The 54,933-nt window shown below is 74.1% G+C and carries 53 protein-coding genes and 1 riboswitch (2 of these 54 running past the window's edge); of the genes, 29 read left to right on the forward strand and 24 right to left on the reverse strand.

The window, feature by feature from the left end; genetic code table 11:
* The 3 genes from ABZ836_RS18365 to ABZ836_RS18375 all read right to left on the reverse strand — a co-directional run.
* Positions 1–69: the start of a hemolysin family protein gene (locus ABZ836_RS18365; RefSeq protein WP_361143395.1), read on the reverse strand. 948 nt of this gene lie to the left of the window's left edge; the window shows 69 of its 1,017 coding nt (coding positions 1–69); its start codon is at positions 67–69; its stop codon lies beyond the left edge, outside the window.
* The gene (locus tag ABZ836_RS18370) at positions 66–1,418 is read right to left on the reverse strand and encodes a hemolysin family protein (RefSeq protein ID WP_356134688.1); all 1,353 of its coding nucleotides are present in this window, start codon (positions 1,416–1,418) and stop codon (positions 66–68) included. The genes ABZ836_RS18365 and ABZ836_RS18370 overlap by 4 nt, the downstream gene beginning before the upstream one ends.
* A gap of 326 nt (positions 1,419–1,744) precedes the next feature.
* Positions 1,745–2,218, reverse strand: a complete 474-nt coding sequence (locus ABZ836_RS18375; protein WP_356134690.1) for a C40 family peptidase — start codon at positions 2,216–2,218, stop codon at positions 1,745–1,747.
* A gap of 2 nt (positions 2,219–2,220) precedes the next feature.
* Positions 2,221–2,421: riboswitch (cyclic di-AMP (ydaO/yuaA leader) on the reverse strand.
* A gap of 444 nt (positions 2,422–2,865) precedes the next feature.
* Between ABZ836_RS18375 and ABZ836_RS18380 the strand changes: the two genes are divergently transcribed.
* From ABZ836_RS18380 to ABZ836_RS18405, 6 genes are read left to right on the forward strand one after another with little or no spacing between them, the layout of a single operon-like run.
* On the forward strand, positions 2,866–3,168 hold the full coding sequence (locus tag ABZ836_RS18380; RefSeq protein WP_356134866.1) for an urease subunit gamma: 303 nt from the start codon (positions 2,866–2,868) through the stop codon (positions 3,166–3,168).
* An 18-nt stretch (positions 3,169–3,186) separates the two neighbouring features.
* Positions 3,187–3,498, forward strand: coding sequence for an urease subunit beta (locus ABZ836_RS18385; RefSeq protein ID WP_356134691.1), 312 nt, complete (start codon positions 3,187–3,189; stop codon positions 3,496–3,498).
* Complete coding sequence (locus tag ABZ836_RS18390) at positions 3,491–5,212, forward strand: urease subunit alpha (protein ID WP_361143400.1); 1,722 nt, start codon at positions 3,491–3,493, stop codon at positions 5,210–5,212. The genes ABZ836_RS18385 and ABZ836_RS18390 overlap by 8 nt, the downstream gene beginning before the upstream one ends.
* Positions 5,213–5,226: 14 nt before the next feature.
* Positions 5,227–5,901, forward strand: coding sequence for an urease accessory UreF family protein (locus ABZ836_RS18395; RefSeq protein WP_361143403.1), 675 nt, complete (start codon positions 5,227–5,229; stop codon positions 5,899–5,901).
* 47 nt (positions 5,902–5,948) lie between these two features.
* Entirely contained in the window at positions 5,949–6,629 is a 681-nt protein-coding gene (ureG, locus tag ABZ836_RS18400) for an urease accessory protein UreG (RefSeq protein ID WP_356134697.1), read from the forward strand.
* The gene (locus ABZ836_RS18405; RefSeq protein ID WP_361143406.1) at positions 6,617–7,459 is read left to right on the forward strand and encodes an urease accessory protein UreD; all 843 of its coding nucleotides are present in this window, start codon (positions 6,617–6,619) and stop codon (positions 7,457–7,459) included. The genes ureG and ABZ836_RS18405 overlap by 13 nt, the downstream gene beginning before the upstream one ends.
* On the opposite strand, the gene ABZ836_RS18410 is transcribed toward ABZ836_RS18405, so the two are convergent.
* The 3 genes from ABZ836_RS18410 to ddaH form a co-directional block, all read right to left on the reverse strand.
* Positions 7,449–9,413 carry a pentapeptide repeat-containing protein gene (locus ABZ836_RS18410; protein WP_361143409.1) on the reverse strand — a complete coding sequence of 655 codons (1,965 nt, stop codon included), beginning with the start codon at positions 9,411–9,413 and terminating at the stop codon, positions 7,449–7,451. The two genes, ABZ836_RS18405 and ABZ836_RS18410, sit on opposite strands and share 11 nt — an antisense overlap.
* 156 nt (positions 9,414–9,569) lie before the next feature.
* Entirely contained in the window at positions 9,570–10,844 is a 1,275-nt protein-coding gene (gene rocD, locus ABZ836_RS18415) for an ornithine--oxo-acid transaminase (RefSeq protein ID WP_361143412.1), read from the reverse strand.
* On the reverse strand, positions 10,841–11,653 hold the full coding sequence (gene ddaH / locus ABZ836_RS18420) for a dimethylargininase (protein WP_356134704.1): 813 nt from the start codon (positions 11,651–11,653) through the stop codon (positions 10,841–10,843). The genes rocD and ddaH overlap by 4 nt, the downstream gene beginning before the upstream one ends.
* A gap of 156 nt (positions 11,654–11,809) precedes the next feature.
* On the opposite strand from ddaH, the gene ABZ836_RS18425 reads away from it, so the two are divergent.
* The 5 genes from ABZ836_RS18425 to ABZ836_RS18445 all read left to right on the forward strand — a co-directional run bounded on the left by ABZ836_RS18425 (position 11,810) and on the right by ABZ836_RS18445 (position 16,286).
* Positions 11,810–12,559: a LytTR family DNA-binding domain-containing protein gene (locus ABZ836_RS18425; protein WP_356134706.1), complete on the forward strand. Its 750-nt coding sequence runs from the start codon at positions 11,810–11,812 to the stop codon at positions 12,557–12,559.
* Between the two features lie 12 nt (positions 12,560–12,571).
* Positions 12,572–12,964, forward strand: a complete 393-nt coding sequence (locus ABZ836_RS18430; protein WP_356134708.1) for a hypothetical protein — start codon at positions 12,572–12,574, stop codon at positions 12,962–12,964.
* Between the two features lie 134 nt (positions 12,965–13,098).
* A complete protein-coding gene (locus ABZ836_RS18435; protein WP_356134710.1) occupies positions 13,099–14,829 on the forward strand; it encodes a cation acetate symporter in 1,731 nt (576 codons plus the stop codon).
* Between the two features lie 5 nt (positions 14,830–14,834).
* The gene (locus ABZ836_RS18440; RefSeq protein ID WP_356134868.1) at positions 14,835–16,052 is read left to right on the forward strand and encodes a histidine kinase; all 1,218 of its coding nucleotides are present in this window, start codon (positions 14,835–14,837) and stop codon (positions 16,050–16,052) included.
* 51 nt (positions 16,053–16,103) lie between these two features.
* On the forward strand, positions 16,104–16,286 hold the full coding sequence (locus ABZ836_RS18445) for a hypothetical protein (RefSeq protein WP_356134877.1): 183 nt from the start codon (positions 16,104–16,106) through the stop codon (positions 16,284–16,286).
* A 61-nt stretch (positions 16,287–16,347) separates the two neighbouring features.
* On the opposite strand, the gene ABZ836_RS18450 is transcribed toward ABZ836_RS18445, so the two are convergent.
* The 4 genes from ABZ836_RS18450 to ABZ836_RS18465 all read right to left on the reverse strand — a co-directional run bounded on the left by ABZ836_RS18450 (position 16,348) and on the right by ABZ836_RS18465 (position 20,676).
* A complete protein-coding gene (locus ABZ836_RS18450; protein ID WP_356134712.1) occupies positions 16,348–17,304 on the reverse strand; it encodes a cytochrome c oxidase assembly protein in 957 nt (318 codons plus the stop codon).
* Positions 17,305–17,432: 128 nt separating this feature from the next.
* Positions 17,433–18,458 carry a 6-phosphofructokinase gene (locus tag ABZ836_RS18455; protein ID WP_356134714.1) on the reverse strand — a complete coding sequence of 342 codons (1,026 nt, stop codon included), beginning with the start codon at positions 18,456–18,458 and terminating at the stop codon, positions 17,433–17,435.
* Positions 18,459–18,658: 200 nt separating this feature from the next.
* Positions 18,659–19,387, reverse strand: a complete 729-nt coding sequence (locus tag ABZ836_RS18460) for a glutamine amidotransferase (RefSeq protein WP_356134716.1) — start codon at positions 19,385–19,387, stop codon at positions 18,659–18,661.
* A 47-nt stretch (positions 19,388–19,434) separates the two neighbouring features.
* Entirely contained in the window at positions 19,435–20,676 is a 1,242-nt protein-coding gene (locus tag ABZ836_RS18465) for a MurT ligase domain-containing protein (protein WP_356134718.1), read from the reverse strand.
* 180 nt (positions 20,677–20,856) lie between these two features.
* On the opposite strand from ABZ836_RS18465, the gene def reads away from it, so the two are divergent.
* Positions 20,857–21,414: a peptide deformylase gene (gene def / locus ABZ836_RS18470; protein WP_356134720.1), complete on the forward strand. Its 558-nt coding sequence runs from the start codon at positions 20,857–20,859 to the stop codon at positions 21,412–21,414.
* A 27-nt stretch (positions 21,415–21,441) separates the two neighbouring features.
* On the opposite strand, the gene ABZ836_RS18475 is transcribed toward def, so the two are convergent.
* On the reverse strand, positions 21,442–22,089 hold the full coding sequence (locus ABZ836_RS18475) for a TetR family transcriptional regulator (protein WP_356134722.1): 648 nt from the start codon (positions 22,087–22,089) through the stop codon (positions 21,442–21,444).
* A gap of 223 nt (positions 22,090–22,312) precedes the next feature.
* Here ABZ836_RS18475 and ABZ836_RS18480 point away from each other — a divergent pair, with 223 nt between their 5' ends.
* Entirely contained in the window at positions 22,313–23,542 is a 1,230-nt protein-coding gene (locus ABZ836_RS18480; protein ID WP_356134724.1) for an acyl-CoA dehydrogenase family protein, read from the forward strand.
* Positions 23,543–23,623: 81 nt separating this feature from the next.
* Here ABZ836_RS18480 and ABZ836_RS18485 read toward each other — a convergent pair whose 3' ends face one another.
* From ABZ836_RS18485 to ABZ836_RS18495, 3 genes are read right to left on the reverse strand one after another with little or no spacing between them, the layout of a single operon-like run.
* Positions 23,624–24,175, reverse strand: coding sequence for a cupin domain-containing protein (locus ABZ836_RS18485; RefSeq protein ID WP_356134725.1), 552 nt, complete (start codon positions 24,173–24,175; stop codon positions 23,624–23,626).
* A gap of 7 nt (positions 24,176–24,182) precedes the next feature.
* Entirely contained in the window at positions 24,183–25,406 is a 1,224-nt protein-coding gene (locus ABZ836_RS18490; RefSeq protein WP_356134727.1) for a cytochrome P450, read from the reverse strand.
* Between the two features lie 46 nt (positions 25,407–25,452).
* Complete coding sequence (locus ABZ836_RS18495) at positions 25,453–26,553, reverse strand: type III polyketide synthase (protein WP_356134729.1); 1,101 nt, start codon at positions 26,551–26,553, stop codon at positions 25,453–25,455.
* Positions 26,554–26,681: 128 nt separating this feature from the next.
* On the opposite strand from ABZ836_RS18495, the gene ABZ836_RS18500 reads away from it, so the two are divergent.
* Positions 26,682–27,524, forward strand: a complete 843-nt coding sequence (locus ABZ836_RS18500) for a transcriptional regulator (protein ID WP_361143422.1) — start codon at positions 26,682–26,684, stop codon at positions 27,522–27,524.
* Positions 27,525–27,641: 117 nt separating this feature from the next.
* On the opposite strand, the gene ABZ836_RS18505 is transcribed toward ABZ836_RS18500, so the two are convergent.
* The 4 genes from ABZ836_RS18505 to ABZ836_RS18520 are packed head-to-tail and all read right to left on the reverse strand — an operon-like array spanning position 27,642 to position 31,327.
* Complete coding sequence (locus ABZ836_RS18505) at positions 27,642–27,875, reverse strand: DUF6213 family protein (protein ID WP_356134732.1); 234 nt, start codon at positions 27,873–27,875, stop codon at positions 27,642–27,644.
* A gap of 25 nt (positions 27,876–27,900) precedes the next feature.
* Positions 27,901–29,286, reverse strand: a complete 1,386-nt coding sequence (locus ABZ836_RS18510) for an NADP-dependent succinic semialdehyde dehydrogenase (RefSeq protein WP_356134734.1) — start codon at positions 29,284–29,286, stop codon at positions 27,901–27,903.
* A gap of 14 nt (positions 29,287–29,300) precedes the next feature.
* A complete protein-coding gene (locus ABZ836_RS18515) occupies positions 29,301–29,789 on the reverse strand; it encodes an NUDIX domain-containing protein (RefSeq protein WP_356134736.1) in 489 nt (162 codons plus the stop codon).
* Positions 29,786–31,327, reverse strand: a complete 1,542-nt coding sequence (locus tag ABZ836_RS18520; RefSeq protein WP_361143427.1) for an ATP-dependent DNA ligase — start codon at positions 31,325–31,327, stop codon at positions 29,786–29,788. The genes ABZ836_RS18515 and ABZ836_RS18520 overlap by 4 nt, the downstream gene beginning before the upstream one ends.
* Positions 31,328–31,492: 165 nt before the next feature.
* Between ABZ836_RS18520 and ABZ836_RS18525 the strand changes: the two genes are divergently transcribed.
* The 4 genes from ABZ836_RS18525 (at position 31,493) to ABZ836_RS18540 (ending at position 35,118) form a co-directional block, all read left to right on the forward strand.
* Positions 31,493–32,470, forward strand: a complete 978-nt coding sequence (locus tag ABZ836_RS18525; RefSeq protein WP_356134739.1) for an NADPH:quinone oxidoreductase family protein — start codon at positions 31,493–31,495, stop codon at positions 32,468–32,470.
* Complete coding sequence (locus tag ABZ836_RS18530) at positions 32,467–33,648, forward strand: acyl-CoA dehydrogenase family protein (RefSeq protein ID WP_356134741.1); 1,182 nt, start codon at positions 32,467–32,469, stop codon at positions 33,646–33,648. The genes ABZ836_RS18525 and ABZ836_RS18530 overlap by 4 nt, the downstream gene beginning before the upstream one ends.
* On the forward strand, positions 33,645–34,763 hold the full coding sequence (locus ABZ836_RS18535; RefSeq protein ID WP_361143430.1) for an acyl-CoA dehydrogenase family protein: 1,119 nt from the start codon (positions 33,645–33,647) through the stop codon (positions 34,761–34,763). The genes ABZ836_RS18530 and ABZ836_RS18535 overlap by 4 nt, the downstream gene beginning before the upstream one ends.
* 160 nt (positions 34,764–34,923) lie before the next feature.
* Positions 34,924–35,118: a hypothetical protein gene (locus ABZ836_RS18540; RefSeq protein ID WP_356134745.1), complete on the forward strand. Its 195-nt coding sequence runs from the start codon at positions 34,924–34,926 to the stop codon at positions 35,116–35,118.
* 106 nt (positions 35,119–35,224) lie between these two features.
* On the opposite strand, the gene ABZ836_RS18545 is transcribed toward ABZ836_RS18540, so the two are convergent.
* The 3 genes from ABZ836_RS18545 to ppdK form a co-directional block, all read right to left on the reverse strand.
* Positions 35,225–35,578: a DUF779 domain-containing protein gene (locus ABZ836_RS18545; RefSeq protein ID WP_356134747.1), complete on the reverse strand. Its 354-nt coding sequence runs from the start codon at positions 35,576–35,578 to the stop codon at positions 35,225–35,227.
* A 69-nt stretch (positions 35,579–35,647) separates the two neighbouring features.
* A complete protein-coding gene (locus ABZ836_RS18550) occupies positions 35,648–36,193 on the reverse strand; it encodes a pyridoxamine 5'-phosphate oxidase family protein (RefSeq protein WP_356134749.1) in 546 nt (181 codons plus the stop codon).
* Positions 36,194–36,320: 127 nt separating this feature from the next.
* Positions 36,321–39,173 (reverse strand): pyruvate, phosphate dikinase, encoded by a 2,853-nt coding sequence (gene ppdK, locus ABZ836_RS18555; RefSeq protein ID WP_361143434.1) that lies wholly within the window; start codon positions 39,171–39,173, stop codon positions 36,321–36,323.
* Between the two features lie 197 nt (positions 39,174–39,370).
* On the opposite strand from ppdK, the gene ABZ836_RS18560 reads away from it, so the two are divergent.
* The 3 genes from ABZ836_RS18560 (at position 39,371) to ABZ836_RS18570 (ending at position 43,282) form a co-directional block, all read left to right on the forward strand.
* A complete protein-coding gene (locus ABZ836_RS18560; protein WP_356134753.1) occupies positions 39,371–40,051 on the forward strand; it encodes a response regulator transcription factor in 681 nt (226 codons plus the stop codon).
* Positions 40,052–40,337: 286 nt separating this feature from the next.
* Positions 40,338–42,059 carry a GAF domain-containing protein gene (locus ABZ836_RS18565; RefSeq protein ID WP_361143437.1) on the forward strand — a complete coding sequence of 574 codons (1,722 nt, stop codon included), beginning with the start codon at positions 40,338–40,340 and terminating at the stop codon, positions 42,057–42,059.
* A gap of 182 nt (positions 42,060–42,241) precedes the next feature.
* On the forward strand, positions 42,242–43,282 hold the full coding sequence (locus ABZ836_RS18570) for an alcohol dehydrogenase catalytic domain-containing protein (RefSeq protein WP_361143440.1): 1,041 nt from the start codon (positions 42,242–42,244) through the stop codon (positions 43,280–43,282).
* Between the two features lie 40 nt (positions 43,283–43,322).
* On the opposite strand, the gene ABZ836_RS18575 is transcribed toward ABZ836_RS18570, so the two are convergent.
* Positions 43,323–44,363, reverse strand: a complete 1,041-nt coding sequence (locus ABZ836_RS18575; protein ID WP_356134759.1) for a DUF6745 domain-containing protein — start codon at positions 44,361–44,363, stop codon at positions 43,323–43,325.
* Between the two features lie 51 nt (positions 44,364–44,414).
* Complete coding sequence (locus ABZ836_RS18580) at positions 44,415–44,741, reverse strand: hypothetical protein (protein ID WP_361143443.1); 327 nt, start codon at positions 44,739–44,741, stop codon at positions 44,415–44,417.
* Between the two features lie 182 nt (positions 44,742–44,923).
* Here ABZ836_RS18580 and ABZ836_RS18585 point away from each other — a divergent pair, with 182 nt between their 5' ends.
* The 7 genes from ABZ836_RS18585 (at position 44,924) to ABZ836_RS18615 (ending at position 53,797) form a co-directional block, all read left to right on the forward strand.
* Complete coding sequence (locus tag ABZ836_RS18585; protein WP_361143446.1) at positions 44,924–45,868, forward strand: STM4015 family protein; 945 nt, start codon at positions 44,924–44,926, stop codon at positions 45,866–45,868.
* Complete coding sequence (locus ABZ836_RS18590) at positions 45,865–47,049, forward strand: STM4014 family protein (protein WP_361143449.1); 1,185 nt, start codon at positions 45,865–45,867, stop codon at positions 47,047–47,049. The genes ABZ836_RS18585 and ABZ836_RS18590 overlap by 4 nt, the downstream gene beginning before the upstream one ends.
* Before the next feature lie 7 nt (positions 47,050–47,056).
* Positions 47,057–47,869, forward strand: a complete 813-nt coding sequence (locus tag ABZ836_RS18595) for an STM4013/SEN3800 family hydrolase (protein ID WP_361143452.1) — start codon at positions 47,057–47,059, stop codon at positions 47,867–47,869.
* Positions 47,866–49,335 carry an STM4012 family radical SAM protein gene (locus ABZ836_RS18600; protein WP_361143455.1) on the forward strand — a complete coding sequence of 490 codons (1,470 nt, stop codon included), beginning with the start codon at positions 47,866–47,868 and terminating at the stop codon, positions 49,333–49,335. Before ABZ836_RS18595 ends, ABZ836_RS18600 begins: the two co-directional genes overlap by 4 nt.
* A 10-nt stretch (positions 49,336–49,345) precedes the next feature.
* The gene (locus ABZ836_RS18605; protein ID WP_361143457.1) at positions 49,346–50,236 is read left to right on the forward strand and encodes an STM4011 family radical SAM protein; all 891 of its coding nucleotides are present in this window, start codon (positions 49,346–49,348) and stop codon (positions 50,234–50,236) included.
* A 175-nt stretch (positions 50,237–50,411) separates the two neighbouring features.
* On the forward strand, positions 50,412–51,926 hold the full coding sequence (locus tag ABZ836_RS18610) for a peptidoglycan-binding protein (protein ID WP_356134869.1): 1,515 nt from the start codon (positions 50,412–50,414) through the stop codon (positions 51,924–51,926).
* A 146-nt stretch (positions 51,927–52,072) separates the two neighbouring features.
* Positions 52,073–53,797 (forward strand): GAF domain-containing protein, encoded by a 1,725-nt coding sequence (locus tag ABZ836_RS18615; protein WP_361143460.1) that lies wholly within the window; start codon positions 52,073–52,075, stop codon positions 53,795–53,797.
* A 135-nt stretch (positions 53,798–53,932) separates the two neighbouring features.
* On the opposite strand, the gene ABZ836_RS18620 is transcribed toward ABZ836_RS18615, so the two are convergent.
* On the reverse strand, positions 53,933–54,691 hold the full coding sequence (locus ABZ836_RS18620) for an alpha/beta hydrolase (RefSeq protein ID WP_356134775.1): 759 nt from the start codon (positions 54,689–54,691) through the stop codon (positions 53,933–53,935).
* 141 nt (positions 54,692–54,832) lie between these two features.
* Between ABZ836_RS18620 and ABZ836_RS18625 the strand changes: the two genes are divergently transcribed.
* On the forward strand, positions 54,833–54,933 hold the 5' end (the start) of the coding sequence (locus ABZ836_RS18625) for a MarR family winged helix-turn-helix transcriptional regulator (RefSeq protein WP_361143564.1). It continues 379 nt past the right edge of the window; 101 of the gene's 480 nt are visible here — the first part of the coding sequence; the start codon lies at positions 54,833–54,835; its stop codon lies beyond the right edge, outside the window.

Below are 54,933 nucleotides of genomic sequence, written 5' to 3' on the forward strand. Positions count from 1 at the left end.
CTCGGCGCCGACGAAGAAGGCGTTCAGGACCAGGGTCAGCAGACCGATCAGCAGTTGTACGGCGGTCATCGGGTCGCTCCCTGTCCCTTCTCGGCGTCGACGTCGGCGGTGTCGGCCGGCGGTGCGGTCAGCAGCACGCGGGCGGCACGGTGGCCGGACGCGTCCAGCACCTCCACGCGCCACCCGGCGACCTCCACGACGTCCCCGAGGACCGGTATCCGGCCGAGCGAGGTCGCGACCACGCCGGCCAGCGTCTCGTAGGGGCCGTCCGGGACCCGCATGCCGATCCGGGCGAGCTGGTCGGTGCGGGCGGCGCCGTCGGCGTCGTAGACCGCGCGGCCGTCGGGGTCGGTGCCGGCCGGGGCCAGGTCGGGGGTCTGGTACGGGTCGTGCTCGTCGTGGACCTCGCCCACGACCTCCTCGACGATGTCCTCCAGCGTCACCACGCCCGCGGTGCCGCCGTACTCGTCGATCACCACGGCCATGGTGCGGCCGCCGGACAGCCGGTCGAGCAGCCGCTCCACGGTCAGCGACTCCGGCACCAGCAGCGGCTCGCGCAGCAGCTCCGAGACGTGCACCTTGGCGCGCCGCTCGGCGGGCAGCGCCAGCACGTCCTTGATGTGCACCGTGCCGACCACCCGGTCCAGGTTCCCCCGGTACACCGGATAGCGGGACAGGCCGGTGGCGCGCGTCGCGTTGGCCACGTCCTCGCAGGTCGCCTGGGCCTCCAGGGCGACCACCTGGACGCGCGGGGTCATAACGTTCTCGGCGGTCAGCTCCGCCAGGTTCAGCGTGCGGACGAACAGCTCCGCGGTGTCGGCCTCCAGCGCGCCCTGCTTCGCGGAGTGCCGGGCGAGAGCCGCCAGCTCCTGCGGGCCGCGCGCGGAGGCCAGCTCCTCGGCGGGCTCCAGGCCCATCCGCCGCACCACCCGGTTGGCGGTGTTGTTGAGATGGGTGATGAAGGGGCCGAAGACCGCGCTGAACAGGCGCTGGGGCGTGGCCACCTTGCGGGCCACGGACAGCGGGGCGGAGATCGCCCAGTTCTTCGGGACCAGCTCGCCGACGACCATCAGGAAGACCGTCGACAGTGCCGTGCCCAGCACCAGGGCCACCGAGCTCGCGGCGGACCGGGAGAGGCCGAGGGCGCCGAGCGGGCCCGAGATCAGCCGGGCGATCGACGGCTCGGCGAGCATGCCGACCACCAGGTTGGTGACGGTGATGCCGAGCTGCGCACCGGAGAGCTGGAAGGTCAGACCACGGACGGCCTTCAGGGCGCTCGCCGCGCCCCGGTCGCCGTTCTGCGCGGCGCGCTCGAGGTCGGCGCGTTCCACGGTGGTCAAGGAGAATTCCGCCGCCACGAAGGCACCGCAGGCCAGCGAGAGCAGGACTGCCAACAGCAGGAGGAGGACCTCGGTCACCGGGTCGCCTCCCCACGGCCGGGAAGTGCGGAAGAAACGTCAGGAAGGCTGCTACTGGGAGGCTCGCCCATGGGCGGACGCTCACACACCTTTCGAAAGAGAGCCATGATCACCGTGATCGGTGACACCCCCAGGGTAAAGGACGGGCAAAGCGGCCCGCGGATGAGGGCCGTGACCCCGTCACGAGTACCCGTACGACGGCCCGGCAAGGGGTGCGCGACGACGGAAAACCGCCCGGCGGCGACGGAAAACCGCCCGGCGGAGACGGAGAACCGCCCCGGTGCCGGCGGACGGGCCGCCGGCACCGGGGCGTGCGTTACGGCGGGTCAGCGCACCCGGCCGTACCAGACGCTCCTCGTCCAGATCTTCTGCAGCCGGACCACGTCGCCGCTCTTGGGCGCGTGCCACAGCTTCCCCGAGCCGGCGTAGATGCCCACGTGGTACACCCGGGAGCCCGAGTGGAAGAACACCAGGTCGCCGGGCCTGCGCTTCGAGGCGGAGACACGGTTGGTGCGGTTGTACTGCTGGGCCGCCGTGCGCGGCAGGGTCTTGCCCGCCTTCTTGAACGAGTAGAGGGTCAGGCCCGAGCAGTCGAAGGCGCTCGGACCGGTGGCGCCGTAACGGTAGGGGGCTCCCTTCTTGGACGCCGCCACCTTCAGGGCCTTGGAGCCCGCGGTGGCCGCCTGCGCCTCGGACGAGAGACCGGGCACCGCGATGCCGCCTCCGAACGCGGCGAAGGTCAGGACCGAGGCCGTCGTGGCCCGGGTCATCAGGGACGGGACGCGATTGAGCACGGACATGCACAACCCTTCGACAGCCGCCTGTGAAGGATGACCTGTCGGATTCGGGCCGCGAAGTAGCCCGGCCGCCGTGCGGCGGCTTCACCCCAAGGACCGCGCGGAACCCTCTCCGGCGGCCCGTCGTGCTCGGGTCCTCCACTCCTGCCGATCCACTCCTGTCGACCCGTCGCCCGGCCGGCGGCAGGATTCGGCGTCCGCCCGGGCCGCCCCGCCGCGGTGGCGGGGGCTTGTCGTCGGGAGGATCTTCACGCAGTCGCGTCCCGGGATCATCCGTAAACCGCGTGTTGTGGAATACGTCACCATTGCGCCGTTCGAGTGGACAAAGTGTCGTGTATCCCTCGGTAAGTACCCGCCGCGAGCCGCTCACCAGCGCGGGAGCCCCGGAGCGCGCCGGGTGTCCGCGCGCCGGGGGCAAATCGGCACGTCCCGAGGACGGACGAGCGCCTACGCCGAACGACGGTACGTCGTCTGGTCCGTTTACCCGGGGCGCACCCGGGTGGCGGCGGGGCCACGCCCCGGGGCGGGAGGGGCACGCGCCGCCGCGTACGGGACGCGAGCCCGCCCGCCCCGGTCCCGTTAACGCCCCCGAAATCAGCCGCCACTAGCCTCTGGTGCTCCGTCGGGCGCCGAAGGTGGGGGTGGAAATCGTGCAGCTGACCCCGCACGAGCAGGAGAAACTGCTGATCCATGTGGCGGCGGACGTCGCCGAACGGCGCCGGGCGCGCGGGCTGAGGCTCAATCACCCCGAGGCCGTCGCCCTGATCGCCTCCCACCTCCTCGAGGGCGCCCGTGACGGCCGCACGGTGGCCGAGCTGATGCGCTCCGGCCGCACCGTCCTGAGCAGGGAGGACGTCATGGAAGGCGTCCCCGAGATGATCCACGACGTCCAGGTCGAGGCCACCTTCCCGGACGGCACCAAGCTGGTCACCGTCCACGACCCGATCGTCTGACGAAAAGGGACGCCGCCCATGATTCCCGGAGAGATCCTTTTCGACGAGACGCCCGTGGTCGTCAACGAGGGCCGCGAGGTCACCCGGATCACCGTGCTGAACGCCGCCGACCGCCCCGTGCAGGTCGGCTCCCACTACCACTTCGCCGAGGCCAACCCGGGCCTGGAGTTCGACCGCCCCGCCGCGCGCGGGCGGCGACTGCACATCGCCGCGGGCACCGCCGTGCGGTTCGAGCCCGGCATTCCGGTCGAGGTGGAACTCGTCCCGCTGGCCGGACGCCGTGTGGTGCCGGGCCTGCGCCAGGAGACCGGAGGCCCGCTCGATGCCTGACCTTTCCCGCGCCGAGTACGCCGACCTCTTCGGCCCCACCACCGGCGACCGCATCCGGCTCGCCGACACCGACCTGCTGGTCGAGATCGAGGAGGACCGCTCCGGCGGCCCCGGCCTGGCCGGCGACGAGGCCGTCTTCGGCGGCGGCAAGGTGATCCGCGAGTCCATGGGCCAGTCCCGGGCCACCCGCGCCGAAGGCGCCCCCGACACCGTCATCACCGGAGCGGTGATCGTCGACCACTGGGGGATCGTCAAGGCCGACGTCGGCGTCCGCGACGGCCGGATCACCGGCATCGGCAAGGCCGGCAACCCCGACACCATGGACGGCGTCCACCCCGACCTGGTGATCGGACCCGAGACCGAGATCATCGCGGGCAACGGCAGGATCCTCACCGCCGGAGCCGTCGACGCGCACGTCCACTTCATCTGCCCGCAGATCGCCGACGAGGCGCTGGCCTCCGGCGTCACCACGCTGGTCGGCGGCGGCACCGGTCCGGCCGAGGGCTCCAAGGCCACCACCGTCACCCCCGGGCCCTGGCACCTGGCCCGGATGTTCGAGGCGATGGAGGCCTACCCGCTCAACATCGGGCTGCTGGGCAAGGGCAACACCGTCTCCCAGGAGGCGCTGCTCTCCCAGATCCGCGGCGGCGCCGTCGGCCTCAAACTGCACGAGGACTGGGGTTCCACCCCGGCCGCCATCGACGCCGCGCTCACCGCCGCCGACCGCACCGGCGTCCAGGTCGCCATCCACACCGACACCCTCAACGAGGCCGGTTTCGTCGGCGACACCCTCGCCGCGATCGCCGGACGGGGCATCCACGCCTACCACACCGAGGGCGCGGGCGGCGGGCACGCGCCGGACATCATGACCGTGGTCTCCCACCCCAACGTGCTCCCCAGCTCCACCAACCCGACGCGGCCGTACACCGTCAACACCGCCGAGGAACACCTCGACATGCTGATGGTCTGCCACCACCTCAATGCGGCCGTCCCCGAGGACCTCGCCTTCGCCGAGTCCCGGATCCGGCCCTCCACCATCGGCGCCGAGGACATCCTGCACGACCTCGGGGCCATCTCGATCATCTCCTCCGACTCCCAGGCCATGGGCCGGGTCGGCGAGGTGATCCTGCGGACCTGGCAGACCGCCCACGTGATGAAGCGGCGCCGCGGCGCCCTGCCCGGCGACGGGCGCGCGGACAACCTGCGGGCCCGCCGCTACGTCGCCAAGTACACGATCAACCCGGCCCTGGCGCAGGGACTCGCGGCGGAGATCGGCTCCGTGGAGAGCGGCAAGCTGGCCGATCTGGTGCTCTGGGAACCGGCGTTCTTCGGCGTCAAGCCCCACCTGGTGCTCAAGGGCGGGCAGATCGCCTACGCGCAGATGGGCGACGCCAACGCGTCCATCCCCACCCCGCAGCCGGTGCTGCCCCGCCCGATGTACGGGGCGATCGGGCGCGCCCCGGCCGCCAACTCGGTCAACTTCGTCGCCCCGGAGGCGCTCGAGGACGGCCTGCCCGAGCGGCTCGGCCTCGGCAAACGGTGGGCGGCCATCACGTCGACCCGCGGCGTCACCAAGGCCGACATGCGGGAGAACGACGCGCGGCCGGACGTCCGGATCGACCCCGACAGCTTCGCCGTGCACATCGACGGCGAACTGGTCGAGGCGACACCGGCCGCCGAACTGCCCATGGCCCAGCGCTACTTCCTCTTCTGAGAGCGGTGCCGACCATGAACCGCGCCGCACTCCTGCTGCTGGCCGACGGCCGTTTCCCCGCGGGAGGGCACGCGCACTCCGGCGGTGCGGAGGCGGCGGTCCACGCCGGCCGGATCACCGACGCCGCCTCCCTGGAGGCGTTCTGCCGGGGCCGGCTGCACACAGCCGGGCTGGTCGCCGCCGCGCTCGCCGCGGCGGCGGCACTCGGCCTGGACCCGCGGGAGCTGGACTCCGCCGCCGAGGCCCGCACCCCGTCCCCGGCCCTGCGCGCCGTCGCCCGGCGGACCGGACGGCAACTGCTGCGGGCCGCCCGGGCGACCTGGCCCTGCCCCGAACTCGACGCGCTGGCAGAGGCGTTCCCCCGAGGCGCGCACCAGCCGGTGGTGCTCGGCGTCGTCGCCGGGGCGGCCGGACTGGAACCGCTGGACGCCGCGTACTGCGCCGCGTACGAGAGCGTCGGCGGTCCCGCCACCGCGACGGTCCGGCTGCTGAGCCTGGACCCGTTCGACGCGACCGGGGTGCTCGCGCGGCTCGCCCCGGAGACCGACCGGATCGCCTCCAGCGCCCTGCGGGCGGCCCGGGAGGCGCTGGCCGAGGGGCCGGACGCCCTGCCGGCCGCCTCCGCGCCGCTGCTGGAGATCGCGGCGGAGGCCCACGCCGCCCGCAGCGGACGGCTGTTCGCCTCCTGACCCCGCCGCCTTCCCCCGACGCACGTTCCGATCAGAGGAGTTCGCCGATGCACCTGGAGCACTCGCACGACGGCCGCCAGGGCGCCGTCAGCGCCGACGCGCGCCGCCCCGACGGAAGGCGCCGCGCCCTGCGCGTCGGGCTCGGCGGTCCGGTCGGCTCCGGCAAGACCGCCACGGTCGCCGCGCTCTGCCGGGAACTGCGGGCCGACCTCTCGCTGGCCGTCGTCACCAACGACATCTACACCCGCGAGGACGCCGACTTCCTGCTGCGCGAGGCGGTGCTGCCGCCGGAGCGGATCTCCGCCGTCGAGACCGGCGCCTGCCCGCACACCGCGATCCGCGACGACATCTCCGCCAACCTGGAGGCCGTGGAGGACCTCGAGGACACGGTCGGACCGCTGGACCTGATCCTCGTCGAGTCCGGCGGGGACAACCTGACCGCCACGTTCTCCAAGGGACTGGTGGACGCGCAGATCTTCGTGATCGACGTGGCGGGCGGCGACGACATCCCGCGCAAGGGCGGCCCCGGGGTGACGACCGCGGACCTGCTGGTCGTCAACAAGACGGACCTGGCGCCGTACGTCGGCGCCGACCTGTCCCGGATGGCCGCCGACGCCAAGGCCCAGCGGGCGGAGCTGCCGGTGGTGTTCCAGTCGCTGCGCGGCGAGCCCGGGGTCGCCGAGGTCGCCGCGTGGGTGAGGGAGCGGCTGGCCGCATGGCGGTCGTGACGGTGGGCGGCGGTACGGCGGGGGTACGGGCGCACGCGCGTCTGCGGGCGGTGCCCGACGGGCGCGGCGGGACCGCGCTGCCGGTGCTCGCCGGCGAGGGACCGCTCGCCCTGCGCCGGACGCGGGACGCCGACGGCGAGGCGCGGGTGCGGGTGGTCGGGGCGATGAGCGGACCGCTGGGCGGCGACCGGTTCCTGCTGGAGGCGGACGTCGCCGCCGGGGCCCGGCTGCGGGTCGGCTCGGCGGCCGCCACGATCGCGCTGCCCGGCCAGGGCAAGGAACCGGCGCGGTACGAGACGCGGCTGCGGGTGGCGGACGACGCGGCCCTGCGGTGGGAGCCGGAGCCGCTGATCTCCGTGCGGGGGAGCGAGCTGGAGGTCCTCACCCGGGTGGAGGTCGCCGAGGGCGGGCGGCTGCTGCTGCGGGAGGAGCAGGTGCTGGGTCGGCACGGGGAGCCGCCGGGGGATCTGCGCTCGCGGCTGACGGTGCGGGTGGGCCCGGACCTGGTGCTCGACCAGCAGGTGACCTGCGGACCGGGCGCGCCGAGGGGCTGGGACGGGCCCGCGGTGCTCGGCGGCCACCGGGCGGTGGGCCAGGTGCTGCTGGTGGACCCGGTCCTCGGCGCGAGGCCGGTGACGCCGGGAGTGTTCGGGACGACGGCCTCCCTCGTCCCGCTCCCCGGTCCCGCCGCCCTGATCACCGCCGTCGCGCCCGACGCCCTGCTCCTGCGCCGACTGCTCGACGAGGCCCTCCACGCGCTGTGCGTCACCCTCGACCGACCTCTCCCACCCGCACCTCGCACGCCGCGGGGTGCCGCGGTCAGCGTTTGACGCGGCTGCGGACGGCGAGGACGGCCAGGCCGAGCAGGACGGGCTCGACCAGCCGGGAGGCCATCTCGGTGTAGGTGCCGATGGTGGTGAGGTTCTGGCCGGAGGAGCGGAAGAGCACCGAGTTGATCACCACCCGCAGACTCTTCTCCAGGCGCTCGGCGGTGACGCGTTCGGCCGCCGGGCCGGTCGGGTCGACCGGTGCGGGGGTGTCGGTGATCAGGACGATCTCCTCCCCGGCCGCGGTCTGCCGGCCGGTGGTGGTCGGCTTCGGGTCGTGTGCCGGCAGACCCCACAGCATCATCACCGCGACCGTCACGGTCATGGCCGCCCCCAGCCAGGCCAAGGCGCGGGCGGCACGCAACCCGTACCCCGACAGGGCCCAGTAGAGGCCCAGCAACGCTCGTTCGCCCCGGGACCGGGTGGTGTCGTGGCGGCGCATCTCGCACTCGCCGTAGTAGAAGTCGGCCGCGTCCGGCTCGTTCTTGCCGTCCTCCAGCGACTTGCGCAGTTGCCGGTACAGCGCCGCCACGGCGGCCGGCTTCAGGTGCGGGGCGTCCGGCGGGGGGCTCTTCCAGCCCGAGGAGGCGGCCCGCTCGGGGCTGGGGGCGACGAGCGTCCTCCAGTGGTGTTCCTCGATCAGGGTGTTGCGCCGGCTCCACCGCCAGGGGAAGTGCCGACTCCAGCCGGGGGGAGCGGTGGTGAAGGTGCACCAGCCGTCGACCTTCAGCTGGTCCAGGTGGATGGCCCCGGCGAACCGGCAGGTACTCAGGTCGACGTCGTGCAGCGCCAGGTGGGCGACGTCCGCCCCGCCCACCGACCTCAGACGCACGCCGGGCTCCAGGTCGGACAGTTCCGTCTCCGGCAACCAGCCGGTGGCCGGTTCGGACCGCGTGAAACGGGTGAGGCCCGCGGCGACGAGTACCGGATACTCGAAGACCGCGTCCCTCAGGTCCAGCTCGGCGTAGCGCAGGCGCAGCGTGGCGGTCGACGCCCACCGGGTGCGCGCACAACTGACCTGACGGGCGGCCATCTCCAGCGTCACCGGCTGCTGGAGCACCGCCCCGTCGAGCACCACCCGACGACCGCACACCAGTGGCCCGAGTCGCGAGGCCGCCTCGAACCGCGCCCCGTCGAACCGGGCGTCGCCGGAGAAGCACACGGAGTGGAACCCGGCGCTGCCGGAGAAGGACGCCCGGTCGAAGTAGGCGTCACCGCCGAAGGACACGTCGTCGAACCAGGCGTCGTGGGCGAAGGACGCGTCACCGAACCAGGCGTCGTGGGAGAACGACACGCGGTCGAAGCGGGCGACACGGGCGAAGGAGACCTGGAGGAATCCGGCGGCTCCGGAGACGGAGGACCTGCTGAAGCGGGCGTCGCGGGAGAAGGCCGCCTCACCGAAGCGGGCGTCGGCGCAGAAGGACACCTCTTCGAAGTAGGCGTCGTGCGAGAAGGAGGTCTCGAGGAACGAGGCGACACCGGAGAACGACGCCCGGTTGAAGAACGCGGTGCCGGAGAAGGATGCCCCCTGGAACGAGGCGTTTCCGGAGAAGGAGGCCCAGCCGAAGAACGCGGTGCCGGAGAAGGACGCCCCCTGGAACGAGGCGTCCTCGGCGAACGACGCCCGGCCGAACCCGGCGACGTCGGAGAAGGACGCGCCGTCGAACAAGGCGTTGCCGACCCGGGGGCGATCGGTGGCGGGGTCGCGCAGGGCGTTGAGCAGCTCGTCGAGGAGTTCGGCGGTGAAGGGGGTGCCACGGTGGTCGATGTCGCTGCCGGGTGGGAGCGCCGCGAGGTAGGCCGCGCGGTCGGCCTCCCCCAGGTGTGCCAGGCAGTGGACGTGATCACCGACGCGGACGCCCCGGCAGCCGACCGGCTGGGCCGGGGTCGCGCCGTGTCCGCAGTGCGGCCAGTTCGGTGACGTGCGGGAGGAGGACGCGGATGCAGCAGTGGTCATGTCACCAGGACGTGCCGACGACGCCGGCGGTTTCGTCCGGGGCCGCGGCGGAGTGCGGGACCGGGAGCGCCGGCGCCCGCTCCCACCGGTGCCGTCACGGCGCCACCGGTGGGAGCGGGCACCCGGCCGGTTCCCGGTGCCCGCCGGCGGTGGACGTCAGCCGCTGGTCAGGACGCGGGCCAGGGCCGTGAGGGCGCCGTGGAGCTGGTCCTCGGTGATGGTCAGCGGGGGCGCGATGCGGATCGTGGAGCCGTGGGTGTCCTTGACGAGGACCCCCTCGGCGAGGAGCCGCTCACCGATCTCCCGGCCCGTGCCGAGCGCGGGATCCACGTCGACCCCCGCCCACAGCCCCCGCGTACGGAAGGCGACCACCCCGCGCCCCACCAGCGGCGCCAGCCCGTCCCGCAGGACGATGCCCAGTTCGGCCGCCCGCCGCTGGTACTCGCCGGTCTCCAGCAGCCCCACCACCGCCGACCCCACCGCCGCGGCCAGCGGGTTGCCGCCGAACGTCGAGCCGTGCGTGCCCGGGCCCAGCACCTGCAGGACGTCGCGCCGCCCGACCACCGCCGACACCGGCACGATGCCCCCGCCCAGCGCCTTGCCCAGCAGCACCAGGTCGGGCGTGACGTCCTCCAGGTCCACCGCCAGCGTGGACCCCGTGCGCCCCAGCCCGGACTGGATCTCGTCGGCCACGAACAGGCAGCCGGCCCGGCGGGTGATCTCCCGGACGCCCGCCAGGTAGCCGTCGTCCGGGACGATCACCCCGGCCTCGCCCTGCACCGGCTCCAGCAGCACCGCCGCCGTGGTCGCGTCCACGGCCGCCTCGATCGCGGCGAGGTCGTTGTACGGCACGACGCGGAACCCCGGCGCGAAGGGGCCGAAGCCCGCCCGGGCCGTGTCGTCCGTCGAGAAGCCCACGATCGTCGTCGTGCGCCCGTGGAAGTTGTCGGCGGCGACCACGATCGTCGCCCGGTCCTCCGGGACCCCCTTCACGTCGTAGGCCCACTTGCGGGCGACCTTGACCGCGCTCTCCACCGCCTCCGCGCCGGTGTTCATGGGCAGCACCATCTCCTGCCCGGTCAGCGCGGCCAGCCGCTCCGCGAAACCGGCGAGCCGGTCGTTGTGGAAGGCCCGCGAGGTCAGCGTGAGCCGGTCGAGCTGGCGGTGCGCGGCCTCCACCAGGACGGGGTGCCGGTGGCCGAAGTTGAGGGCGGAGTAGCCGGCCAGCAGGTCGAGGTAGCGGCGGCCCTCCACGTCCTCCACCCAGGCGCCCTCCGCCCGCGCCACCACCACCGGCAGCGGATGGTAGTTGGGCGCGAGGACGGACTCCTCGGCGCGGATCAGCCCGGCGGAGTCGCGGGGCGCGGCCCCGTCCCGGCGGGAGGGGCCGGAGCCCTCGGAACGGTCGGAGGGCAGGGTGGGCGCGGTCATGGGCGGACCTCCAGGGTGCAGCACTTGATGCCCCCGCCGGCCTTGCGGAACTCCGACAGGTCGACGGGGACCGGGACATAGCCGCGGTGCGCCAGCTCCTCGGCCAGGGCCACCGCCGCGGGGGCGATGAAGACGTGACGTCCGTCGGAGACGGAGTTCAGGCCGAAGGCCAGCGCGTCCCCCAGGGTGGCGATCACCGCGTGCGGGAACAGCCGCTCCAGGACCGCACGGCTCTCGGGCGCGAAGGCGTCCGGGTAGTAGGCGACGTTCTCGTCGTCGAGGGCGAAGAGCGCGGTGTCGAGGTGATAGAAGAACGGATTCACCAGCCGCAGCCCCACCACCGGGACGCCGAAGTACTCCTCGGCCTCCCGGTGGGCCTGCGGCGTGGTGCGGAACCCGGTCCCGGCCAGCACCCGGCCGCCCACCGGCACCAGGTCCCCCTCGCCCTCGCAGACCGTCCGGGCCCGCCGCACCGGGACGCCGGCCTCCTTGAGCCACAGCTCGTAGTGCTCCGACTCCTCCCGCCGCTCGGCCGCGTGGAACACCGAACCCAGCGCGCGCCCACCGAGCACCAGCGCCGCGTTGGCCGCGAAGACCATGTCGGGCAGCCCCGCCACCGGCGGAATCGTCTCCACCACGTGCCCGTGGGTCCGGTAGGCGGCGGCCAGCGCCTCCCACTGGCGGTGCGCGCGTCCGGCGTCGACCTCCTCGTCCGGACGCATCCAGGGATTGATCGCGTAGGTCACGTCGAAATGGCGGGGCTCGCACAGGAGGTAGCGCCGTCGGCGCGGCGCACGTCTAACGGACATGCCCCCACGTTAGGAAGCGGGCAAAGCGCCGACAAGCGACCAAGCGGGGTGTTCCGGAGCGGAATGCGCGGGCCCGCCGGGATCCGCGCCTCCGCCGGCGCCCGGGACCCGTCCACTCATGTCCATTTGTGCGATTACCTCTTACACTCCACCTTCATGCTGCGAGCCCTCGCCGTCGACGACGAACGCCCCTCCCTGGGCGAACTCCTCTACCTGCTGGAATCCGACCCACGGATCGGCAGGGCCGAGGGCGCGTCGGACGCCACCGAGGCGCTGCGCCGCATCAACCGGGCCCTGGAGTCCGGCCCGGACGGCCCCGAGGCCATCGACGTGGTCTTCCTCGACATCCAGATGCCCGGCCTCGACGGCCTGGACCTCGCCCGCCTGCTCACCGGCTTCGCCAGCCCGCCCCTGGTCGTCTTCGTCACCGCCCACGAGGACTTCGCGGTGCGCGCCTTCGACCTCAAGGCCGTGGACTACGTCCTCAAGCCGGTCCGCCGGGAACGCCTCGCCGAGGCCGTCCGCCGCGCCCACGAGCTGCGGGCCGCCCGCATCCCCGTGCACGAGCCCGAACCGGACGCCATCACCGTCGACCTCGGCGGCGTCCGGCGCCTGGTCCAGGTCGACGACATCACCCACGTCGAGGCCCAGGGCGACTACGCCCGGCTGCACACCGCCACCGGCAGCCACCTGGTCCGGGTCCCGCTGTCCACCCTCGAGGAGCGCTGGCGGTCCCACGGGTTCGTCCGCATCCACCGCCGCCACCTGGTCGCCCTGCGCCACATCGACGAGCTCCGCCTCGCCGCCGGCACCGTCAGCGTCCTCGTCGGCGGCGAGGAACTCCAGGTCAGCCGCCGCCACGCCCGCGAACTGCGCGAGCTGCTGATGCGCCGCGGCGCCGCGTAGGAGGCCGCCGCCATGCCCCACGACGCCCCCCGGGCCACCGAGCGCCGCGTCCCCGCCCGCGTGGTGGTCACCGGCCCGCCCCGCCGCCACCGGGGCCCCGCCCACGGCGCCCGCTACCGGCCCCGCACCGAGATCCACGAGCAGACCACCCTCGGCCACACCTACGTCCGCTCCCTGATGCGCGCCCAGCTCCGCACCGCGCTCGCCGTCTTCGCGGTCCTCGCCGCGCTGGTCGTCCCGCTGCCCCTGGTGTTCGCCACCGCCCCGCACGGCCGCCTCCTGGAGTGGGCCGTGCTCGGCTTCTGCCTCTACCCGCCGCTGGTGCTGCTGGCCCGCTGGCACGTGCGGCGGGCCGAACGCCACGAGCGGGACTTCGTGCGGCTCGTCGAGGACCAGGAACGCTGACCGCGACGCACCCCGGCAACGAGACTCCCGGCCCCCGCACGAGACCCCCGGCGACGGACGAGACCTCCGCCCCGTGTACGAGACCCCCCGCCCCGTGAACGAGACCCGAGCGACGTGAACGAGACCCCCGCCCCATGAACGAGAGCTACGCCGTGGCCGCCGTGGCCCTGGTGGTGGTCGCCACCGCCCTGGTCGGCGCCTTCGGCCTGCGGGTCTCCCGCACCACCTCCGACTTCTACGTCGCCTCCCGCACCGTCGGACCCCGCCTCAACGCGGCCGCCATCAGCGGCGAGTACCTCTCCGCCGCCTCCTTCCTCGGCATCGCCGGACTGGTCCTCGTCCAGGGACCCGACATGCTCTGGTACCCGGTCGGATACAGCGCCGGATACCTGCTCCTGCTGCTCTTCGTCGCCGCCCCGCTGCGCCGGTCCGGCGCCTACACGCTCCCCGACTTCGCCGAGGCACGGCTCGCCTCGCAGGGCATGCGGCGGCTCTCCGGCGCCTTCGTCGTCGGCATCGGCTGGCTCTACCTGCTGCCCCAGCTGCAGGGCGCCGGACTCACCCTGAAGGTCCTCACCGGCGCGCCCGGCGCGCTGGGGTCGGTGATCGTCGCGGTGGTGGTGGTCGCCAACGTCGCCGCCGGGGGGATGCGGTCCATCACCTTCGTGCAGGCCTTCCAGTACTGGCTCAAGCTCACCGCCCTGCTGGTCCCCGCCCTCTTCCTGGTCCTCGCCTGGCAGGGCGACGGGGCGCCCGCCCGGGCCTTCGACGAACCCGCCGCCTTCCGCGAGCACCGCACCGTGCGGGTCCAGGACACCGTGGAGATCCGCCTCGCCGAACCCCTCACCGTCACCGTGCACGGCCGTGTCGACGGCCGCCCGTACGACGGCGACCGGGTCGGACTGCCCGCCGGCGTCCACACCGTCGAGGCGGGCGCGCGGCTCGCCTTCCCCGAGGGTGCCGAGGTCCCGGTGGCCCAGGGCGCCGGGAGCGCCGCGCTCTCCGACTCCTCCGGCCCCGACCGGGGGGAACGCCCGCTCTACGCCACCTACGGGCTGATCCTCGCCACCTTCCTCGGCACCATGGGCCTGCCGCACGTGGTGGTCCGCTTCTACACCAGCCCCAACGGGGTGGCCGCCCGCCGCACCACCGTCGCCGTCCTGGGCCTGATCGGCGCCTTCTACCTGCTGCCCCCGGTCTACGGCGCCCTCGCCCGGATGTACGCCCCCGAACTGGTCCTCACCGGCAACACCGACGCCGCGGTGCTGCTGCTCCCGGACCGGATGATCGGCGGCCTCGGGGGCGACCTGCTGGGCGCCCTGCTGGCCGGCGGGGCGTTCGCCGCGTTCCTCTCCACCGCCTCCGGACTCACCGTCGCCCTCGCCGGGGTGATCGCGCAGGACGCGCTGCCCTCCCGCGGCATCCGCCACTTCCGGGTCGGCGCGGTGACCGCCATGGCCGTGCCGCTCGCCGCGAGCGTGCTGGCCGGACGGCTGCCCATCGCCGACGCCGTCGGACTCGCCTTCGCGGTCTCCGCCTCCTCCTTCTGCCCGCTGCTGGTGCTCGGCATCTGGTGGCGGCGGCTCACCCCGCCCGGCGCGGCCGCCGGCATGCTGGTCGGCGGCGGATCCGCGCTCGCCGCGGTGTCGGTCACCGTCGTCGGCCACGACCCGGTGGACGGCGTGCCCTACGCCCTGCTCGCCTGGCCCGCGCTGTGGTCCGTGCCGCTCGCCTTCCTCACCATGATCCTGGTCTCCCTCGCCACCCCCGGCCGGGTGCCGCCGGACACCGACGCCGTCCTCGCCCGCTTCCACCTCCCCGAGGAGATCGGCGGCGGCCCCGTCCGGAAGGAGAACGCGACATGACCACCCTGGGCGCCTTCCTCGCCGGGGTCTGCGCGGCCGTGCTGCCGCTGCTGGCCGCCGGGTTCTGGTTCGGCCGCCGCACCGCCCGGCCGTCCTATCCGGCGGGGCTCGGCACACCCGTGGAGCACGCCACCTTCCAGACCCTGCACACCGCCTCGCTGGCCGCCCCGCCGCTGCGCGCCGGGCTCACCGAGGAGACCGCCCGCCGCGCCGCCCGCCGGCTGCGCTCCCTGCTGGGCACCGAGGCCCTCTGCCTCACCGACCGGGAGCGCGTCCTGGTGTGGGACGGCGCGGGCTCCCACCACCGGGCCGAGATCATGGAGCGCCTCGCCGGTCCGCTGGAGTCCGGCCGCGGCGAGGCGTTCCGGCTGCGCTGCGAGACCCCCGACTGCTCCCTGCGCTGGGCCGTCGTCACCCCGCTCACCGTCGACGACCGGGTGCTCGGCGCGCTGGTCGCCTGCGCGCCGGGGGAGTCCGCGGTGCTGGTCCGGGCGGCGGGGGAGGTGGCCCGCTGGGTGTCCGTCCAGCTCGAGCTGGCCGACCTCGACCGGTCCCGGACCCGGCTGATCGAGGCCGAGATCAGGGCGCTGAGGGCGCAGATCTCGCCCCACTTCGTCTTCAACTCGCTCGCCGTGATCGCCTCCTTCGTCCGGACCGACCCGGAGCGCGCCCGGGAGCTGCTGCTGGAGTTCGCCGACTTCACCCGCTACTCCTTCCGGCGGCACGGCGACTTCACCACCCTCGCCGACGAACTGCACGCCATCGACCACTACCTGGCACTGGTCCGCGCCCGCTTCGGCGACCGGCTGGCGGTGACCCTGCAGATCGCCCCCGAGGTGCTGCCGGTCACCCTGCCGTTCCTGTGCCTGCAGCCCCTGGTGGAGAACGCCGTCAAACACGGGCTGGAGGGCCGCGGCGACACGTGCGGCATCGCCATCACCGCCCGGGACGAGGGCGCGGAGGCGGTCGTCGTCATCGAGGACGACGGCGTCGGCATGGACCCCGACGCGCTGCGGCGGATCCTCGCCGGGGAGGCCGGGCCCGGCGGGGGCATCGGCCTGTCCAACGTGGACGACCGGCTCCGGCAGGTCTACGGGGACGACTACGGGCTGGTCATCGAGACGGCCCCGGGCGCCGGGATGAAGGTCACCGTGCGGCTGCCGAAGTACCGGCCCGGGGTGCATCCCGCGGGTCCCGGAACCGGAGGCCTCCGCAGAGGGTGACATCGGGGGCGGGCGGGGCACCATGGGGGTAGCGGACCTGAGGAGGTCGCCATGCCCGTAACACCTGGTTCCAAGATGCCCGGCTCCACCAAGACCATGGGCGCGCTCGCGGTGGGCGGCCTGGTCGTCGTGTCGGCCTACTCGGTGGCCCTCGGCAGCAACGGCTGGCTGTGGTTCGGCTGGCTCGTGCTCGGGGCCCTGTTCCTGGCCCTGGTGGCGCTGCGCGACACCTGACCGGGGACCGGACCCCGAGCGGGGGACCGGGCCCCGGGCGAGGGGGTGGCGCCGCCGGGCGTCAGCCCTGGCGGGCCGAGCCCGCGCGCAGCGAGGCCAGGTACGCGTTGTACGCCTCGAGCTCCGCGTCGCCGTCCCGGTCCGCCGCGCGGTCCTTGCGGCGGCCCTCCCGCTGCTCGGAGCGGTACCACTGGAACAGCAGGGCGATCAGCACCAGCACCGACGGGATCTCGCTGAACGCCCAGGCGATGCCGCCCGCCGCGTTCAGGTCCTCCATGGCGTCGATGCCGAGCGAGGCCGGCGGGTCGGCGAACGCCCCGATCATCGGGGTGGACGCCATCATCAGCGCGATGCCGAAGAACGCGTGGAACGGCATGCCGGCGAAGAGCTCCAGCATCCGCATCAGGTGCCCGGGACGGTGCGGACCGGGGTCCACGCCCATGATCGGCCAGAAGAAGACCACGCCCACCGCGAAGAAGTGCACCATCATCGCGACGTGGCCCAGGTACGAGCCCATCAGGATGTCCACCAGCGGCGTGAAGTACAGCGCGTAGAGGCTGGCGATGAACATCGGGATGGTGAACAGCGGGTGCGTGATCACCCGCATGTACCGGCTGTGCAGCAGCTTCAGCAGCAGCTCGCGGGGGCCCAGGGTGCCGCGGGCGGCGACCGGAAGGGCGCGCAGCGCCAGGGTGACCGGTGCGCCGAGCAGGATCATGATCGGCGAGAGCATGCTCAGCACCATGTGCTGCACCATGTGCACGCTGAACATGACCATGCCGTAGTCGTTCAGCCCGGTGCACATCACCAGCACCACGCTGAGCACACCGGCGACGAAGGACACCGTCCGGCCGACCGGCCAGCGGTCCCCGCGCCGCGTCATCCGCACCACGCCCCAGCCGTAGAGCAGGAGCGCCAGCAGGCAGGCGACGAGGAAGAAGGCGTCCGGGGACCAGGCGAGCCCCCGGGCGAGGGTGAACGGGGGCAGATCCATGGCGCCGTGACCGCTGTGGTCCATCCGCCGGCTCCTGTTTCGTGGGGGTTGTGCAAATCTGTCCGCACCAGACTAGAACCGCCCCCGGCCGTGCCGGCGGCCGGGGGCGGTTCACCTGCGGCCGTGCGGGCTCACAGGCGTCGGGGGCCGGGTCACACCACGGTGGGGACCTCGGCGTACCGCTCCTCGGGGACCGTCTTGAGCGAGGCCACGGCCTCGGCCAGCGGCACGGTGACGATGTCGGTGCCGCGCAGCGCGGTCATCCTGCCGAACTCGCCGCGGTGGACGGCCTCCACCGCGTGCCAGCCGAAGCGGGTCGCCAGGACCCGGTCGTAGGCGGTGGGCGTGCCACCGCGCTGGACGTGGCCCAGGATCACCGGGCGGGCCTCCTTGCCGAGGCGGTGCTCCAGCTCGACCGCCAGCAGGTTGGCGATGCCGGCGAAGCGCTCGTGGCCGTAGGCGTCCTTGCCGCCCTCGGCGAAGTCCATGGTGCCCGGGAGCGGCTTGGCGCCCTCGGCCACGACGACTATCGCGAACCGCTTGCCGGCCTCGAACCGCGCGCCGACCCGCTCGGTCAGCTCCTTGATGTCGAAGGGCCGCTCGGGCACCACAATCGCGTGGGCGCCGGCCGCCATGCCGGAGTGCAGGGCGATCCAGCCGGTGTGCCGCCCCATCACCTCGACGATCAGCACCCGCTGGTGCGACTCGGCGGTGGTCTTCAGCCGGTCCAGGGCCTCCGTGGCCACGCCCACGGCGGTGTCGAAGCCGAAGGTGACGTCGGTGACCGCGATGTCGTTGTCGATGGTCTTGGGCACGCCCACGATGGGCAGCCCGTTGTCGGACAGCAGGCGGGCGGCCTTCAGGGTGCCCTCGCCGCCGATCGGGATGACCGCGTCGAGGCCGAGCTCCTTCAGGTGGCCCTTGGCCCGCTCCACGCCGTCCCGCAGGTGCTCGGGGCGGACGCGGGAGGAGCCGAGGATGGTGCCGCCGCGGGCCAGGATGCCGCCGACGGCGTCCAGGTCCAGCTTGAGGTAGTCGCCCTCCAGCAGGCCCTTCCAGCCGTCGCGGAAACCGATCACCTCGTCGCCGTGGGCGTCGACGGCGCGGTGGACGACGGAGCGGATGACGGCGTTGAGGCCGGGGCAGTCGCCGCCGGAGGTGAGCACACCAATGCGCATGGCGCGGAATACCTTCTGGATGGGGGACGGCACCGGACCGCTTCGTCCGGCTTGACGACCGCCACCCTACCGGCGCGAGGGCCCCCTGCCGAACCCGGCGTCCGACAGCCGGACACCCCCGCTCACCTGTGCGGATGCCCTGTCAAACGGGCTCTCCGCGGGCGAGTTCGGGGGTGTCCCGGAGCGGTGCCGGACGCCGGTCAGGCCGGCTGCGTGGCCGCCGCGATGCGCTCCTGGCGCAGCGCCTCGTACCACCGGTCGTCGACCGGCGGGAGGGCGTTGACGTCGAGGGCGAGCTTCAGCAGGTGGTCCGCGATGTGCGGGTTGCGGGCCAGCACGGGGCCGTGCATGTAGGTGCCGAAGACGGTGTCGTTGTACGCGCCCTCGGTGCCGTCACCGGTGCCGTTGCCGTTGCCGATGCGCACCCGGGCGAGCGGCTTGGCGTTCGGGCCGACGTGCGTCACGCCCTGGTGGTTCTCGAAGCCGGTCAGCGGGGGCAGGCCGAGCCGCGGGTCGATGTCACCGAGGACGTCGCCCACGCAGCGGGCGCCCTCGCCGCGCACCGAGACCACGTCGAGCAGGCCGAGGCCCGGCTCGCGCTGGCCGAGGTCGTTGATGAACTCGTGGCCCAGGATCTGGTAGCCGGCGCAGACCGAGAAGACGATCGCGCCGTTGCCGACCGCGCGGTGCAGGCCGCCGTCACGGCGCAGCCGCTCCGCGGCCAGGCGCTGCGGACGGTCCTCGCCGCCGCCGATCAGGTAGATGTCGCCGGAGGTCGGGATGGGCTGGTCGCTGCGCACGTCGATGCGGGCCACGTCCAGGCCGCGCTGGCGGGCCCGGCGCTCGACGACGAGGGCGTTGCCCTGGTCGCCGTAGGTGCTGAGCAGATCCGGGTAGATCCACACCAGCCGGAGTTGGCTGTCACTCATGAGTCGGTCCTCGAACGGTGAGTCGCGGGTCAGTCGCTGGTCGTGGGTCAGTTGCCGACGCGGCGGCGCAGGTCCTGGAAGGCGGTGTAGTTGGCGATGACCTCGATGCGTCCCGGCGGAGCCAGGCGGGCCGCCTCGTCGAGGTTCTCGCACACCTGGAAGTTCTGGTTGGCGACCTCCAGGCGCACCGCCAGGTCCAGCTTCCGGTCGCCGAGCACGAAGATCGGGTGGCCGGTCAGGCGCGAGTAGTCGACGTCCCACAGCCAGGAGGTGTCGGTGCCGTCCGCGCCGCGGGCGTTCACCGAGAGGATCACCGGGGTCGGCGGCGGGTCGATCAGCGAGAACGTCTCCAGCCAGCCCGCCGGGTTCTTGGCGAGCAGCAGACGCAGGTCGCGGCCCTGGAACTGGACGGTGTCGTACCGGCCGGCCACCGCCTGCACGTGGTACATGCGCTCCAGCGCGACCTGCGGCGGCACGCCGAAGACGGCGGCGACGGCGGCGGAGGAGGTGGCGTTGGCACGGTTGGCGCGGCCGGGGAGCTGGAGGTGGATCGGCCAGGCCGAGCCGTGCGGGTCGAGCACGTGGTCGCCGGAGAGCGCCCAGCTCGGCGTCGGACGGCGGAAGCCGCACTCGCCGCAGAACCAGTCGTCGCCCGGACGCTGCAGCACACCGCCGCAGGACGGGCAGGACCAGGCGTCGTCCTTCCACATCTGGCCGGCCGCGACCCAGATCACGTTGGGCGAGGAGGAGGCGGCCCACACGATCAGCGGGTCGTCGGCGTTGGCGACCACCACGGCCTTGGTGCCGGCCAGGCCCTCACGCCAGTTCTCGGCGACCATGCGGGTCTCGGCGGCGCGGTCCAGCTGGTCGCGGGAGAGGTTCAGCAGCGCGACGCACTGGGGATCGGTCTCGCGGGCGACGGCGATCAGGTACTTCTCGTCGACCTCGATGACGCCGAAGCGGGCCTCGTCACCGCGCTCGGCGAGGGCCGAGGTGATGCCGGCGGGCATGTTGGCGCCCAGCGCGTTGGAGACCACGGGACCGGCCGCGCGCAGCGCCTCGGCGATCAGGCGCGTCGTGGTCGTCTTGCCGTTGGTCGCCGACACGAGCGTGATGTCCAGGCCCTGCGCGAGCCGGGCCAGGAGCTCGGGGTCCAGCTTCAGCGCGACCCGGCCGCCGATCACCGAGCCGCTGCCGCGTCCGGCTGCCCGGGAGACGGCCGCGGCGGTCTTGCCCGCCGTCACGGCCAGCTTGGCCCGCGGCGTCAGCGGGTCCGAGGTGCCTGCCATCAGTTCTCGATCCTCCTTGCGTACGCGCCGCGCGTGAGTCCCGGCAGCGTGTGGTGGCTTCAGCCTATCGAGATCCGCTCACCCGGCCGAATATCGGCATCGCACCGTGACCGGCTGCGACGGAGGACGTGGGGGGCGCGCGGAACCGTCATGGCCTGGGGTGACCGTACCCTGACCGGCATGCGACACGGTTCGATCCCCGGCGCCGACGGGCGCGTGAGACCACTCACCCTGCACGGAGACCCCGTGCTGCACAGGCCTTGCGCGGAGGTGACGGAATTCGGACCGGAGCTCGAACGGCTGGTCGAGGACATGTTCGCCACCATGTACGCGGCGGGCGGGGTGGGGCTCGCGGCGAACCAGGTGGGGGAGGGGCTGCGGGTCTTCGTCTACGACTGCCCGGACGACGAGGACGTCCGCCATCTCGGTCATGTCGTGAATCCCCGGCTGGTGGAGGCCGACGGGGTGACGGTGCGGGGTCCGGAGGGGTGCCTGTCGCTGCCGGGGCTGGAGGCGGGGACGGTGCGGTTCGACCGGGCGGTGGTGCGGGGGCGGTCCGCCGCGGGGGAGCCGGTGGAGGTCGTCGGCACCGGGTTCTTCGCGCGGTGCCTGCAGCACGAGTGCGACCACCTCGACGGCCTCGTCTACCCCGACCGCCTCACCGGCTGGCGCCACCGCCGCCTCCTCCGCCAGGCATCCCGCGCGCCCTGGGCGGCCGGACCGCCCGCCGAGGGGTAGGCGCCGCGGCGGCGCGTGGGGGAGGGGTCAGAAGGCGGGGCCGTCGGCGCGGTCGCCGGCGTCGGCGAGGCGTCCCCACAGGAGATCGGCCAGGCTGCGGACCAGCTCCTCGCGAGGGCACGGCCGCTCCCCGAGCCACCAGTCCCCCGCCGCGTGCATCATGCCCACGATCCCGTGCCCCCAGACCCGCGCGAGCTGCCGCCCGTTCGGCCCCAGGTCCACCCGCTCCTCGATGACCTGCGCCAGGTCCTCGCCCATCCGCCGCAGCAGCGGCGCCGAGTGCCGCCCCACGTCGAACCCGGGCTCGCCGCCGGAGCCGCCGTCCGCCGGGTGCATCAGGAACCGGTACACCTGCGGCCGCGCCTCGATGGCCGCGAGGTACGTGTCGAGCGTCCGCTCCACCCGCTGCCGCCGCTCGGCCGGCGCGTCCAGCGCGGCCCGCAGGGAGTCCAGCAGGGCGTCGGTGTGCCGCTGGGCCAGAGCGGCGTAAAGTCCGCCCTTGTCGCCGAAGTGGCGGTACAGGATCGGCTTGGTGATCCCGGCCTCGGCCGCGATCGCGTTCATGGAGGCGCCCGGGCCGTCGCGGAGCACCACCCGGTCCGCGGCTTCCAGCAGTTCGCGCCGGCGCCGCTCGGTGGACCTCTGCTGGGGGGTCCCCTGCTGCGTCGTCTCCATGGTCGGTGCTCTCCCCACCCGTGCGTTTCCGGTGATGCTTGCGCAAAGTAACACTGATCGGCCCGTGACCGCCCTCCGGCTCGGAACTCGTGGCACTCCCCACACCCGCCGCGAGGGCCCCCTCCTGCGGAAACGGGTGAAAACCAGGTGGGTTGACTTTCCTACCCGCCAGTAACAGACTGCGGTTACCGCAAGTAACACCTTGGGCAGCACTGGAGGGGTCATGGCCGAGTTCACCATGGAACTCAACGACGAGCAGAAGGAGGTCCGGGACTGGCTCCACGGGTTCGCCGCCGATGTGATGCGCCCGGCGGCAGCGGAATGGGACGAGCGCGAGGAGACCCCCTGGCCCATCATCCAGGAGGCGGCCAAGCTGGGCATCTACTCCCTGGACTTCTACGCCCAGCAGTACTTCGACCAGACCGGCCTCGGCCTCCCGATGGCCACCGAGGAGCTGTTCTGGGGCGACGCCGGCATCGCCCTGTCGATCATGGGCACCGGTCTCGCCGCCGTCGGCGTGCTGGCCAACGGCACCAACGAGCAGATCGGCACCTGGATCCCCCAGATGTACGGCACGCCGGACGACGTGAAGGTCGCCGCCTTCTGCTCCTCCGAGCCCGACGCCGGCTCCGACGTGGCCGCCATGCGCACCCGCGCCGTCTACGACGAGGCCAAGGACGAGTGGGTGATCAACGGCACCAAGACCTGGGCGACCAACGGCGGCATCGCCAACGTCCACGTCGTGGTCGCCGTCGTCGACCCCGAGCTCGGCTCCAAGGGCCACGCCTCCTTCATCATCCCGCCGGGCACCGAGGGCCTCTCCCAGGGCCAGAAGTTCCAGAAGCACGGCATCCGCGCCTCGCACACCGCCGAGGTCATCCTCGACAACGTGCGGGTCCCCGGTTCCTGCCTGCTCGGCGGCAAGGAGAAGCTGGACGAGCGCCTCGCCCGCGCCCGCGAGAAGGCGAGGAAGGCCGGCGGCGAGCGCGTGAAGAACGCCGCCATGGCGACCTTCGAGGCCTCCCGCCCGGTGGTCGGCGCCATGGCCGTCGGCACCGCCCGCGCCGCCTACGACTACGCCCTGGAGTACGCCAGGACCCGCGTCCAGTTCGGCCGCCCGATCATCGACAACCAGGGCGTGGCCTTCCAGCTGGCCGACATGCGCACCAGCGTCGACGCGGCACGTCTGCTGGTGTGGCGCGCCTCCTGGATGGCGGTCAACGGCAAGCCGTTCGACGGCGCCGAGGGCTCGCAGTCCAAGCTCTTCGCGAGCGAGACGGCCAAGAAGGTCACCGCCCAGGCGGTCCAGATCCTGGGCGGCAACGGCTTCACCCGCGAGTACCCGGTGGAGCGGATGCACCGGGACGCGGCCATCTACACCATCTTCGAGGGCACGAGCGAGATCCAGCGCCTGGTCATCGCCCGCACCATCTCCGGCGTCCACGTCCGCTGAACCGGAGCGGCTCCGGCAGCGCTCCGGTACGGCTCCGGTACCGCTCCGAGGGGGCGCGGGAAGGGTCCCGCGCCCCCTCGGTCACGGGGTGACGCCGGCCGCCTGGACCGCGCCGCCGTGGCGGAGCGGGGTGAGCTGCTGGATGTCGTAGCGGGCCCGCAGCGCCTCGATCGCCGCCTCGTCCGGCGGGCCGCCGGACGAGAGGATCTCGAGGAGTTCCTCGAAGTACCGCTCGTGGTCCGGCGGCGGCGCGGCCTGGAAGAACATCCGGGCCGGGGTGTCCGTCGGGTTGGCGAAGGCGTGCGGGCACCCCGGCGGCACGGCGATCACCGTGCCCGGGGTGGCGCGCACCACCCGGTTGCCCGAGAGGGACTCCCAGTGCCGCCAGTTGTCCGGCGTGCGCACCCGCGGCTCGAAGGCGAGCACGTCCAGCTCGCCCTCCAGGACGTAGAACAGCTCCTCGCTGCGGGTGTGGACGTGCGCGCCGACGTCGAAGCCGGGCGGCACGACCACCTCGAAGCTGGACGCCGTCCGCGAGTGCGCGCCCGTGACCTTGAACGTCACGTGCTGGGCGGGCGTGGCCACCGTGCGGCCGGCGCCGGGCGGCACCAGCAGGCCTTCCGTCACGGTCATCGGCGGCTCACCAGGTGACCGGGAGGGACTCGGGCCCGCGGATCAGCGCGCCCTTGCGGAACGGCACCTGCTCGGCCGGCACCGCGAGCCGCAGCCCCGGCACCCGGTCCAGCAGGGCGTCGACCAGCAGCTGGGACTCCATCCGCGCCAGCATGCCGCCCACGCAGTAGTGCGGGCCGAAGCCGAAGGCGACGTGCGGGTTGGGGTTGCGGTCGAGGTCGATCCGGTCGGGGTCCGGGAAGACCTCGGGATCCCGGTTGGCGGCGAGGTAGGAGTTGTAGACCACGTCGCCCTTGCGGATCCGCACCCCCCGGATCTCCACGTCCTCCGTGGCGATCCGGGACAGCCCGACCGCGTTGCGGTGCGGGATGTACCGCAGCAGCTCCTCGACCGCCCGCGGCCGGACGCCGGGCTCGGCGCGCAGCCGTTCGGCCAGCTCGGGGCGGGTCATCAGCAGGTAGAACATCTGCCCGCTGTTGTTGGTGACCGCCTCGCCGCCGATCTGCACCAGCACCGCCAGCCCGACGGCCTCCCGCACGGTGATCTCGCCGCGGCCGACGGCTGCGCCGAGCAGCGAGGTGACGTCCTCGCCGTCGCTGTCCCGCCGCTCCTCCACCAGCCGGGTGAAGTAGGCGGCCATGTCCTCGCGCGCCCGTGTGCTGACCTCGGCACCGTGGGACTGGGACAGGATCCGCTGGGTCCAGTCGTGCATCAGGTCCCGGTCCGAGGCCGGGACGCCCATCAGCTCGCAGACCACGGCGATCGGGAAGGGGCTGAGCACGGCCTCGGTGAGGTCGGCCGGCGGACCCTTGGCGAGCAGGTCGTCCACCAGCTCGTCCAGCAGGCGCCGGGACCGCTCCCGCACCCGCTCCACGCCGCGCGCGGTGAACGCGGAGGCCACCGAGCGGCGCAGCCGGGTGTGGTCCGGCGGGTCGAGGAAGCCGACCGCGTCCGAACCGGGGATGAAGTGCGGGGCCAGCCGGGTGACCGGGCGGCCCATCACCTCGGCCCGGCTGAACCTCGGGTCGTTGGTCACGGCGCGGACGTCGTCGTAGCGGGTGACGAGCCAGGCCCAGCCCTCGCCGTTGGGCAGCGAGATCCGGGTGACCGGGCCCTCGCGCATCAGCTCGGTGAGGACCGGGTCGAAGTCGGCGCCGTGCAGGTCGATCGCCGGCCAGTCCCGTACCGGGGGCAGGGCCGAGGCGGTCGCCTCGTCGGTGGTGGAGGTCATCTCTGGTGTCGTCTCCGTCCGGGTCTCGGACCCCGTCGTCGGCGTGTCACGCCGGCACCCCCAGCGACCGGTCCGCCGCGTTCCGTGCCGTCGAGGTGCTGTCGACCTGCCAGCTGCCGATGGACATCTCCGCGGTGATGCCGGGCCCGAAGCCGGCCAGCATGCCGCGGGCGCCGTCCTCGGCCCCGCCCTCCTCGAACATGCGGCGCAGCGCGTCCAGGACGACGGCGCTGGCGATGTTCCCGTACTCGGTGAGGGTGGCGCGGCTGAACCGGAAGGCGTGCGGCTCGACGCGCAGGTACTTGCTCAGGTCGTCGAGGATGCGCGGCCCGCCGGCGTGGATGATGTAGAAGTCCAGGTCGGAGGCGTTCCAGTTGTGGGCCCTGGCCAGGTCGTGCAGGGCGGGGGCCAGCGGCTCCATCGTGCCGGGCACCCGCTTGTCCAGCAGGAAGTGGAAGCCGGTCGCCCGGACGTCGTACGAGATCCAGTCCTCGGTCCTCGGGATCAGGTACGAGCCGTTGCGCTCCAGGCGCATGCCGGTGCCGCCCCGTCCGCGGACCACGGCCGCGGCGATGCCGTCGCCGAACAGGCCGTTGGACAGCAGGGAGCCGACACCGAGGTCGGTGGGCTGGTAGCAGAGCGAGCAGAACTCGCACGCCACGATCAGCGCGTTGGCCTCCGGGTAGGCGGTGCAGAAGTCGTGTGCCCGGTTGACGGCGGCTCCGCCGGCCGCGCAGCCGAGCTGGGCGATCGGTATCTGCCGCGTGGTGGACGGGAAGCCCATCTCGTTGATCAGCCAGGCCGTCATCGAGGGCATCATGAAGCCCGTGCACGAGACGTACAGGATGACGTCGATGTCTTCCGGCCGGACCTCGGCGTTGTCCAGGGCCTCCCGTACGACGGCGGGGACACGGGACTTGGCCTCGGCCTCGTAGATCTTGTTGCGGTCCGCGAAGCCGGGGTGCTTCAGGGTCTCCTCGATCGGCTGCACGATGTGCCGGGTGCGGACCCCGGTGTTCTCGATCAGCCGCAGGGCGAGGGGTAGTTGCGGGTGGTCATGGTGACGGGAGCGCGCCAGTTCGAGCGTCTCCTCCATGGTGATCACGTGCTCCGGCACGGACACCGAGGGTTTGCACAACGTGGCCATGTGGGCGCACCTGCTTTCGTGGGGGTGTGGCGGTGCATCCCCCAGCCTCACCCGCCGGGGCGCGGAAATCGCGCGGTGGTGGTCCAACCGGGGAAGGGTGACGGCAGGAGCGAGGACGGGAGAGCGGGATGGGGCGCTGGACGGCCGGGGAACTGCTGGAGAGGGCCAGGGCGGAGTTCGCGCCCGACCCCGCGGCGAACCGTGCGGTGCCGTTGGTCGAACGGGGCGAGGCCCCCCTGGAGCTGCTGCGGGCGCTGGCGCTGGAGGAGCGGGCGGTGGTCGCGGCCGACCGGCGGGCCTTCCTGCGGCTCGCCGAACGCGCGGCCGGGATGCCCCGGTGCGCCGCCTACTACGCCGAGTTGGCACGCGGCGAGGAGGTGGCCGCGGCGCGGCTCGAGGACTTCGCCCGCGCGGTCGGCGCGGTCGGCGGCAGCGGCGGCGACGGCGTGAGCGGCCTGGGCGGCGGGAACGGTGGCGGCGACGGCAGCGGCGGGAGCGGGTCCCGGTGGGGGCGCGGCGGGGCCAGGGACGGCCGGGAGGGCGGAGTCGGCCCCGGCCCCGGCTCAGGCGCGGGCGCGCACGCGCGACGGGCGGACCGGACGGGCGACGGGGACGGGGACGGTGATGCCCTGCGGCCCGGCTGCCAGGCCTACCCGGCCTTCGTCGCCTGGCTGGCGCTCAACGCCGCCCCGGCCGGCACCGTGCTGGCACTGGCCGCCAACTTCGCCGCGTGGGGCGGCTATTGCGGCCGGATCGCGACGGGTCTGCGGGAGCACTACGGGCTGGACGACAGGGCGTGCGCCTTCTTCGACCTGTTCGCCGCACCGTCCCCGGAGCACGAGCGGACGGTGCTGGCCGCCGTCCAGGAGTGGGCCGAGGCGGGGCGGATCGACGAGGCGGCCGTGCGGAGGCACGGCCGCCTGCTGCGTGCCTACGAGGCCGGGTTCTGGGACGCGCTGGTCGACGGGTAGCGAGCGGAGCGGCCGGGCGGCGGTCCGGCCGGGCGGCGGCGGGGTGGCGGCGGCGCGCAGGCGGGGACGGGCGGGCGACGGGAGGGCGACGGGCGAGGGACGGACGAGGGGCGGACGTCAGGGGCGGTCGCTGCTGTGGGCGATGCAGGCCACGTCGATCCGGTCGGCCAGCTTGGCGAGTTCGATGGTCAGCGCCGCCACGGTGTCCTCGTCCAGGTCGTCCCGGCCGTCCTCGACCAGCCGCAACCACCGCCCGCCGACCGTACGCAGCAACTTGCTGACATCGGCGGCCGCCACCTGCAACGTGCCGCGGTTGTCGACGATCAGGGGGAGTGTCACTTCGCGGTTCACAAAGGGGATGGTAGACCCGTAAGGGTCACGCTCCGTGCCAAACGGTGGTGATGTTGCAGAACTCCCGGATCCCGTGGCCGGAAAGCTCCCGTCCGTAGCCGGACCGCTTCACTCCGCCGAACGGGAACGCCGGATGCGAGGCGGTCATCCCGTTGACGTAGACCCCGCCCGCCTCCAGGTCCCGGGCGAAGCGTTCGACCTCCGCCTCGTCGTCCGTCCAGACGTTGGAACTCAGCCCGAACGACGTGTCGTTGGCGATGGCGACCGCCTCGTCCAGGTCGGCCGCCCGGTACAGGGTGGCCACCGGGCCGAAGGTCTCCTCGCGGTGGACGCGCATCTCGGGGGTGATGCCGGCCAGCACCGTCGGCTCGTAGAACCAGCCCGGCCGGTCGGGGCGGCGGCCGCCGCAGAGCACCTCGGCGCCCTGCGCCACCGCGTCGTCGACCAGTTCCTCGAGGTCGGCGCGGCCCTTCTCGGAGGAGAGCGGGCCCACGTCGGTGGACTCCTCCAGCGGGTCGCCGGTCCGCAGGGCGCGGATGCCCGCGACGAACCGTTCGGCGAAGGCGTCGTAGACGTCGGCGTGCACGACGAACCGCTTGGCGGCGATGCAGGACTGGCCGGCGTTCTGGGTGCGCGCGGTGACGGCCACCTCGGCCGCCCGGTCCAGGTCGGCGGAGGGCATCACCACGTACGGGTCGCTGCCGCCCAGCTCCAGCACCGTGTGCTTGATCTCGTCGCCGGCGGCGGCGGCCACCGCGCGCCCGGCGGGCTCGCTGCCGGTGAGGGTGGCGGCCCGCACCCGCGGGTCCCGCACGACCTTCTCGACGTCGGCGGAGCCGATCAGCAACGTCTGGAAACAGCCCTCCGGGAAGCCGGCCCGGCGGAACAGGCCGTCCAGGTAGAGGGCGGTCTGCGGGACGTTCGACGCGTGCTTGAGCAGGCCGACGTTGCCGGCCATCAGGGCGGGCGCGGCGAACCGGACCACCTGCCAGAGCGGGAAGTTCCACGGCATCACGGCCAGCACCGGGCCCATCGGCCGGTAGCGGACCACCGCCCGTGAGCCGCCGGAGTCCGCCACGTCGGCCGGGTCCGGGTGCTCGTCGGCCAGCAGCGCCTCGGCGCGGTCCGCGTACCAGCGCATCGCCTTGACGCACTTGGCGGCCTCCGCGCGGGCCTGCCCGACCGGCTTGCCCATCTCGGTGGTGACCGTCCGGGCGATCTCCTCGGACTCCGCCTCCAGCAGGTCGGCGGCGCGGTGCAGCAGCCGTGAGCGCTCCGCGAAGGAGGTGGTCCGGTAGGACCGGAAGGCCGCGTCGGCCGCGGCGAGCCTGCGCTCCACCTCGTCCGCGTCGATGGCGTCGAACGTCCGGACCGTCTCACCGGTCGCCGGGTTCACGGTGGCGATGGGCATGCCCGACCAACTCCTCACTCGCTGTGCGGTTCGCTCCCGTGCGAGTGCTCAGCGAGGCGGCGGAGAAACTCCGCCTGCGCCTTCACGACCAGGCCGGCCGCCCGGTCGACGGGCAGCCAGGCGACGCGGTCGAGCTCGGGGAAGACGCGCGTGCGCCCCGATCCGCGCGGCCACTCCAGCTCGAAGGTGCCCGGTACGACGGCCGCGGGGTCCAGGTCCGCCTCCACCGCCCAGACCGTCACCCTCTTGCCGCCCGCCTGGCGGACCTCGCCCAGCGGCACGGCGGGGCCGTCCGGCGGCTCCAGCCCCAGCTCCTCCCGGAACTCGCGCCGCGCCGCCGCCCACGGCTCCTCGTCCTCGTCGTACTCCCCCTTGGGGATCGTCCAGGCGCCGGCCTCGCGCCGGGCGAAGAACGGGCCGCCCATGTGGCCCAGCAGCACCTCGACGCGGCCGTCCGCGCCCCGGCGGTGCAGCAGCAGCCCGGCGCTGCGGGGACCGCTCACGGCACGACCCCGGGGTGCGCGGCGAGCAGGGTCTCCACGGTGTCGGCCTCGGAGGCCGGCTTGTCGTCCCGGTAGCGCAGCACCCGGGCGAAGCGGAGGGCGACGCCCGCCGGATAGCGGCTCGAGCGCTGGATGCCGTCGTAGGCGATCTCCACCACCTGCTCGGGGCGGACGGTGACGCCCCAGGGGTGGTGCTCCACGGCCAGTTCCTGGAAGCGCTCGGTCTGCCGGCGGAGCAGTTCGTCGGTCATGCCCTTGAAGGTCTTGCCGAGCATCGCGAAGCCGCCGTCGGCGGTGCGGGCGCCCAGGTGCAGGTTGGAGAGCTTCCCGGCCCGCCGTCCGTGACCCCATTCCGCCGCGAGCACCACCAGGTCCAGGGTGTGCACCGGCTTCACCTTCAGCCAGCCCGCCCCGCGGCGGCCGGCGCTGTAGGGGGTGTCCAGCGACTTGACGACCACGCCCTCGTGGCCGCGCTCGAGCGTGGCGGCGAGGAACCGCTCCGCCTCGGCGGCCTCCCCGGGCCCCTCCACCACGAGCCGCCGCACCCGCCGCGGCTCGGGCGTCAGCCGGGCCAGTTCGGCGTGGCGCTCGGCGAACGGCAGGTCCAGCAGGTCGCGGCCGTCCACGTGGAGGACGTCGAAGAAGACGGGGGACACCGGCACCGCGCGGGCGGCGGTGGCCACGTCGGTGCGGGAACCGATCCGCCCGGCGGTCTCCTGGAAGGGGCGGGGGCGGTCCCGCTCGTCCAGGGCGATCACCTCGCCGTCCAGGATGAGCCGCTCGCCGCCCAGCTCGTGGGCGGCGGCGACCACCTCGGGGAGGCGGTCGGTGATGTCGTCCAGGGTGCGGGTGAAGACGCGCACCGTGTCGCCGTCGCGGTGGACCTGCACGCGGATGCCGTCCAGCTTCTCCTCGACGGCGGCCGCGCCGCCCAGCCGGGCGACCGCCTCGGTGACCGAGGCGGCGCTCTGCGCGAGCATCGGCAGCACCGGACGGCCCACGGTCAGGCGGAAGCGGTCCAGGGCGGGCGGGCCGTCGGCCAGCAGCGCCTCGGCGACCGGGGCGAGCCCGCCGGCCAGCATCACCGCCCTGCGGACGTCCTCCGGGGCGGCGCCGGACGCCTCGGCGAGACCGTCCGCGGCGGCGGCGTCCAGCGCTCCCTGGCGGACCTCGCCGGTGAGCAGGGCGACCAGGAAGGCCTGCTCCTCCTCGGTGGCGCGCGACATGAGCGAGGTGACCAGGCGGGCGCGTTCGGCCTGCGCGCCGGGTCCGGAGACGGACTTCAGCGCGCTCAGCTCACGGTCGGTGCCGAGCACCGTGAGGGAGGGCTCCACCGCGGGCGGGACGGGGGCGCCGAGGGTCTTCCAGCCGACGCCCAGCCGGCCCTGGGGCAGGCGGCCCGCCAGGTAGGGGATCACCACGGGCACGTCCTCGGGCTCCGCCTCCCGGAACAACCCGGCGAGCAGCGCCTTCTTGCGGGATCGTGAGGAGGTGGCGGCGACCTCGCGCGACACGGCGGCAACACGCACCAGCAACATGCCGTCCAGGTTCCCAGCGGGAGCCCGCTCATCCCGCCCGGCGGTTCCTCGTCCCGGAGGGTTCCCTGGGATCAAGCGACCGCTTAGTATGCGCGCGGGACGAAGCGACGACGCCCGACGGTCGGCGACGTCGGCAAGAACACCGGCACCCGTGGGAGGCCCACCATGCAGGCATGGCACGTGCACGAGAACGGCGCACCCCGCGAGGTGATGCGCCCGGTGGAGGCCGAACCGCCCCGGCCGGGGGACGGCCAGGTCCTGCTCAAGGTGCGCGCCGCCAACGTCAACTTCCCCGACGCCCTGATGTGCCGGGGCGAGTACCAGGTGCGGCCCCCGCTGCCCTTCACCCCCGGCCTGGAGTTCTGCGGGGAGACGGAGGACGGCCGGCGGGTCCTGGCGACCGCCGCGCTGCCGCACGGAGGCTTCGCCGAGTACGCCCTCGCCGACGCCCGCGGCCTGCTCCCCGCCCCGGAGGCGCTCGACGACGCGGAGGCCGCGGCGCTGCACATCGGCTACCAGACCGGCTGGTTCGGCCTGCACCGGCGCGCCGCGCTCCAGGCCGGCGAGACCCTGCTGGTGCACGCCGCCTCCGGCGGCGTCGGCACCGCCGCCGTCCAGCTCGGCAAGGCCGCCGGGGCCACCGTCATCGGCGTGGTGGGCGGCGAGGAGAAGGCCGCCGTCGCCCGCGAGCTGGGCTGCGACGTGGTGATCGACCGCAAGTCCCAGGACGTGATCGCCACCGTCAAGGAGGTCACCGGCGGCCGGGGCGCCGACGTGATCTACGACCCGGTGGGCGGCGAGGCGTTCCGGCAGTCCACCAAGGTGGTCGCCTTCGAGGGCCGCATCGTGGTCGTCGGCTTCGCCAGCGGCACCATCCCGAACGCCGCCCTCAACCACGCGCTGGTGAAGAACTACTCCATCCTCGGCCTGCACTGGGGCCTGTACAACACCAAGAACCCGAAGCTGGTCCAGCACTGCCACGAGCAGCTGACCGAGCTGGCCGCCAACGGCGCCGTCCGGCCGCTGGTGAGCGAGCGGGTGCCGCTGAGCGGAGCCGCCGACGCCGTGCAGCGGGTCTGGGAAGGCGCCACCACCGGCCGGGTCGTGGTCGTCCCCTCGCTGGAGAACGGAGCCGCGGCATGACCGGCGCCGACGACCTGCGCCGCCTGACCCGGGACCTCCTGGCCGCGCACCCGCCCGCCACCACCGACCGCAAGGCCTTCCTGGAGGCCCGCTTCGACGCCGGCCTGGCCTGGGTCCACTTCCCCGAGGGCCTCGGCGGCCTCGGCCTGCCGCGCACCCTGCAGTCCGTGGTGGAGGCCGAGCTGGCCGCCGCCGGGGCTCCCGACAACGACCCGCGCCGGATCGGCATCGGCCTCGGCATGGCCGCGCCGACCATCCTCCAGTACGGCACCGAGGAACAGAAGCGGCGCTTCCTGCGCCCGCTGTGGCTCGGCGAGGAGGTCTGGTGCCAGCTCTTCAGCGAGCCCGGCGCCGGATCCGACCTCGCCGCCCTCGGTACGCGCGCCGTGCGGGACGGCGAGGACTGGGTGGTCGACGGCCAGAAGGTGTGGACGTCCAGCGCCCACATCGCCCGCTGGGCCATCCTGATCGCCCGCACCGACCCGGACGTGCCCAAGCACCGCGGCATCACCTACTTCGTCTGCGACATGACCGACCCCGGCGTCGAGGTCCGCCCGCTGCGGCAGATCACCGGCGAGGCCGAGTTCAACGAGGTGTTCCTCAGCGGCGTCCGCATCCCCGACGACCGCCGCCTCGGCGAGGTCGGCGACGGCTGGCGGGTCGCGCAGACCACCCTCAACAACGAGCGCGTCGCCATCGGCGGCTCGCCGATCCCCCGCGAGGGCGGCATGATCGGCAAGGTCGCCGCCACCTGGCGCGAACGGCCGGAGCTGCGCACCCACGACCTCCACCAGCGGCTGCTCGACCTGTGGGTGGAGGCCGAGGCGGCCCGCCTCACCGGCGCGCGGCTGCGCCAGCAGCTGGTCGCCGGACAGCCCGGCCCCGAGGGCGCCGGGATGAAGCTGGGCTTCGCCCGCCTCAACCAGCTGATCAGCGGACTCGAGGTGGAACTCCTCGGCGAGGAAGGCCTGCTGTACGAGGACTGGACGATGGTCCGTCCCGACAAGGTCGACTTCACCGGCCGCGACGCCGGATACCGCTACCTGCGCGCCAAGGGCAACAGCATCGAGGGCGGGACCAGCGAGGTCCTGCTGAACATCGTCGCCGAACGCGTGCTGGGCCTGCCCGGCGAACCGCGCACCGACAAGGACGTCGCCTGGAAGGACCTGGCCCGATGAGCGCCCCCGCCACCACCCCGGACCTGCTGTACTCGCAGGAGGAGGAAGACCTCCGCGCCGCCGTCCGCGACCTGCTCTCCGACCGGTGCGAGCAGTCCGCCGTGCTCGCCCGCACCGAGTCCGGCGAACCGCACGACCGGACGCTGTGGAAGAGCCTCGCCGAGGACATGGGCCTGGCCGGCCTGCTCGTCCCCGAGGAACGCGGCGGCCAGGGCGCCGGCCACCGGGAGGCGGCCGTCGTGCTGGAGGAACTCGGCCGCGCCGTCGCGCCGGTGCCGTACCTGACCAGCGCCGTCGTGGCCACCGAGGCCCTGCTGGCCTGCTCCGGCGAGGAGGCGGACCGGCTGCTCGCCGCCCTGGCCTCCGGCCGGACGGTCGGCGTCCTCGCCGTCGCCCTGACCACCGCCCCCGGCGACACCCCGCGCGCCGCCCGGGTCGGGAACGGCGCGCTCCACGGCGCGTTCACCGGCGTCGCCGACGCCCGGGCCGCCGACGTGCTGCTGGTCCCCGGCGAGGACGGCGCCCTGTACGCGGTCGACACGGCGGCCGACGGCGTCACCGTCACCCCGCGGGTCTCCCTCGACCTGACGCGGCCGGTGGACACCGTCACCCTCGCCGGGGCCGCCGCCTCGCGCGTCGGGGACGACGCCTCCGGCGCCGTCGCGCGCGCCCTGCGGGCCGGGGCGGGGCTGCTCGCCTCCGAGCAGCTCGGCGTCGCCGAGCGGGTGCTGACCGGGACGGTCGGCTACCTCAAGGAACGCCGGCAGTTCAACCGGCAGGTCGGCGGCTTCCAGGCGCTCAAGCACCGGCTGGCCGCGATCTGGCTGGAGGTGGTCAACCTCCGCGCCACCGCCCGCAACGCCGCCGACGCGCTGGCGGCCGGCAGCGCGGACGCCGAGGTGGCGGTCGCCGTCGCCCAGGTGTACGGGAGCCGGGTCGCCGTCCACGCGGCCGAGGAGGCGGTGCAGCTCCACGGCGGCATCGGCATGACCTGGGAGCACCCGACGCACCTCTACCTCAAGCGCGCCAAGGCCGACTCCCTCGCCTACGGCGCCGCCGGACGGCACAAGGAACGCCTGGCCGCACTGGTCGACCTGCCGGGGCCGTCGGCCTAGGAACGGTCCGGGACGGCGGGCCGTTCACCCGGCCCGCCGTCTCCCGCCCGGGGGACACCACACGTTCGGCGGACACGTCAACCACCGGCCCGTTCCTCCCCTTGCGCCACACTTGCGGCCGAAAGCCGTGAAACGGGCGCGCAGTGGAGGAGATTTCCTGATGGCCATTTCCATCTCTGTGGTGGTCCTGCTGCTGATCCTGGCCGCCATCCTGCTGCGCTGCGGATCGCTCAAGCTCTCGCACGCCACGATCTGCGTGCTGCTCGGGTTCTGCCTGGCCGGCACCAGCATGGCCCCCACCATCCACAACGGCCTCGCCGCCACGACGGAGATCGTCAGCGGCCTCCATCCGTGACCGCGCGGAAGGTGAGCGCGCCGAACGTGAGCGCGCGGAAGGTTCCTGCGCGGACCATGACCGGCGCGGGGCCCGACGGGTACGGAACGTCGGTGCCGCCCGGTCCTCAGAGCAGGCGGGAGCGGATCAGGAAGCGGACGCCCTCCGGGGCCTCCAGCGAGAAACCGCTGCCCCGGCCGGGGACGACGTCCACGATCAGCCGGGTGTGCCGCCAGACCTCGTACTGGGAGCGGGACATCCAGAACCCGACCGGCCGCTCCACGCCGTCGACGCGCAGCTCGGCGAGGCGGACGTCGGAGTCCCCGGTGCGGAACTCGCCCTCCGGGTAGCACATCGGGGCGCTGCCGTCGCAGCAGCCCCCGGACTGGTGGAACATCAGGGGCCCGTGCCGCTCGCTCAGCCGCCGCACCAGGCGGGCCGCCTCCTCGGTGAGCTCCACACGTGCGGTGTCGTCGTCCATGCCGCCATCCCAGCGGGTCCGAGGTTGCGACCACGTTGCGCCGCGGGCGGCCCGGTGGGCCGGTGCCGGTCAGTCGGCGCCGCCGTCCTCCCGGACCAGCAGCACCCCGTTGATCAGTTCGGGGCGGATCCGCACCGGGCGCTGGGCGTGCGGCGGGCCCAGCGGACGCAGCAGGGACCGGTAGCGCTCCAGGTCCCCGGCGTCCTCCACCGGCAGCGCGTAGCCGGTGACCGAGACGCTCCAGCCCAGGTGGGTCCGCGGGTCGAGGGAGCCCGCCTCGTACGCCACCACCACGCCGGGCCCGCCGTCCGGCAGACCCCGGGGCAGCAGCGCCGCGGCGTCCGGGGTGCGGATGACGATGTGACCGTCGTCCAGCAGATGGCTGACCGGGCGGACGGTCGGCAGCGCCTGCCGGGTGAAGACCAGGCGGCCCAGCGACACGGTCGCCATCAGCCGCAGCGCCTCCGCCGCGTCGAGGGGAATGCTCCGGCGGGCCTCGGGACGGAGTTCGGGGCCGAGGGCCTCGGGGCGGTGGGGCCCGGCGCCCGGGGAGGGCTCGGCGGGACCGCCACCGCTCGCCGTCGCGGTGCGCGGGGTGGCCTTGTCGAGGTGCATGGGCGTGTCCAGAGGTCGGGGCCGGGGCCTGGCGCGGACCGGGTGGTCGGGCTCCCCATGCAACAGGGCGCCACACCCGTACGCCAGGGTCCTTCGGCCCCGGCCAAGGCCACGGCGTCACCTTCCGTCACCTTCCGGCGGCGGGGTCACCGCCGCCACCGCGGTCGCTGGGGTCGCTGCGGTCACCGCCGTCACCGCTGTCCCTGCGGCCACCATCGGCACCGTCGGCTCCCCTGGCCTGGTCGGCCTGGTCGGCCTGGTCGGCCCTGTCGGTGCCGTCGGCCCCGTCCGCTGCGTCGGTCTCGTCGCCGAGGGCCGCGCGGCCCGCCTCCAGCCGGGCCACCGGCACCCGGAACGGGGAGCAGGAGACGTAGTCCAGCCCCGCCGAGTGGAAGAAGTGGACGGACGCCGGGTCGCCGCCGTGCTCGCCGCAGACCCCGATCTGCAGGCCGGGCCGCGCCCTCCGCCCCTCCTCGACGGCGATCCGCACCAGCCGGCCCACCCCCTCCTCGTCCAGCGTCTCGAAGGGGGAGACGGCGAAGACGCCGCGGTCGATGTAGGCGGGGAAGAACTCCGACTCGACGTCGTCGCGGGAGAACCCCCAGGTGGTCTGGGTGAGGTCGTTGGTGCCGAAGGAGAAGAACGCGGCCTCCCCGGCGATCGGACCGGCGGTCAGCGCGGAGCGCGGCAGCTCGATCATGGTGCCGACCGGGCAGTCCACCGGCACGCCGGACTCCGCACGCACCTCGGCCAGCACCCGCTCCACCTCGGCCCTCACCAGCCTGAGCTCCTCGACGTCACCGACCAGCGGCACCATGATCTCCGCGCGGGGATCGCCGCCGGCCCGGGTGCGCGCCACCACCGCGGAGGCCACCGCCCGCACCTGCATCGCCACCAGACCGGGGACCGCCAGACCCAGCCGGACGCCGCGCAGGCCCATCATCGGGTTGTCCTCGTGCATCCGGTCGACGGCCTCCAGGAGCTCCGTGTCGCGCTGCCCGGGCCGCTCCCCGCGCGCCGTGGCGGTGGCCACCCGCACCGCCAGCTCGACCCGGTCGGGCAGGAACTCGTGCAGCGGCGGGTCGAGCAGCCGGATGGTGACCGGCAGACCGTCCATGGCCTCCAGGATGCGCGTGAAGTCGTCGGTCTGGAGCGGCAGCAGCGCGTCCAGTGCCCGGTCCCGCTCCTCGGGGGTGCGCGCCAGGATCATCTCCTCCACCAGATGCCGCCGCTCGCCCAGGAACATGTGCTCCGTCCGGCACAGGCCGATGCCCCGCGCCCCGAAGCGGCGGGCGCGCGCCGCGTCCTCCGGCGTGTCCGCGTTGGCCCGCACCTCCAGCCGCCGGACCGCGTCCGCCTGCTCGAGTGCCCGGGTCACCGCCCCCACCAGGCCGTCCCCGGCCGCCGCGCCGTCCTCTCCCGCCTCCAGGCGGCGCATCACCTCGGAGGGCACCAGCGGAACCTCACCGAGGTACACCGCGCCGGAGGAGCCGTCCACCGACACCACCCGGCCCTCGTCGAGGACCGTGCCGTCCGGCGCGGTCGCGCGACGGCGCGCGGTGTCCACCGTCAGCTCCTCCGCCCCGCACACGCAGACCTTGCCCATGCCCCGGGCCACCACCGCCGCGTGACTGGTCTTGCCGCCCCGGCTGGTGAGGATCGCCTGCGCGGCCACCATGCCGGGCAGGTCGTCGGGGTTGGTCTCCTGGCGGACCAGCACCACCTTCTCGCCGGCCGCCGCCCGCCGCGCCGCCTCCGCCGAGTCGAAGACCACCGCCCCGACCGCCGCCCCCGGTGAGGCGGCGACCCCGCGGGCCAGCGGTTCGGGCGTGCGCTCCGCGTCGAAGCGGGGGAACATCAGCCGGGCCAGCCCCTCGCCGCTCACCCGGGACAGTGCCTCCCGGCGGTCGATCAGTCCCTCCTCCACCAGCGCGTCCGCGATCGCGAACGCCGCCTCCGCGGTCCGCTTGCCGACCCGGGTCTGCAGCATCCAGAGCCGGCCGCGCTCGATGGTGAACTCGATGTCGCAGAGGTCCCGGTAGTGCCGCTCCAGGGTCTCCATGATCTCCAGCAGCCGCCGGTACGAGGCGGGGTCCAGCCGTTCGAGGTCGGCCAGCGGCACCGTGTTGCGGATGCCGGACACCACGTCCTCGCCCTGCGCGTCGGGCAGGTAGTCGCCGTAGACCCCCGGCCTGCCGGTCGCCGGGTCACGGGTGAAGGCCACGCCGCTGCCCGAGTCCGGCCCCAGGTTGCCGAAGACCATCCGCTGCACGGTGACCGCCGTGCCGAGATCGTCCGGGATGCGCTCGCGCCGCCGGTAGAGCCGCGCCCGCTCCCCGTTCCAGGACTCGAACACCGCGAGGATCGCGCGGCGCAGCTGCTCGGCGGGGGACTGGGGGAACGCCTCGCCGGTCTCCCGGAGGACGGCGTCCTTGTAGGTGTCCGCCAGCTCCGCCAGGTCGTCTGCGTCCAGGTCCAGGTCGCTGCGCGCCCCGCGGGCCCGCTTCAGGGCGTCCAGCGCCTCCTCGAAACGGGCCGCCGGCGCCCCCATCACCGTCGCCCCGAACATCTGCAGCAGCCGCCGGTAGGAGTCCCAGGCGAACCGCGCGCTGCCGGAGACCCGGGCCAGGCCGTGCACCGACTCGTCGTTGAGACCGACGTCGAGAATGGTCTCCATCATGCCCGGCATCGAGAACCGGGCCCCGGAGCGCACCGACAGCAGCAGCGGATCGTCCGCCCGGCCCAGCGTCCGGCCGGCCGACTCCTCCACGGCCGCCAGGTGGCGGGCCACCTCCTCGGCCATCCCGTCCGGCTCCGACCCGGTGGCCAGGAACGCCCGGCAGGCCTCCGTGCTGATCACGAAACCGGGCGGCACCGGCAGGCCCATCCGGGTCATCTCGGCCAGGTTCGACCCCTTGCCGCCGAGCAGGCCGGCCATCTCCCGGCCGCCCTCCGCGAAGTCGTAGACGTAACGGACCATGGCGCTGCTCCCTCGATGTCGTACGGGCTCTGCGTCGTACGGGCTCTGCGGGCGGCTCCGCACGGGGCTCCGCGGGCCGCGTCGCGGGATCCGTGGGCCGCGTGGTCCCCGGGCGGGGCCGACCGGCCCTGGCCCGTCGGTCCGGGACCGAGGGATGATCGTTGTGGGACACCCTGCCGAACGACAAGGAGCAACCGATGGCGGACAGCCGGCCGGCCGGCCCCGCGAGCCCGATCCGGGTCTTTCTTCTCGACGACCACGAGGTGGTCAGGCGCGGGGTGCACGACCTCCTGAACGACGAGCCGGACGTGACCGTGGTCGGCGAGGCCGCCACGGTGGCCCAGGCCCTCGTCCGGGCTCCCGCGCTCCGCCCGGACGTGGCCGTGCTGGACGTCCGGCTGCCCGACGGCGACGGGGTGAGCGTATGCCGGGAGCTGCGCTCCCGCATGCCGGACCTCGCCTGCCTGATGCTCACCTCCTTCGACGACGACGAGGCGCTGCTGGACTCCGTGATGGCCGGTGCGGCCGGGTACGTGCTCAAGCAGATCCAGGGCTCCGACCTGGTCGCCGCGGTCCGCGCGGTGGCCGCCGGGCGCTCGCTGCTCGACCCCTCGGCGACCGCGCGGCTGATGCGCCGCCTGCGCGGCGAGGAGAACCGCCGGCCCGCCGGTCAGCGGCTGCCCGACCTCACCGAGCGGGAGCGGGAGATCCTGGACCTGATCGGCGAGGGACTCACCAACCGGCAGATCGGCGAGCGGCTCTTCCTCGCCGAGAAGACGGTCAAGAACCACATCTCCCGGCTGCTGGCCAAGCTGGGCGTGGAGCGGCGGGTCCAGGCCGCCGTCATCGCCACACAGCTCCGCGACGGGCACCGGTAGACCCCGGCGCGGGAGGTCCGCCGCGCGGCTGCCCTCGGGTCCGCCTCGGGTCCGCCCCGGCCCACCTCGGCAGCGCTTCGGGTTCGCCGTGGTCCGCCTCGGTCCGCTTCGGTCCACCTCGGTCCGCTTCGGTCCGCTTCGGGTCCGTTCCGGTGCGCCGCACCGGCCCGTGAACCGATCTTGTCGGCGATCCGCGCACCCCGTACCGTGTGCGCCTGCCCGGCCGCTACCGTTGGCATATGCGGTCACGGCGGGCGGACCGCAGGCCGACGGGGAGGACACAGCGGTGGACGACGTGGACGACCCGACCCGCGAGGTGAGGCTGCCCCACCTGCGCCTGGACGACCTGCTGGACGAGCTCCAGGGCCGTCTCCAGGCGGCCCGCGGCACCCGGGACCGCATCCACAGCCTGCTGGAGGCGGTGCTCTCGGTCGGCCGCGAGCTCGACCTGGAACAGGTGCTGCGCGGCGTCGTGGAGTCCGCCACCGTCCTGGTCGACGCCCGGTACGGCGCCCTCGGCGTCCTCACCCCCGACGGGGAGGGGCTCTCCTCCTTCTACATGGTCGGCGTCGACGAGGACCGCATCGCGCAGATCGCCAGCTTCCCCGCCGGGCACGGCATCCTCGGCCAGCTCGTCCGGCACCCCGAGCCGCTGCGCCTGGACCGGCTCTCCGACCACCCCGAGTCCTTCGGCTTCCCGACCAACCACCCGGCCATGGAGAGCTTCCTCGGCGTACCGATCCGGGTCCGCGACAAGGTCTTCGGCAACCTCTACCTGACCGAGAAGGGCAACGGGCAGAAGTTCGACGACGAGGACGTCGCCGTGCTCTCCACCCTCGCCGTCGCGGCCGGGGTGGCCATCGACAACGCCCGGCTCTACGAGGAGTCGCTGCTGCGCCAGCGGCTGCTGCGGGCCAGCGCGGAGATCACCCGCAGCCTGATGTCCGGCAGCGACCGCGGCGAGGCGCTGGCGCTGATCGCCGAGCGGGCGCACGAGGTCACCGGCGCGCAGATCGCCGTCGTCGCGGTGCCGGTGGAGGGGACCGGGTCGCTGGTGCTGGAGCTGGCCTTCGGAGAGGACGCCGAGGAGTACCGCGGGCTGGTGCCGGCCCAGGACGACAGCCTGATCGGAAGGGCCTTCGCCACCGGCCGGCCGGTGGTGGTGCACGACGTCTCCAAGGACGCGAAGGCGCTCTCCGCGCTGCCCAGGACGGCCGGGATGGGGCCGGCGGTCGCGTTGCCCATCGGCAGCGGCGCCGCCGACGTGCGCGGTGTCGTGCTGCTGGTGCGGGAGACCGGCCGCAGCGCCTTCAACGCGACCGAGATCGAGTCCCTCCAGGGCTTCGCCGCGCAGGCGGCGGTGGCGATGGAGCTGGCCGACCGGCGCCGCGAGGCCGAACAGATCGCCATGCTCCAGGACCGCGACCGGATCGCCCGCGACCTGCACGACCTGGCCATCCAGCGGCTCTTCGCCACCGGCATGACGCTGCAGAGCGCGGGCCGTTTCATCGACCACCCCGAGGCGTCCGAACGGGTGATGCAGGCGGTCGACGACCTCGACGAGACCATCAAGATCATCCGGTCGGCCATCTTCGGACTGCGCTCCCGCGACGACGTCACCGGCGCCGGACTCCGCTCCCGGGTGGTGCGGACCGTCGCCGACGCGGCGCGGGAGCTGGGGTTCACGCCCGGCGTCCGGACCGAGGGCCTGGTCGACAACGATGTCCCCGCGGCCCTCGCGGACCAGGTGGTCGCCGTGCTCACCGAGGCGCTGGCCGACGTCGCCCGGCGCGGCGGGGCCCGCCGGGCCGACGTGGCGCTGGAGACGTCCGGCGGGCGGGTCACCCTGTCGGTCACCGACGACGGTGCCGGTCCTCCCGGGCGGACCCCGCCGGGCGGGCCGGAGGACCTGGCGGAGCGGGCCCGGGGGATCGGCGGGGAGCCGACCGTCGAGCGGACGCCCGGCGGGGGCACGCGACGGGTGTGGCGGGCGCCGCTGCGGGGGTGACGGCGCCGCGCGGGCGCGGTTTCGCGTGCGCCGGTGCCGGCGCCGGTGCCGGTGCGGGGCCGCGAGCCGTACGGGCCGGGTGCCGTGCGGGCCGGGTGCCGCGCGGGTCCGGGTGCGGGTGGGCCGGACCGTCCCTAGCCTGGATCGGGGGGCGCCCCGACCGAGCTCAGGAGGCCACATCCATGAAGGCGCTCGTGTTCCACGGACCCGGCAGGCGTTCCTGGGAGGACGTCCCCGACCCCGTCGTCCAGGACCCCACCGACGCGGTGATCAAGGTCGACGCGGTCACCATCTGCGGCACCGACCTGCACATCCTCAAGGGCGACGTCCCGGCCGTGAAGGACGGCCGGATCCTCGGCCACGAGGCCGTCGGCACCGTGCAGAGCGTGGGCGACTCGGTCACCAACGTCGCCCCCGGCGACCGGGTGCTGATCTCCTGCATCACCTCCTGCGCCCGTTGCCGGTTCTGCCGCGAGGCCCGTTACAGCCTCTGCACCGGCGGCGGGAGCTGGATCCTCGGGCACCTCATCGACGGCGTGCAGGCCGAGTACGTGCGGGTGCCGTTCGCCGACACCTCCACCTACAAGCTGCCCGAGAGCGTCTCGGACGAGGACGCGCTGCTGCTGGCCGACATCCTGCCGACCTCGTACGAGATCGGCGTGCTCAACGGCCGCGTCTCACCGGGTGACGTGGTCGTGGTGGTGGGCGCCGGGCCGGTCGGCCTGGCGGCGATGACCACCGCCAGGCTGTTCGGCCCACGCCGGGTGATCGCCGTCGACCCGGCCGCGCAGCGGCGGGAGGCCGCGCTGCGGCACGGGGCGGACGTGGCGTTCTCGCCCGAGGAGGACGTCAAGGCCAAGGTCCTGGAGCTGACCGAGGGGCTCGGCGCGGACGTCACCATCGAGGCGGTGGGCATCCCGGCGACCTTCGAGCAGTGCGCCGAACTCGTGCGGCCCGGCGGCCACATCGCCAACGCGGGCGTGCACGGGGCGCCGGTCACGCTCCACCTCGAGGAGCTGTGGATCAAGGGCATCACCCTCACCACGGGACTGGTCGACACCAGCACCACGCCGACGCTGCTGAAGATGGTCGCCTCCGGGGGACTGGACGTCGGCGGGTTCATCACCCACCGGTTCGGGCTCCACGAGATGGACGAGGCCTACGACGTGTTCGGCCGCGCGGGGGAGACGGGCGCCCTCAAGGTCGCCCTCTCCGCCGCCTGACCCGGGGACCCGGCCCCCGCCGCGGGGGCCGGGCCGCCCGTCAGGTCTCGCGGAGGGGGGCGTACGCGTCGGCGGCGAGCCCGAAGGTCCAGGCGACGCCCTCGCGCGCCGTCCGGGTCCGCGGCGGAACCCGCAGCCAGTACGTGCGGAACGTCCCGTCCGGCTCCGCCGTGGAGTTGACCACCTCCACCATCACCACCGGTTCGTCGGAGGGGAGTTCGATCCGCCACAGCACCCCCGTCTCGTCCCGGTGGACCGGACGCGCCCCGGAGTCCGCGAGGTACCGGTCGTACCCGTAGTGCTCCAGCATCACCCGCCGCAGCTCGGCGTTCTCCTCGTCGCGTATGCGTTCCGGCGTCAGCGACGACAGCCCGGAGAGGAACTCCGCCGGCACCGGCATGCCGCGCCACGCGTACAGCGCGAACCCGTCCGGGAACGCGAGGGCGGGCCCGTCGCCCCGGTCGAGCCGCCCGTTCTCGTCCCGGTGCAGCTCCACCGGCCGCTCGCAGAGGACGGCCACGTGCTCGTAGGGCCACCACCAGCCGGCGTGCCGGGCCACCGCGGCCAGTCCGTCCAGCGGCGCGCGGTCCGTGTCGAAGGCGGCCAGCCAGGCCGCGTCGTGCTGCCCCAGCACCGCGTCGAGCATCAGCAGGCGTATCCGGGTCCGGGATGCCGCGTCGTCGCCGGACAGGTCGTCGATCACCGCCTCGGTGATCCGGTCGGTCAGGACGCGCGTGGTGTCCCACAGCCGCCCGCCCGTCGCCGCCCAGTGCGCGCTCCAGCCGGCCGGGCCCAACTCCGCGGCGAGAGCCTCCCGTTCCGCGGCCCACGGCGCCGTCCGCACCGCCTCGCGCACGCCTCGGCCGAGTTCCCCCGCCTCGGCCTCGAGCAGCATCCGCATCGCCTCACGCGGCGAGCCGGCCCACAGCACGCGCTCCGGCCCGGGCAGACCGGCCCTGCCGTAGGCCAGCCGCAGGCCCTCCTCCGCCGCCGCACGGTCCGCCGGCCCCGTGCCCGCCGCCGTGCCGCGCCACCGCGCCACCCGACCGGCCGCCACGGCGGCCCTGGTGTCCGTCGTCATCTTCCCGTCCTCCCGCCCTGCTCCGCCTCTGCCGCTCTTCTCCGCCTCGGCTCAGTCCGCGACCAGCCGCACGGAACCGGGCACGTACTCCCGCTGCCGGATCACCCGGAACCACCCCTTGGGCAGCGGTATCGCCGCGTGCTCCTCGTGCACCACCCGTCCCCCTTCCGGGAGATGGAGCAGCAGCGGCCCGAACGGCCCGCTCTCCCGGACGAGTCGGCCCGCGCCGACCACCGCCTGGGCGTGGCCGGTCACCTCGCCCAGGGCCAGCACCAGCCGACCCCGCGCGTCCCTGGGCTCGCCCGGGGCGTCCACCGCGTGCCGCGGCACCGCTGCCCCCTCGACGGGCACGATCAGCACGTCTCCCTGCCGGTACACAGAGCTCTCCCCTCGCCGCAGCTCCGGGCTCGTCACCCGGACACGTCTTCGACAGTAGGAGCCGCCACCGACAACGCCCGGCCCCCGGCCGTCCCCGGCGTCGGCACTGTCGGTGGCCCTTGGTAGAACTTCTGACAGATCGGCATTCCGCCGTTCGAACCGGGGATCGTCAGGAGAGGCGCATGACCGTCAACGACCATCTGGACGAGCTGTACGGACTGCCGGCCTTCACCTTTCCGGAGGCGGGGGAGGAGACCGGGCTTCCCGAGCCGGAGACCGTCGCCTGGCGCGTCGCGGTCGAGGTCTACGAATCGGCGGAATCGTGGGCGGAGACCTTCGCCCGGTTCGCGGACACGGTGGACCTCTCACGGGTGCGCGCCCTGATCGTCGGCGGGTGGACGGACGCCTACGACGAGTCCAACAAGGAGGTCGTCGAGGCGATCGTCGCGGTCGCGGACCGCCTCACCGCACTCCGCGCGCTCTTCGTCGGTGACATGACCTTCGAGGAGTCGGAGATCTCCTGGATCACGCAGTCCGACGTCACGCCGCTGCTGCGGAGCCTCCCCGAGCTGCGCTGGTTCGGCGTCCGCGGCGGCAACGAACTGGCCTTCCCGCCGCTGCGGCACGAACGGCTGGAGAGCCTGGTCGTGGAGACCGGCGGGCTCGACGCCGAGGTCGTCCGGTCCGTCGGGGCCTGCGACTTCCCCGCGCTGGAGAACCTCGACCTCTGGCTCGGCTCGGACTGGTACGGCGGTACCGCCGAGGTCGGCGACCTCCGGCCCATCCTCGAAGGCGCCCGGCTGCCCTCGCTGCGGTACCTGGCACTGCGCAACAGCGTGATCCAGGACCGGATCGCCGAGGCGCTGGCGGGAGCCGCCGTCGTGCCCCGGCTCGAGGTGCTGGACCTGTCCATGGGCACCCTCTCCGACGAGGGCGCCGCCGCCCTGCTCGCCGGCCAGCCGCTGACCCACCTCAGGAAGCTGGACCTGCACCACCACTACATCGGCCAGGAGATGCAGACCCGGCTCCGCGAGGCGCTGGAGCCGGCCGGCGTGGTCGTCGATCTCGGTGAGGGCCGCGCCGGCTCCGACAGGGACGGCGACCGCTACATAGCCGTGGCCGAGTGATCCGGTCGACCCGCTTCGCGGTCGTGGGCAACCCGGAGAACCGCAGGGTGGCGCTGTTCTCCGCCGCCGTGCGCTCCGCCGGGCTGCCCGCGCCGCGGGTGGTGCCCTGGGCGGACGTGCTCCGCGACGCGGGGGCGGCGTTCGGGCCCGGGGAGACGGTCCGGATCGACTCGCCGGGGGAGAACCCGGAGGTCGACCGCCTGCTGCGGGACGTCACCGACCCGACCCGGGTCGAGGGCTCGGCGCGCTGGTACCGGCGGTTCACCGCCGCCGCCCGCACGCTCACCGGCGGCCGGAGGCTGGACGACGTGGACGAACTGGCGGTGCTCTTCGACAAGCGCCGCTGCCACGCCGTGCTCCGGGAGGCCGGGGTCCCGGTGCCCGCGTCCCCGACCTCCGGAGCGTCGGCGGCGCCGGTGCGCGGCTGGGAGGACGCGCGCGCCCTGATGCGCGAGCACGGCATGCCCCGGGTGTTCCTCAAGCTCGCCCACGGCTCCTCGGCCTCCGGGGTGCTGGCCGTGGAGACCGCCTCCGGAGGCCGGATCCGCGCCACCACCTCGGTGGAACGCGCCGACGGCGGACGGCTGTTCAACTCGCTGCGGCTGCGGGTCCTGCACGACGAGCGGGAGATCGCCGCCGTCGTCGACACGCTCGCGCCGGACGGGCTGCACCTCGAACGCTGGGTGCCCAAGGCGGCCCTCGGCGGCCGCAGTTGCGACCTGCGGGTCGTGGTCGTGGCCGGGCGGGCCACCCACGCCGTGGTGCGCACCAGCCGGTCGCCGCTGACCAACCTCCACCTCGGCGGCGAACGGGGCGACCTGGCGGTGGTCCGCGCCGCCGTCGAGGCCGCGGGCGGCGACCTGAGCCGCCTGCTCGCCGTCTGCGAACGGGCCGCCGCCTGCTTCCCGCGCACCCTGTGCGTAGGCGTCGACCTGCTGCCGGCCGTCGGCTGGCGGCGGTTCGCCGTCGGCGAGGTCAACGCCTTCGGCGACCTGCTGCCCCGCCTCACCGGGCTCCCCGGCAGCGGTGCCGAGGGCCTGGACACCTACGCCGCCCAGGTGCGCGCCGTCCTGTGCGGCGCGCCCGTCCCCGTACCACCGCACAGCCCGAGGAACCACGATGCCCCCGCAGCCCCCGCAGCCCCCGCAGCCTTCGCCCCCGCCTCCGCCGCCGGCTCCTGAACCGGACATGAACGAGATCGTCGGCAGCCACGACCTGCTGATGGTCACCCTGGACACCCTCCGGTACGACGTGGCCGTCGAACTGGCCGAAGCCGGACGCATCCCGAACCTCGCCCGCCACCTGCCCGGCGGGCGGTGGGAGGAGCGGCACGCGCCGGGCAGCTTCACCTACGCCTCCCACCAGGCGATGTTCGCCGGGTTCCTGCCGACCCCGGCCCGGCCGGGCCCGCACCCCAGGCTGTTCGCCGCCCGGTTCGCGGGCAGCGAGAGCACGGCCGCCGGCACCTTCGTCCACGACACCCCCGACCTGGTCTCGGGGCTGGCCGAGGCCGGTTACCACACGGCGTGCGTGGGCGGCGTCGGCTTCTTCAACAAGCAGGGCCCGCTGGGCTCCGTGCTGCCCGGCCTCTTCGCCGAGTCGCACTGGGAACCGGAGTTCGGCGTGCCCTCGCCCACCTCCTTCGAGGCCCAGGTGGCGTGCGCCGAGGACATCGTGTCCCGGCTCCCGCACGCGACGCGGCTGTTCCTCTTCGTCAACGTCTCCGCGCTGCACCAGCCGAACTGGTTCCACCTGCCCGGCGCCACCCGCGAGCACGGCGACACCCGGGCCAGCCACGCGGCCGCCCTGGAGTACGTGGACCGGCACATCGGCCGGCTCTTCGACGCCGTGCGCAGCCGCCGCCGCTGCTTCGCCGTCGTCTGCTCCGACCACGGCACCGCCTACGGGGACGACGGCTGGACCGGGCACCGTCTCGGCCACCCCGTGGTGTGGACCGTGCCCTACGCCCACTTCTTCCTCGACCCCGACGAGGCACGATGACCGCCCCCGCGCCCCTCACGCCCGCCGCCTCCGCGGCCCCCGCCGCGCCCCCGGCCGCCGGAAGCAACGCCGCGCCCGCGACCCCCGCAGCCGCCGGCAACCCCGCCGTGCCCGCCGTACCGGAGCCGCCCGCGGCCCCCGCCGCGCCGCGTCCGTACAGCCAGTACGTGTACGCCTACCCGCACAAGACGGCCTACCGGCGCCTGGAGCCCCGGCCCGCGCTCGCCGGACTGTGGGCGGGCGAGCCCAAGGACGCCCTCTCGCTCTACCTGCACATCCCGTTCTGCGAGGTCCGCTGCGGCTTCTGCAACCTGTTCACCCGGATCGGCGCCCCCGACGGACTCACCGGCGCCTACCTGGACGCCCTGGACCGCCAGGCCGCCGTCGTCCGCGAGGCCCTCGGGGACGGGCCGGTGCGGTTCGCCACGGCCTCGTTCGGGGGCGGCACCCCCACCTTCCTGACCGCCGCCGAACTCGAGCGGCTCTGCGACATCGCCGAGCGGCGCGCCGGCGCCGACCTGCGGGCCGTCCCGCTCTCCGTGGAGGCGTCACCGGCGACCGCCACCGCCGACCGGCTCACCGTCCTCGCCGACCGCGGGACCACCCGGCTCAGCCTGGGTGTGCAGAGCTTCGTGGACTCCGAGGCGCGCGCCGCCGTCCGCCCCCAGCGACGGGCCGACGTCGAGGCGGCGCTCGGCCGGATCCGCGACGCCCGCATCCCCGTCCTCAACATCGACCTCATCTACGGCATCGACGGCCAGACCGAACGGACCTGGCGGCAGTCCCTGGACGCGGCCCTGGCCTGGAACCCCGAGGAGATCTACCTCTACCCGCTCTACGTCCGCCCGCTGACCGGCCTCGGCCGGCTCGGCGCCGACGCGGACGCGGCCTGGGACCGGCAGCGCCTCGCCCTCTACCGCGCGGGCCGCGACCACCTGCGGGCCCACGGCTACCAGCAGCGGTCCATGCGCATGTTCCGCCGCGCCGACGCCCCCGCCACGGGCGAGGAGGACTACGCCTGCCAGACCGACGGCATGATCGGTCTGGGCTGCGGCGCCCGTTCCTACACCCGCGAGCTGCACTACTCCTTCGACTACGCCGTGGACATGCGGCAGATCCGCTCCATCGTCGACGACTACACCGCACGCCCCGCCGAGGACTTCCGGTTCGCCGAGTACGGCCGGGCGGTCGACGGCGACGAGGCGCGCCGCCGCCACCTGCTGCAGTCGCTCCTGCAGGCCGACGGGATGGACGCCGACGACTACCGGACCCGCTTCGGTTCCGCTCCGGAGGCGGACTTCCCCGCCGAGCTGGCCCGGTTCGCCGACCGCGGCTGGCTGGACGACTCCGCGCCCGCGGGGCTGCTGCGGCTCTCCGAGGAGGGCCTCGCCCACTCGGACGCCCTCGGACCCGAGCTGTTCTCGCCGGCGGTCCGCGCCGCGATGGCCTCCTACGACCCGAAGTGAGCGGCCCGCGATGGACCTGACGCTCCTCTACCGGGGGCCGCTGGCCTCCTGCGACTACGACTGCCCCTACTGCCCCTTCGCCAAGCGGCGCGACACCCCGGAACAGCTGCGGGCCGACCGGGCCGCCCTGGAACGCTTCACCGACTGGGTGGCGTCCCGCACCGAGGACTCGCTGTCGGTCCTGTTCACCCCGTGGGGCGAAGGGCTGGTGCGCTCCTGGTACCGCCGCGCCATGGTGCGGCTGTCCCGGCTGCCGCACGTCCGCCGCGTCGCCATCCAGACCAACCTGAGCTGCCGCACCGACTGGCTGGCCGAGGCCGACCCGGAGACCCTCGCTCTGTGGTGCACCTACCACCCCGGCCAGACCCCCTACGACCGGTTCCTCGCCAAGACCCACGACCTGACCGCCCGTGGGGTGCGCTTCAGCGTGGGCGTGGTCGGCCTGCCGGACCATCTGGACCACGCGCGGCGCCTGCGCGCCGATCTCCCCGAACGGGTGTACCTCTGGGTCAACGCGGCCGACGGCCACACCTACTCGGACGCCGAGGCCGAGCGGTGGACCGCGCTCGACCCGCTGTTCCCCTACAGCCGCCACCCGCACCGCAGCGGCGGCCTGCCCTGCCGGACGGGTGAGTCGGTGGTCTCCGTGGACGGGGACGGGACGGTCCGCCGCTGCCACTTCGTCCGTGCGGAACTGGGCAACCTGTACGACGATTCGTTCCGTGCGGCTCTGCGTCCCCGCGCCTGCCCGCTCGCGGTGTGCGACTGTCACATCGGCTACGTCCATCTGGAGACGCTGCCGCTGTACGACGTCTTCGCGGGCGGGGTCCTGGAGCGGATTCCCGCCGACGCCCCGTCAGCACGCGTGCCGGTCCCGCTCGAAACACCGAGGGCCTATTGACGTGCGCATGACGGATCGGCTGGAGTGGTGCGCGCCACGCACGACACGGCGGCCCCGCGGCCCGCTCCCCCGATCTGGAGGAACCTTGAGCACACGAACGGCGCACCGGACGCGCACGGTCCTGTTCAGACGTACCGCCGTCCCGGCCCTGGGCGCGCTGCTCGCGGCCGCGCTGATGGTCACCGGCGCCCCCGCCGGCGTCGCCGCCCCCGCGCCGGACGGGGCGGTGGCCGCGGACGCGTCCACCGGAGCCACGGCGCGGGCCTTCGCCCGGGCCGCCGCCGAGTACGGGGTGCCGCGCGACCTGCTGGTCGCCGTCGCCCACGGCGAGAGCCGCCTGGACGGCCACGACGGCGAGCCCAGCCAGGCCAACGGCTACGGCGTGATGCACCTGGTCAGCAACCCCACCCACCGGACCCTGGAGCGGGCGGCGGAGCTGACCGGGCTGTCGAAGTCCCGGCTGCGCGAGGACACCCCCGCCAACATCCTCGGCGGCGCCGCCGTCCTCAGGGCGCTGGCCGACGAGCAGGGCCTCGGCGCGGCGGACCGCCGTGACGCGGGCGCCTGGTACGAGACGGTGGCCGCCTACGGCGGCGCCGAGGACGACCGCGCCGCCCGGCTCTACGCGGACGCGGTGTACGACTTCCTCGGCCAGGGCCTGACCGCGCGCGCCGAGACCGGCGAAACGGTGAAGGTGGCCCCCCGGACGGTCGAGCCCGACCGGGGGAAGCTGGAGCGGGCCGGCGGGGACTTCGGCGTCGCCAGCACCGACTACGCCCCGGCCCTGTGGGTCCCGGCCGACGCCTCCAACTACACGGTCGGCCGCAGCTCCGCGATCACCCATGTGGTGGTGCACGTCACCCAGGGGTCGTACGCCGGGTCCATCAGCTGGTACCAGAACCCGTCCTCCGACGTGAGCGCCCACTACACGATCCGCTCCTCGGACGGCCAGGTCACCCAGTCGGTCCGCGAGAAGGACACCGCCTGGCACGCCCGGTCCGGCAACCCCTACAGCGTGGGCATCGAGCACGAGGGGTACGTCAGCGACCCCAAGTGGTTCACGGACGCCATGTACCGCTCGTCCGCCGCGCTCACCAAGCACCTCGCCGACCGCTACGGCATCCCCAAGGACCGCGCGCACATCGTCGGCCACGTCGAGGTGCCGGGCAACGACCACACCGACCCCGGCCCGTACTGGGACTGGTCGTACTACATGCAGCTCATCGGCGGATCGAACTCCGGCGGCGAGGTGCGGCTCAGCTTCCCGGCCTACACGTCGGTCAGCGCCGGTTCCACCGGCGACCTGGTCCGCGCCGCCCAGCACCTGCTGAACCAGCAGGGCTACAAGGCCGGCACGGTCGACGGCATCTTCGGTTCCGGCACGACCACCGCGGTCAAGGCGTTCCAGACCGCCAAGGGCCTCACGGCCGACGGCGTGGTCGGCAAGCGCACCTGGACCGCGCTGCTCACCGCCGGGACCAGGCCGGTGCTCCAGCAGGGCAGCAGCGGCGCCGACGTGCAGCGCCTCCAGCGCGGACTCACCGCTGCGCTGGGCCGGACCGTGGACGCCGACGGAGCCTTCGGCTCGGGCACGGCCACGGCGGTCCGCGAGTACCAGACCAGCCGCGCGCTGACCGTCGACGGCATCGTGGGCTCCGGCACCTGGGGGGCCCTCCAGGCCGGCCGCTGACCCCCGGCGGCACCGCTCGTCCGTCGCCCCCGCGCGCCCGTCGCGCGGGGGCGACCGGCTTTCCGCCCCCCGGCCCCGCGTCCGCGTCCATCACGTAATCTTCACGGTTGCGGACCGTTGTCGGAGAGATGTGGAGGGGCCGACCGGTGGCTGACGAACCCCAGGAGCCGCGGGTGCGGCTGCCCCAGCTCAGGCTCGACGAACTGCTGGGCGAGGTGCAGGCCCGTCTCGACGCCGCGCGGGGCACCCGGGACCGGGTGCACAGCCTCCTGGAGGCGGTGCTGTCGGTCGGCCGGGAGCTCGACCTCCAGCAGGCGCTGCACGGCATCGTCGAGGCCGCCGCGGTCCTGGTCGACGCCCGGTACGCGGCGCTCGGGGTGATCGGACCGGACGGCCGCCGCCTCTCCGCCTTCCACACCATCGGCGTGAGCGACGAGCAGATCGGCAGGATCGGCCCCTTCCCCGAGGGACACGGCATCCTCGGCGAGCTGATCCGCCACCCCGAGCCGCTGCGGCTCACCAAGCTGTCGGAGCACGCCGCGTCCTACGGGCTGCCGCCGGGGCATCCGCCGATGAACAGCTTCCTCGGTGTGCCCATCCGGGTGCGGAACCAGGTCTTCGGCAACCTGTACCTGACCGAGAAGAGCGGCGGGGCCCAGTTCGACGAGGACGACGAGTCGGTGCTGTCGACGCTCGCCGTCGCGGCCGGCGTCGCCATCGACAACGCCCGCCTCTACGAGGAGTCCCGGCTGCGGGAGCGGTGGCTGCGCGCCAACGCCGAGATCACCCACAGCCTGATGTCCGGGACCGGCCGCGCCGACGTACTCGGCCTGATGGCCGACCGGGCCCGGGAGATAACCGGCGCCGCCCGGGCGGTCGTCGCGGTGCCCCTGGAGGACGGCGTGGCCCTGCGAGTGGAACTGGCCACCGGCGAGGGGGCGGACGAACTGGGCGGGCTGGTGCTCGAACTGGGGGAGAGCCTGCTGGGGCGGGCCTTCTCCACGGCCGCCCCGGCCTTCTGGCCGGACCGCTCGGGCAGGGAGGACCGGCCCGGGGACGTCTCGCTGCTGCCCGGCCACGGTCCCGCCGTGGCGGTGCCCATCGGGGACGGCGGCCAGGGGGTGCGCGGCGTGGTCCTGCTCGCCCGCCAGGCGGGCGGCCCCGCCTTCACCGGTGAGGAGACCGAACAGCTGCAGGCGTTCGCCGCGCAGGCGGCGATCGCCATGGAGCTGGCCGAACGTCGCCGCGACGCCGAGCAGATGGCCGTGCTGCAGGACCGTGACCGGATCGCCCGCGACCTCCACGACCTCGCCATCCAGCGGCTGTTCGCCACCGGGATGACCCTGCAGAGCGCGGGACGGTTCATCGAGCACCCGGTGGCCGCCGACCGGGTGCTGCGGGCCGTCGACGACCTGGACCAGACCATCAAGATCATCCGGTCGACCATCTTCGGACTGCGCGCCCGCGACGGCGAAGGCGCGGTCACCCTCCGCTCCCGGGTCGTCCGGGTGGCGGGCGAGGCCGGGTCCGTGCTCGGTTACGCGCCCGGGGTGCGCATCGAGGGGCTGGTCGACACGGTGGTGCCCGGCCGGGTCGCCGACGACCTGGTGGCGGTGCTCGCCGAGGGGATGGCCAACGTCGCCCGTCACTCGCGCGCCGACCGGGCCGACGTGGTGGTGGAGACCGACGGCCGCACCGTGCGGCTCACGGTCGCCGACAACGGCGTCGGCCTGGCCCCGGGCGGACGGCGCAGCGGACTGCGCAACATGGCCGAACGCGCCGAACAGCGGGGCGGCTCGCTGACGCTCACCACCCCGCCGGACGGGGGCACCACGCTGGTCTGGGAGGTCCCGCTGCCCGTCGAGGGCTGACCGCCGTGACCGGGGCCGGGCCCGAGCCGCAGGGGCCAGGCGCATGCCGTAGGTGCCGGGTGCACGCCGGAGGGGACGGGTGGACGCCGGCGGTGCCCGGTGCCCGGTGCCCGGTGCGCGCCGGCGGGGCGAGGTCTACGGCAGTGAGTCGAGGAACCCGAGAAGGGCCTCGTTGTACGCCTCCGGGTTCTCCATGTTGGGCATGTGCATCGCCCCGGGGACGCCGACCCTCCGGCCGTCCTTCACGGCGTCGGTGACCGCGGAGGTGGCGCCGAGGTTGTCGGCGGACTCGTGCTCCCCGTCCAGGGCCAGCACCGGCAGCTCGGCCAGCTCGCCGAGGCGTGCCGCCACGTCCGGAACCTGCACGTGCAGGTGCGGCTCGTCCGCCGTGTGCTTGGCCACCGTGCGGGCCAGTGCCTCACGCAGGATCCGCACCGTCTCCGGATCGTGGCGGTGCAGCATGGAGAACGGCCAGTCGGGCGCGAACACCGGCAGGGGCGGCGCGTCCCCGGCGTCGTGGGCCGGCGGGGGCGCCGTCACCCCACCGCCCGAGATCGCCAGCGCCCGCACCGCCGGCGGATGTTCGAGCGCGGTCTCCACGGCGACGGACGCGCCGAAGGACACGCCCACGAGCACCGCCGGGCCGCGATCGAGGTGGCGCACCAGCGACGCCACGTCGTCGGCCGGGCGGAAGGGGCGGCTCGCGTTGGCCGAGCAGCCGTGCCCCCGCAGGTCGAGCGCCACCACGTGGAAACGCTCGGCCAGGACGGGCATCTGGGCCGACCACACGGTGTGGTCGGCGAAGCCGGAATGCAGAAGGACGACCAACGGGCCGCTGCCGGGTCCTGCTTCGGCGTAGGCGAGGGCGCCGTCGTCGCTGGCGAAGGTCTTCATGACAACCAAGGTGTCATTGTTTCGAGGTAATGACAACCCAGGTGTCATGATGGAGGGGTGAACGACGAGATGAGTCAGGAACAGCAGCCGGATCCGACGCACCCGGCAGACCCGACGGATCCGACGGATCCGACGGACCCCATGGGCCCGGACGCCCGGGCCCGGCGGCTGATGGAGGTCTTCGACCTGGTCGGTCCGCTCTACCGCAAGGTCTTCCGCAGGATCGAGGAGGAGACGCCGGT

The organism is Streptomyces sp. NPDC047130 (assembly GCF_040643475.1).
Lineage (GTDB): Bacteria > Actinomycetota > Actinomycetes > Streptomycetales > Streptomycetaceae > Streptomyces.

What these genes read in the sequence shown, in the direction of transcription:
- ABZ836_RS18475 (WP_356134722.1), bottom strand. Translation starts at nt 22,089, where the DNA reads ATGGAGACGACGCAGCAGGGGACCCCCCAGCAGAGGTCCACCGAGCGG.
- ABZ836_RS18450 (WP_356134712.1), bottom strand. Translation starts at nt 17,304, where the DNA reads ATGGACCACAGCGGTCACGGCGCCATGGATCTGCCCCCGTTCACCCTC.
- ABZ836_RS18480 (WP_356134724.1), top strand. Translation starts at nt 22,313, where the DNA reads ATGGCCGAGTTCACCATGGAACTCAACGACGAGCAGAAGGAGGTCCGG.
- ABZ836_RS18540 (WP_356134745.1), top strand. Translation starts at nt 34,924, where the DNA reads ATGGCCATTTCCATCTCTGTGGTGGTCCTGCTGCTGATCCTGGCCGCC.
- ABZ836_RS18620 (WP_356134775.1), bottom strand. Translation starts at nt 54,691, where the DNA reads ATGAAGACCTTCGCCAGCGACGACGGCGCCCTCGCCTACGCCGAAGCA.
- ABZ836_RS18435 (WP_356134710.1), top strand. Translation starts at nt 13,099, where the DNA reads ATGAACGAGAGCTACGCCGTGGCCGCCGTGGCCCTGGTGGTGGTCGCC.
- def (WP_356134720.1), top strand. Translation starts at nt 20,857, where the DNA reads ATGCGACACGGTTCGATCCCCGGCGCCGACGGGCGCGTGAGACCACTC.
- ABZ836_RS18530 (WP_356134741.1), top strand. Translation starts at nt 32,467, where the DNA reads ATGACCGGCGCCGACGACCTGCGCCGCCTGACCCGGGACCTCCTGGCC.
- ABZ836_RS18605 (WP_361143457.1), top strand. Translation starts at nt 49,346, where the DNA reads ATGGACCTGACGCTCCTCTACCGGGGGCCGCTGGCCTCCTGCGACTAC.
- ABZ836_RS18525 (WP_356134739.1), top strand. Translation starts at nt 31,493, where the DNA reads ATGCAGGCATGGCACGTGCACGAGAACGGCGCACCCCGCGAGGTGATG.
- ABZ836_RS18595 (WP_361143452.1), top strand. Translation starts at nt 47,057, where the DNA reads ATGAACGAGATCGTCGGCAGCCACGACCTGCTGATGGTCACCCTGGAC.
- ABZ836_RS18460 (WP_356134716.1), bottom strand. Translation starts at nt 19,387, where the DNA reads ATGAGTGACAGCCAACTCCGGCTGGTGTGGATCTACCCGGATCTGCTC.
- ABZ836_RS18610 (WP_356134869.1), top strand. Translation starts at nt 50,412, where the DNA reads ATGGTCACCGGCGCCCCCGCCGGCGTCGCCGCCCCCGCGCCGGACGGG.
- ABZ836_RS18495 (WP_356134729.1), bottom strand. Translation starts at nt 26,553, where the DNA reads ATGGCCACGTTGTGCAAACCCTCGGTGTCCGTGCCGGAGCACGTGATC.
- ddaH (WP_356134704.1), bottom strand. Translation starts at nt 11,653, where the DNA reads ATGTCCGTTAGACGTGCGCCGCGCCGACGGCGCTACCTCCTGTGCGAG.
- ABZ836_RS18510 (WP_356134734.1), bottom strand. Translation starts at nt 29,286, where the DNA reads ATGCCCATCGCCACCGTGAACCCGGCGACCGGTGAGACGGTCCGGACG.
- ABZ836_RS18545 (WP_356134747.1), bottom strand. Translation starts at nt 35,578, where the DNA reads ATGGACGACGACACCGCACGTGTGGAGCTCACCGAGGAGGCGGCCCGC.
- ABZ836_RS18445 (WP_356134877.1), top strand. Translation starts at nt 16,104, where the DNA reads ATGCCCGTAACACCTGGTTCCAAGATGCCCGGCTCCACCAAGACCATG.
- ABZ836_RS18535 (WP_361143430.1), top strand. Translation starts at nt 33,645, where the DNA reads ATGAGCGCCCCCGCCACCACCCCGGACCTGCTGTACTCGCAGGAGGAG.
- ABZ836_RS18500 (WP_361143422.1), top strand. Translation starts at nt 26,682, where the DNA reads ATGGGGCGCTGGACGGCCGGGGAACTGCTGGAGAGGGCCAGGGCGGAG.
- ABZ836_RS18385 (WP_356134691.1), top strand. Translation starts at nt 3,187, where the DNA reads ATGATTCCCGGAGAGATCCTTTTCGACGAGACGCCCGTGGTCGTCAAC.
- ABZ836_RS18485 (WP_356134725.1), bottom strand. Translation starts at nt 24,175, where the DNA reads ATGACCGTGACGGAAGGCCTGCTGGTGCCGCCCGGCGCCGGCCGCACG.
- ABZ836_RS18575 (WP_356134759.1), bottom strand. Translation starts at nt 44,363, where the DNA reads ATGACGACGGACACCAGGGCCGCCGTGGCGGCCGGTCGGGTGGCGCGG.
- ppdK (WP_361143434.1), bottom strand. Translation starts at nt 39,173, where the DNA reads ATGGTCCGTTACGTCTACGACTTCGCGGAGGGCGGCCGGGAGATGGCC.
- ABZ836_RS18490 (WP_356134727.1), bottom strand. Translation starts at nt 25,406, where the DNA reads ATGACCTCCACCACCGACGAGGCGACCGCCTCGGCCCTGCCCCCGGTA.
- ureG (WP_356134697.1), top strand. Translation starts at nt 5,949, where the DNA reads ATGCACCTGGAGCACTCGCACGACGGCCGCCAGGGCGCCGTCAGCGCC.
- ABZ836_RS18465 (WP_356134718.1), bottom strand. Translation starts at nt 20,676, where the DNA reads ATGGCAGGCACCTCGGACCCGCTGACGCCGCGGGCCAAGCTGGCCGTG.
- ABZ836_RS18520 (WP_361143427.1), bottom strand. Translation starts at nt 31,327, where the DNA reads ATGTTGCTGGTGCGTGTTGCCGCCGTGTCGCGCGAGGTCGCCGCCACC.
- ABZ836_RS18600 (WP_361143455.1), top strand. Translation starts at nt 47,866, where the DNA reads ATGACCGCCCCCGCGCCCCTCACGCCCGCCGCCTCCGCGGCCCCCGCC.
- ABZ836_RS18455 (WP_356134714.1), bottom strand. Translation starts at nt 18,458, where the DNA reads ATGCGCATTGGTGTGCTCACCTCCGGCGGCGACTGCCCCGGCCTCAAC.
- ABZ836_RS18390 (WP_361143400.1), top strand. Translation starts at nt 3,491, where the DNA reads ATGCCTGACCTTTCCCGCGCCGAGTACGCCGACCTCTTCGGCCCCACC.
- ABZ836_RS18430 (WP_356134708.1), top strand. Translation starts at nt 12,572, where the DNA reads ATGCCCCACGACGCCCCCCGGGCCACCGAGCGCCGCGTCCCCGCCCGC.
- ABZ836_RS18425 (WP_356134706.1), top strand. Translation starts at nt 11,810, where the DNA reads ATGCTGCGAGCCCTCGCCGTCGACGACGAACGCCCCTCCCTGGGCGAA.
- rocD (WP_361143412.1), bottom strand. Translation starts at nt 10,844, where the DNA reads ATGACCGCGCCCACCCTGCCCTCCGACCGTTCCGAGGGCTCCGGCCCC.
- ABZ836_RS18410 (WP_361143409.1), bottom strand. Translation starts at nt 9,413, where the DNA reads ATGACCACTGCTGCATCCGCGTCCTCCTCCCGCACGTCACCGAACTGG.
- ABZ836_RS18375 (WP_356134690.1), bottom strand. Translation starts at nt 2,218, where the DNA reads ATGTCCGTGCTCAATCGCGTCCCGTCCCTGATGACCCGGGCCACGACG.
- ABZ836_RS18550 (WP_356134749.1), bottom strand. Translation starts at nt 36,193, where the DNA reads ATGCACCTCGACAAGGCCACCCCGCGCACCGCGACGGCGAGCGGTGGC.
- ABZ836_RS18395 (WP_361143403.1), top strand. Translation starts at nt 5,227, where the DNA reads ATGAACCGCGCCGCACTCCTGCTGCTGGCCGACGGCCGTTTCCCCGCG.
- ABZ836_RS18585 (WP_361143446.1), top strand. Translation starts at nt 44,924, where the DNA reads ATGACCGTCAACGACCATCTGGACGAGCTGTACGGACTGCCGGCCTTC.
- ABZ836_RS18405 (WP_361143406.1), top strand. Translation starts at nt 6,617, where the DNA reads ATGGCGGTCGTGACGGTGGGCGGCGGTACGGCGGGGGTACGGGCGCAC.
- ABZ836_RS18570 (WP_361143440.1), top strand. Translation starts at nt 42,242, where the DNA reads ATGAAGGCGCTCGTGTTCCACGGACCCGGCAGGCGTTCCTGGGAGGAC.
- ABZ836_RS18560 (WP_356134753.1), top strand. Translation starts at nt 39,371, where the DNA reads ATGGCGGACAGCCGGCCGGCCGGCCCCGCGAGCCCGATCCGGGTCTTT.